The organism is Kitasatospora sp. NPDC018619 (genome assembly GCF_044391605.1).
Lineage (GTDB): Bacteria > Actinomycetota > Actinomycetes > Streptomycetales > Streptomycetaceae > Kitasatospora.
The window spans coordinates 30,786-86,343 of record NZ_JBISAI010000017.1 but is presented as its reverse complement, the minus strand read 5'-3'; the positions used below and the strand labels follow the sequence as shown (position 1 = coordinate 86,343).

General features: G+C 75.5%; 53 protein-coding genes (1 of these 53 running past the window's edge). 27 read left to right on the top strand and 26 right to left on the bottom strand.

Features of this window, described 5'->3' with window-relative positions; genetic code table 11:
- Both ACH5AR_RS25640 and ACH5AR_RS25635 read right to left on the bottom strand, forming a co-directional pair.
- Positions 1–2,051 carry the 5' portion of an ATP-dependent helicase gene (locus tag ACH5AR_RS25640; RefSeq protein ID WP_396303846.1) on the bottom strand. The gene continues 1,270 nt to the left of window position 1, outside the view, so only the first 2,051 of its 3,321 coding nucleotides appear in the window; its start codon is at positions 2,049–2,051; its stop codon lies off the left edge, out of view.
- Positions 2,052–2,117: 66 nt separating this feature from the next.
- Positions 2,118–2,525: an MGMT family protein gene (locus ACH5AR_RS25635; RefSeq protein ID WP_396303845.1), complete on the bottom strand. Its 408-nt coding sequence runs from the start codon at positions 2,523–2,525 to the stop codon at positions 2,118–2,120.
- A gap of 135 nt (positions 2,526–2,660) precedes the next feature.
- Here ACH5AR_RS25635 and ACH5AR_RS25630 point away from each other — a divergent pair, with 135 nt between their 5' ends.
- Positions 2,661–5,417 carry a flippase-like domain-containing protein gene (locus ACH5AR_RS25630; RefSeq protein WP_396303844.1) on the top strand — a complete coding sequence of 919 codons (2,757 nt, stop codon included), beginning with the start codon at positions 2,661–2,663 and terminating at the stop codon, positions 5,415–5,417.
- A 64-nt stretch (positions 5,418–5,481) separates the two neighbouring features.
- On the opposite strand, the gene moeZ is transcribed toward ACH5AR_RS25630, so the two are convergent.
- The 5 genes from moeZ to ACH5AR_RS25605 form a co-directional block, all read right to left on the bottom strand.
- Complete coding sequence (gene moeZ, locus ACH5AR_RS25625; protein WP_396303843.1) at positions 5,482–6,660, bottom strand: adenylyltransferase/sulfurtransferase MoeZ; 1,179 nt, start codon at positions 6,658–6,660, stop codon at positions 5,482–5,484.
- A gap of 230 nt (positions 6,661–6,890) precedes the next feature.
- Positions 6,891–7,889, bottom strand: coding sequence for an NAD-dependent epimerase/dehydratase family protein (locus ACH5AR_RS25620; protein ID WP_396303842.1), 999 nt, complete (start codon positions 7,887–7,889; stop codon positions 6,891–6,893).
- Positions 7,890–8,029: 140 nt separating this feature from the next.
- On the bottom strand, positions 8,030–9,124 hold the full coding sequence (locus ACH5AR_RS25615; protein WP_396303841.1) for a hypothetical protein: 1,095 nt from the start codon (positions 9,122–9,124) through the stop codon (positions 8,030–8,032).
- Positions 9,124–10,779: a DUF3492 domain-containing protein gene (locus ACH5AR_RS25610; protein WP_396303840.1), complete on the bottom strand. Its 1,656-nt coding sequence runs from the start codon at positions 10,777–10,779 to the stop codon at positions 9,124–9,126. The genes ACH5AR_RS25615 and ACH5AR_RS25610 overlap by 1 nt, the downstream gene beginning before the upstream one ends.
- A gap of 470 nt (positions 10,780–11,249) precedes the next feature.
- The gene (locus ACH5AR_RS25605) at positions 11,250–12,152 is read right to left on the bottom strand and encodes an alpha/beta fold hydrolase (protein WP_396303839.1); all 903 of its coding nucleotides are present in this window, start codon (positions 12,150–12,152) and stop codon (positions 11,250–11,252) included.
- Between the two features lie 220 nt (positions 12,153–12,372).
- Here ACH5AR_RS25605 and ACH5AR_RS25600 point away from each other — a divergent pair, with 220 nt between their 5' ends.
- The 3 genes from ACH5AR_RS25600 (at position 12,373) to ACH5AR_RS25590 (ending at position 13,858) form a co-directional block, all read left to right on the top strand.
- Positions 12,373–13,035 carry a TetR/AcrR family transcriptional regulator gene (locus tag ACH5AR_RS25600; protein ID WP_396303838.1) on the top strand — a complete coding sequence of 221 codons (663 nt, stop codon included), beginning with the start codon at positions 12,373–12,375 and terminating at the stop codon, positions 13,033–13,035.
- A gap of 131 nt (positions 13,036–13,166) precedes the next feature.
- Positions 13,167–13,394 (top strand): DUF3107 domain-containing protein, encoded by a 228-nt coding sequence (locus ACH5AR_RS25595; protein ID WP_396303837.1) that lies wholly within the window; start codon positions 13,167–13,169, stop codon positions 13,392–13,394.
- 137 nt (positions 13,395–13,531) lie between these two features.
- A complete protein-coding gene (locus ACH5AR_RS25590) occupies positions 13,532–13,858 on the top strand; it encodes a hypothetical protein (RefSeq protein WP_396303836.1) in 327 nt (108 codons plus the stop codon).
- Positions 13,859–13,864: 6 nt separating this feature from the next.
- Here the strand turns inward: ACH5AR_RS25590 and ACH5AR_RS25585 are convergent, their stop codons facing one another.
- Positions 13,865–14,593 (bottom strand): ferritin-like fold-containing protein, encoded by a 729-nt coding sequence (locus ACH5AR_RS25585; RefSeq protein WP_396303835.1) that lies wholly within the window; start codon positions 14,591–14,593, stop codon positions 13,865–13,867.
- A gap of 700 nt (positions 14,594–15,293) precedes the next feature.
- On the opposite strand from ACH5AR_RS25585, the gene ACH5AR_RS25580 reads away from it, so the two are divergent.
- From ACH5AR_RS25580 to ACH5AR_RS25560, 5 genes are all read left to right on the top strand, one after another.
- Positions 15,294–17,366 carry a DEAD/DEAH box helicase gene (locus ACH5AR_RS25580; protein WP_396303834.1) on the top strand — a complete coding sequence of 691 codons (2,073 nt, stop codon included), beginning with the start codon at positions 15,294–15,296 and terminating at the stop codon, positions 17,364–17,366.
- A gap of 165 nt (positions 17,367–17,531) precedes the next feature.
- Positions 17,532–18,407 carry an alpha/beta fold hydrolase gene (locus tag ACH5AR_RS25575; protein WP_396303833.1) on the top strand — a complete coding sequence of 292 codons (876 nt, stop codon included), beginning with the start codon at positions 17,532–17,534 and terminating at the stop codon, positions 18,405–18,407.
- Positions 18,408–18,815: 408 nt separating this feature from the next.
- Positions 18,816–18,974, top strand: coding sequence for a hypothetical protein (locus tag ACH5AR_RS25570; RefSeq protein ID WP_396303922.1), 159 nt, complete (start codon positions 18,816–18,818; stop codon positions 18,972–18,974).
- Between the two features lie 308 nt (positions 18,975–19,282).
- The gene (locus ACH5AR_RS25565) at positions 19,283–19,921 is read left to right on the top strand and encodes a DUF6758 family protein (protein ID WP_396303832.1); all 639 of its coding nucleotides are present in this window, start codon (positions 19,283–19,285) and stop codon (positions 19,919–19,921) included.
- Positions 19,922–19,997: 76 nt separating this feature from the next.
- On the top strand, positions 19,998–20,858 hold the full coding sequence (locus tag ACH5AR_RS25560; RefSeq protein WP_396303831.1) for a PHP domain-containing protein: 861 nt from the start codon (positions 19,998–20,000) through the stop codon (positions 20,856–20,858).
- Positions 20,859–20,913: 55 nt separating this feature from the next.
- On the opposite strand, the gene ACH5AR_RS25555 is transcribed toward ACH5AR_RS25560, so the two are convergent.
- Entirely contained in the window at positions 20,914–21,555 is a 642-nt protein-coding gene (locus ACH5AR_RS25555; RefSeq protein WP_396303830.1) for a suppressor of fused domain protein, read from the bottom strand.
- A gap of 444 nt (positions 21,556–21,999) precedes the next feature.
- Here ACH5AR_RS25555 and corA point away from each other — a divergent pair, with 444 nt between their 5' ends.
- Positions 22,000–23,121 carry a magnesium/cobalt transporter CorA gene (gene corA, locus ACH5AR_RS25550; protein ID WP_396303829.1) on the top strand — a complete coding sequence of 374 codons (1,122 nt, stop codon included), beginning with the start codon at positions 22,000–22,002 and terminating at the stop codon, positions 23,119–23,121.
- Between the two features lie 3 nt (positions 23,122–23,124).
- Here the strand turns inward: corA and ACH5AR_RS25545 are convergent, their stop codons facing one another.
- Positions 23,125–24,057 (bottom strand): DMT family transporter, encoded by a 933-nt coding sequence (locus ACH5AR_RS25545; protein ID WP_396303828.1) that lies wholly within the window; start codon positions 24,055–24,057, stop codon positions 23,125–23,127.
- A 145-nt stretch (positions 24,058–24,202) separates the two neighbouring features.
- Here ACH5AR_RS25545 and ACH5AR_RS25540 point away from each other — a divergent pair, with 145 nt between their 5' ends.
- The 4 genes from ACH5AR_RS25540 (at position 24,203) to ACH5AR_RS25525 (ending at position 28,008) form a co-directional block, all read left to right on the top strand.
- Entirely contained in the window at positions 24,203–24,742 is a 540-nt protein-coding gene (locus tag ACH5AR_RS25540; RefSeq protein ID WP_396303827.1) for a hypothetical protein, read from the top strand.
- Positions 24,743–24,867: 125 nt separating this feature from the next.
- Positions 24,868–26,166 (top strand): magnesium transporter MgtE N-terminal domain-containing protein, encoded by a 1,299-nt coding sequence (locus ACH5AR_RS25535; protein WP_396303826.1) that lies wholly within the window; start codon positions 24,868–24,870, stop codon positions 26,164–26,166.
- Positions 26,156–26,791 (top strand): DUF1003 domain-containing protein, encoded by a 636-nt coding sequence (locus ACH5AR_RS25530; RefSeq protein ID WP_396303825.1) that lies wholly within the window; start codon positions 26,156–26,158, stop codon positions 26,789–26,791. The genes ACH5AR_RS25535 and ACH5AR_RS25530 overlap by 11 nt, the downstream gene beginning before the upstream one ends.
- Positions 26,792–26,847: 56 nt before the next feature.
- A complete protein-coding gene (locus ACH5AR_RS25525) occupies positions 26,848–28,008 on the top strand; it encodes an Mrp/NBP35 family ATP-binding protein (protein WP_396303824.1) in 1,161 nt (386 codons plus the stop codon).
- 83 nt (positions 28,009–28,091) lie between these two features.
- Here the strand turns inward: ACH5AR_RS25525 and ACH5AR_RS25520 are convergent, their stop codons facing one another.
- The 4 genes from ACH5AR_RS25520 to sigE form a co-directional block, all read right to left on the bottom strand.
- Entirely contained in the window at positions 28,092–28,760 is a 669-nt protein-coding gene (locus ACH5AR_RS25520; RefSeq protein WP_396303823.1) for a hypothetical protein, read from the bottom strand.
- Between the two features lie 222 nt (positions 28,761–28,982).
- Positions 28,983–29,411, bottom strand: coding sequence for a sec-independent translocase (locus ACH5AR_RS25515; protein ID WP_396303822.1), 429 nt, complete (start codon positions 29,409–29,411; stop codon positions 28,983–28,985).
- A 160-nt stretch (positions 29,412–29,571) separates the two neighbouring features.
- The gene (locus tag ACH5AR_RS25510; RefSeq protein WP_396303821.1) at positions 29,572–30,420 is read right to left on the bottom strand and encodes a zf-HC2 domain-containing protein; all 849 of its coding nucleotides are present in this window, start codon (positions 30,418–30,420) and stop codon (positions 29,572–29,574) included.
- Positions 30,421–30,533: 113 nt separating this feature from the next.
- Positions 30,534–31,265 carry an RNA polymerase sigma factor SigE gene (gene sigE / locus ACH5AR_RS25505; protein WP_396303915.1) on the bottom strand — a complete coding sequence of 244 codons (732 nt, stop codon included), beginning with the start codon at positions 31,263–31,265 and terminating at the stop codon, positions 30,534–30,536.
- Between the two features lie 288 nt (positions 31,266–31,553).
- Here sigE and ACH5AR_RS25500 point away from each other — a divergent pair, with 288 nt between their 5' ends.
- Positions 31,554–32,186, top strand: coding sequence for an O-methyltransferase (locus ACH5AR_RS25500; RefSeq protein WP_396303914.1), 633 nt, complete (start codon positions 31,554–31,556; stop codon positions 32,184–32,186).
- Between the two features lie 114 nt (positions 32,187–32,300).
- Here the strand turns inward: ACH5AR_RS25500 and ACH5AR_RS25495 are convergent, their stop codons facing one another.
- A complete protein-coding gene (locus tag ACH5AR_RS25495; protein ID WP_380552276.1) occupies positions 32,301–32,468 on the bottom strand; it encodes a DUF3117 domain-containing protein in 168 nt (55 codons plus the stop codon).
- A gap of 297 nt (positions 32,469–32,765) precedes the next feature.
- Between ACH5AR_RS25495 and ACH5AR_RS25490 the strand changes: the two genes are divergently transcribed.
- The gene (locus tag ACH5AR_RS25490) at positions 32,766–33,566 is read left to right on the top strand and encodes an enoyl-CoA hydratase-related protein (RefSeq protein WP_396303820.1); all 801 of its coding nucleotides are present in this window, start codon (positions 32,766–32,768) and stop codon (positions 33,564–33,566) included.
- A gap of 8 nt (positions 33,567–33,574) precedes the next feature.
- Here the strand turns inward: ACH5AR_RS25490 and ACH5AR_RS25485 are convergent, their stop codons facing one another.
- A complete protein-coding gene (locus ACH5AR_RS25485; protein ID WP_396303819.1) occupies positions 33,575–34,168 on the bottom strand; it encodes a DNA-3-methyladenine glycosylase I in 594 nt (197 codons plus the stop codon).
- Positions 34,165–34,605 carry a DivIVA domain-containing protein gene (locus tag ACH5AR_RS25480; protein ID WP_396303818.1) on the bottom strand — a complete coding sequence of 147 codons (441 nt, stop codon included), beginning with the start codon at positions 34,603–34,605 and terminating at the stop codon, positions 34,165–34,167. The genes ACH5AR_RS25485 and ACH5AR_RS25480 overlap by 4 nt, the downstream gene beginning before the upstream one ends.
- A 181-nt stretch (positions 34,606–34,786) precedes the next feature.
- Here ACH5AR_RS25480 and folP point away from each other — a divergent pair, with 181 nt between their 5' ends.
- On the top strand, positions 34,787–35,599 hold the full coding sequence (folP, locus tag ACH5AR_RS25475) for a dihydropteroate synthase (RefSeq protein WP_396303913.1): 813 nt from the start codon (positions 34,787–34,789) through the stop codon (positions 35,597–35,599).
- A gap of 12 nt (positions 35,600–35,611) precedes the next feature.
- Here folP and ACH5AR_RS25470 read toward each other — a convergent pair whose 3' ends face one another.
- Entirely contained in the window at positions 35,612–36,421 is an 810-nt protein-coding gene (locus tag ACH5AR_RS25470) for a TIGR00730 family Rossman fold protein (protein WP_396303817.1), read from the bottom strand.
- 99 nt (positions 36,422–36,520) lie between these two features.
- Positions 36,521–37,597, bottom strand: a complete 1,077-nt coding sequence (dapE, locus tag ACH5AR_RS25465) for a succinyl-diaminopimelate desuccinylase (RefSeq protein ID WP_396303816.1) — start codon at positions 37,595–37,597, stop codon at positions 36,521–36,523.
- 161 nt (positions 37,598–37,758) lie between these two features.
- On the opposite strand from dapE, the gene ACH5AR_RS25460 reads away from it, so the two are divergent.
- Together ACH5AR_RS25460 and ACH5AR_RS25455 are read left to right on the top strand one after the other, a co-directional pair.
- Positions 37,759–38,829 carry a hypothetical protein gene (locus tag ACH5AR_RS25460; RefSeq protein WP_396303815.1) on the top strand — a complete coding sequence of 357 codons (1,071 nt, stop codon included), beginning with the start codon at positions 37,759–37,761 and terminating at the stop codon, positions 38,827–38,829.
- A 304-nt stretch (positions 38,830–39,133) separates the two neighbouring features.
- On the top strand, positions 39,134–39,982 hold the full coding sequence (locus ACH5AR_RS25455) for a hypothetical protein (RefSeq protein WP_396303814.1): 849 nt from the start codon (positions 39,134–39,136) through the stop codon (positions 39,980–39,982).
- 86 nt (positions 39,983–40,068) lie between these two features.
- Here ACH5AR_RS25455 and dapC read toward each other — a convergent pair whose 3' ends face one another.
- Together dapC and fdxA are read right to left on the bottom strand one after the other, a co-directional pair.
- A complete protein-coding gene (gene dapC / locus ACH5AR_RS25450) occupies positions 40,069–41,217 on the bottom strand; it encodes a succinyldiaminopimelate transaminase (RefSeq protein ID WP_396303813.1) in 1,149 nt (382 codons plus the stop codon).
- Between the two features lie 20 nt (positions 41,218–41,237).
- Complete coding sequence (fdxA, locus tag ACH5AR_RS25445) at positions 41,238–41,564, bottom strand: ferredoxin (protein WP_030061559.1); 327 nt, start codon at positions 41,562–41,564, stop codon at positions 41,238–41,240.
- 199 nt (positions 41,565–41,763) lie between these two features.
- On the opposite strand from fdxA, the gene ACH5AR_RS25440 reads away from it, so the two are divergent.
- A complete protein-coding gene (locus ACH5AR_RS25440; RefSeq protein ID WP_396303812.1) occupies positions 41,764–42,708 on the top strand; it encodes a GNAT family N-acetyltransferase in 945 nt (314 codons plus the stop codon).
- 87 nt (positions 42,709–42,795) lie between these two features.
- Positions 42,796–43,668, top strand: coding sequence for a transglutaminase family protein (locus ACH5AR_RS25435; RefSeq protein WP_396303811.1), 873 nt, complete (start codon positions 42,796–42,798; stop codon positions 43,666–43,668).
- 6 nt (positions 43,669–43,674) lie between these two features.
- Here the strand turns inward: ACH5AR_RS25435 and ACH5AR_RS25430 are convergent, their stop codons facing one another.
- Positions 43,675–44,304: a response regulator gene (locus tag ACH5AR_RS25430; RefSeq protein WP_396303810.1), complete on the bottom strand. Its 630-nt coding sequence runs from the start codon at positions 44,302–44,304 to the stop codon at positions 43,675–43,677.
- A 280-nt stretch (positions 44,305–44,584) separates the two neighbouring features.
- Between ACH5AR_RS25430 and ACH5AR_RS25425 the strand changes: the two genes are divergently transcribed.
- A complete protein-coding gene (locus ACH5AR_RS25425) occupies positions 44,585–45,076 on the top strand; it encodes a GNAT family N-acetyltransferase (RefSeq protein WP_396303809.1) in 492 nt (163 codons plus the stop codon).
- Between the two features lie 166 nt (positions 45,077–45,242).
- Entirely contained in the window at positions 45,243–45,530 is a 288-nt protein-coding gene (locus ACH5AR_RS25420) for a hypothetical protein (RefSeq protein ID WP_396303808.1), read from the top strand.
- Positions 45,531–45,570: 40 nt separating this feature from the next.
- Here the strand turns inward: ACH5AR_RS25420 and ACH5AR_RS25415 are convergent, their stop codons facing one another.
- From ACH5AR_RS25415 to ACH5AR_RS25400, 4 genes are all read right to left on the bottom strand, one after another.
- Positions 45,571–46,833 (bottom strand): sensor histidine kinase, encoded by a 1,263-nt coding sequence (locus ACH5AR_RS25415; RefSeq protein WP_396303807.1) that lies wholly within the window; start codon positions 46,831–46,833, stop codon positions 45,571–45,573.
- Between the two features lie 8 nt (positions 46,834–46,841).
- Complete coding sequence (locus tag ACH5AR_RS25410) at positions 46,842–47,564, bottom strand: ABC transporter permease (protein WP_396303806.1); 723 nt, start codon at positions 47,562–47,564, stop codon at positions 46,842–46,844.
- The gene (locus ACH5AR_RS25405) at positions 47,561–48,529 is read right to left on the bottom strand and encodes an ABC transporter ATP-binding protein (protein WP_396303805.1); all 969 of its coding nucleotides are present in this window, start codon (positions 48,527–48,529) and stop codon (positions 47,561–47,563) included. Before ACH5AR_RS25405 ends, ACH5AR_RS25410 begins: the two co-directional genes overlap by 4 nt.
- A 177-nt stretch (positions 48,530–48,706) precedes the next feature.
- Entirely contained in the window at positions 48,707–50,860 is a 2,154-nt protein-coding gene (locus tag ACH5AR_RS25400; RefSeq protein WP_396303804.1) for an alpha/beta fold hydrolase, read from the bottom strand.
- 313 nt (positions 50,861–51,173) lie between these two features.
- On the opposite strand from ACH5AR_RS25400, the gene ACH5AR_RS25395 reads away from it, so the two are divergent.
- From ACH5AR_RS25395 to ACH5AR_RS25380, 4 genes are all read left to right on the top strand, one after another.
- A complete protein-coding gene (locus ACH5AR_RS25395) occupies positions 51,174–51,368 on the top strand; it encodes a DUF2304 family protein (RefSeq protein ID WP_049658010.1) in 195 nt (64 codons plus the stop codon).
- A gap of 63 nt (positions 51,369–51,431) precedes the next feature.
- Positions 51,432–52,340 (top strand): N-acetyl-1-D-myo-inositol-2-amino-2-deoxy-alpha-D-glucopyranoside deacetylase, encoded by a 909-nt coding sequence (mshB, locus tag ACH5AR_RS25390; RefSeq protein ID WP_396303803.1) that lies wholly within the window; start codon positions 51,432–51,434, stop codon positions 52,338–52,340.
- Positions 52,337–52,795, top strand: a complete 459-nt coding sequence (locus tag ACH5AR_RS25385) for a DUF6113 family protein (RefSeq protein ID WP_396303802.1) — start codon at positions 52,337–52,339, stop codon at positions 52,793–52,795. Before mshB ends, ACH5AR_RS25385 begins: the two co-directional genes overlap by 4 nt.
- 244 nt (positions 52,796–53,039) lie before the next feature.
- Positions 53,040–55,433, top strand: coding sequence for a hypothetical protein (locus ACH5AR_RS25380; RefSeq protein ID WP_396303801.1), 2,394 nt, complete (start codon positions 53,040–53,042; stop codon positions 55,431–55,433).
- Positions 55,434–55,558: the final 125 nt, after the last annotated feature.

The following is a 55,558-nucleotide window of genomic DNA, read 5'->3' as shown; positions in this document are numbered from 1 at the left end:
CGGCCGATCCGGTCGGCCTCCAGCAGGGAGCCGCGGCGGCGCAGGTCGGGCCAGAGGCCGTCCTGGACGCCGGCCACGACGACCAGGCGCCACTCCAGGCCCTTGGAGCGGTGGGCGGTCATCAGCCGCACCGCCTCGGGGCGCACCGCGCGGACGGTGAGGGTGTCGGCGGCGATGTCCTGGGCTTCGAGCTCGGCGAGCAGGTCGAGGGCGCTGCGGTGGCCGGTGACCTGCTCCTCGGCCCGGGCGGCGGTCTCGAACAGGGCGCACAGCGCGTCCAGGTCGCGGTCGGCGTTGCGGCCGGCCGCGCCGCCGCGCAGGGCGGCGCGTTCCAGGCGTTCGCGCCAGCGGCGACTGCCGTCCCACAGCTCCCAGAGCGCCTCCTCGGCGGTGCAGCCCCCGGCCAGCAGCTCGCGGACCTTGCGCAGCAGGGTGCCGAGGTCGCGGGCGCGGCGGGCGTGCGCCGGGTCGAGGGCGACGAGGCGCTCGGGTTCGGCGAGGGCCTCGCGGATCAGCTCGCCGGCCGGGCGCGGGGCGGCGGCCGGGCGCCCTTCGGCCCGCAGCGCGGCGCGTTCCTCCTCGCGCAGGGCGCGGCCGAGGCGGCGCAGGTCGGAGCCGTCGAGGCCGCCGAGCGGACCGGTGAGCAGGGCGTGCGCCAGCTCGGTGGTCAGCGGGTCGGGGGCGTCCGGGTCGCCCTGCCGGTCGCGGGCGGCCTGCTCGGCGCAGACCCGCAGGGCGAGCAGCAGCTGGGCGACGGCGGGCTCCTCGCGCAGCGGCAGGTCGTCGCCGTCGATCTCCAGCGGGACGCCGGCGGCGCCGAGCGCCCGCCGCACGCCGGGGATGGAGCGGGCGCCGGCCCGGACGAGCACGGCCATCTCGCCCCAGGGCACCCCGTCCTCCAGGTGGGCGCGGCGCAGCAGGTCGGCGATCGAGTCCAGCTCGGCCCCGGGCGTGGGGTAGGTGTAGACCTCGACCCGGCCGCCCTCGCGGGAGGGCAGCAGCGCCCGGTGCTGGGCGAGCTTGTCGGCGGGCAGCCGCCCCATCGGCATCCGGCGGGCGATCTCGCGGGAGGCGGCGAGCAGCACGGCGCCGGAGCGGCGGGAGACCCTCAGCACCTTGACCTCGGCGGGGCTGCCGTCGGCCTGCCGGAAGGTCTGCGGGAAGTCGAGGATGCCGTTGATGTCGGCGCCGCGGAAGGCGTAGATCGACTGGTCCGGGTCGCCGACCGCGACGAGGTCGCGCCCGCCGCCGGCGAGCTGGCGCAGCAGCCGGACCTGCGAGGGGTCGGTGTCCTGGTACTCGTCGACGAAGACGACCTCGTAGCGGCTCCGCAGCTGCTCGCCGACCTCGGGGCGTTCGGCGAGCAGCACGGCGCGGTGGACGAGCTCGGCGTAGTCGAGGACCCCCCGCAGGTCGAGGACGTCGAGGTAGTCGGCGAGGAAGTGCGCGGCGGCGGCCCAGTCGGGGCGCCGGACGCCCTGCGCGAAGCGCTCCAGTTCGGCCTCGCCGAGGCCGAGCTCACGGCTGCGGGCGAGGACGGCGCGGACCTCGTCGGCGAAGCCGCGGGTGGTCAGGCAGGCCCGCAGGTCCAGCGGCCAGGCGATGCGGCCCCGGCCGTGCTTGGCGTCCTCGGCGCCGCCGGCCAGCAGTTCGCGGACCATCACGTCCTGCTCGGGGCCGGAGAGCAGCCGCAGCGGCTCGGCGTAGTCCTCCGGGTCCTGGTGGGCGCGCAGCAGGGCGTAGCAGAACGAGTGGAAGGTGGTGGCCTGCGGGGCGGCGGCCGAGCCGCCGAGCCGGCCGGACATCCGGTCGCGCAGCTCCGTCGCGGCCTTGCGGCTGAAGGTGAGGACCAGGATCCGCTCGGGGTCGGTGCCGTCCTCGATCCGCCGGGCGACGGCCTCGACGAGGGTGGTGGTCTTGCCCGTGCCCGGCCCGGCGAGCACCAGCAGCGGCCCGCCGGCGTGCTCGACGACGGCGCGCTGGTAGGCGTCCAGCACGGGCCGGTCGGGCTGGACGAGCGGGCTGCGCACGAGCCGGTAGGGGGAGGTCACGAACGGTCCTGGGGTCGAACGGGGGCGTGGCGGGGCGGGCCCGCGTGGGGCCCGCCCGCATCGAGCCTACGATCCTGCCCCGTCATTCCCGTCCGCGCGGCGGGTTTCGGCGAACCGGTCCCAGGGAACGGGCTCACCGTCCCAGCGGGCCCGTCGGAGGTCGACCCGGGGCGGGTCGGCGAGTTCGCGCAGCGGGGTGCCCTCCTCCCCGTAGTGGCCGAGGGCCCGCTGCTCGTGCCCGGGCAGCAGGCGGCCGTCCGCGCGGACCACCCGCCACCAGGGCACCGAGCCGCCGTACAGGGCCATCACCCGGCCGACCTGCCGGGGGCCGCCCTGGCCGAGGTACTCGGCGACGTCGCCGTAGGTCATCACCCGGCCGGGTGGAATCCGCTCGGTCAGGTCGAGCACCAGTTCGGCGAACGGCGGCAGGGCGTCCGGAGGGCCGTCGTGTGTTGCGTCCGTCACCTGCGGCATTCTTCCGTACGGGGGCGCACCCGCGGCCCCGTACGGAGGATCCGCCGCGCCCGATCCGCCCCCTGTCCCGCACGGGAGCCCGGGGCATGCCACCATCTTCCGGGGCGGTGAGTGGTGATACGAGGACAAGACCAGATGACCGGGACGGCTGACGTGGGCGTGGACAAGGACTCCGACGAGTCCGCTGCCGCCGTGCCGCCGGCGCCCGGGAGCGGGGACGAGGGCCGGCCCGGAACGGGGCCGACGCCGGAAGTCTCCCTGATCAAGGACCGGACGATCAAGACCCCTGCCCCCGCGAAGGCCCCCGGACAGCCCGGCCCGCCCCCGGCCGGGACCGCCGGCGCCCCGCAGCCCGCCCCCGCCGCGCCGCCCCCCGACGCACCGCCCCCCGCCGTCGACCACGACCCGACGGACGAGGCCCCGCACCTGGACGTCGACGAGCCGCTGCTCGCCGCCCGCGCGCACCGCCCGTCCGACCTGATCCGCTTCCTGGCCGGCGTCCTCGGCATCGTCGCCGTCTTCGTGCTGGCCGGCATCGCCACCTCGACCACCACCGGCATCGAGCAGGACATCGCCTCCAACGCGCCGCACTTCTCCGCGGTGTTCTCCACCATCACCGGCCTGATGTCCAGCGTCGCGGTGCTCGCCGTACCGCTGGCCTTCGCCGTCGAGCGGCTGATCAAACGCGACGGCCTGAGGGTCGCCGACGGCGTGCTCGCCTCGGTGCTGGCGTACGGCGTCTCGCTCGGCATCGACTGGTGGGTGGCCGAGGGCGCCTCCGAGCACATCCGGGACGCGCTGACCAGGCTGCCGATGGACAGCAACGGCACCCTCACCGACCCGGTGCACGGCTACCTCGCCCCGGTGATCGCCTACATGACCGCCGTCGGCATGTCGAGCAGACCGCGCTGGCGGGTCGCCCTGTGGGTGGTGGTGGTCTTCAGCGGGGGCACCGAGCTGCTCGGCGGCTACACCACCCCGCTGTCGCTGATGCTCACCGTGCTGATCGGCTGGTCCGTCGCCTACGGCACGCTGTACGCGATCGGCTCCCCCAACATCCGGCCCACCGGCCAGCACCTGATGATCGGCCTGCGCAAGGTCGGCTTCACCCCGGCCGGAGCCGTGCGCGCCCCCGACGCCCCCGGCGGCACCCGCCGCTACCACGTCACCCAGCAGGGCGGCCCCCCGCTGGACGTGCACATCATCGACCGCGAACAGCAGGCCTCCGGCTTCTTCTACCGGGCCTGGCGGCGGCTGCGGCTGCGCTCGGTCGCGGTGCGCCGCAGCCCCCAGTCGCTGCGCCAGGCACTGGAGCAGGAGGCCCTGATCGCGTACGCGGCGGCCGCCTCGGGCGCCCGCGCGCCGCAGCTGGTCGCCACCTCCGAGCTCGGCCCGGACGCCGCGATCCTGGTGTACGAGAACGTCGAGGGCCGCACCCTGGACGAGCTGGCCGACGAGGAGGTCACCGACCAGGTGATGGCCTCGGTCTGGCAGTCGGTGGCCGCCCTGCACGAGCGCCGGATCGCCCACCGCCGGCTCACCGGCGAGTCCCTGCTGGTGGTGGACGAGCGGACGGGCTGCCTGGTCAACCTCTCCGGCGGCGACATCGCCGCCACCGACCTGACCCTGCGGATCGACGTCGCCCAGCTGCTCACCACCTTCGCGCTGCGGATCGGCCCGGAGCGCGCCGTCGCCACCGCCAACGCGGTGCTCGGCGCCGAGCGGGTGGCCCAGGCGCTGCCGCTGCTCCAGCCGGTCGGGATGAGCCGCTCCACCCGGGTCGACCTCGCCAAGCTCACCAAGGAGCGCAAGGCCGCCGCCCGGGCCCGGGCACTGGAGCAGGTCGCGGCCGGCGAGCGCACCCAGGAGCAGGCCGAGGAGGACATCGCGGCGGCGGGCGAGGACCTGCTGAGCCGCATCCGCGGCCAGATCCTCCAGATCGCCCCGGAGGCCCCGATGGCCCCGGCCAAGCTGGAACGGCTGAAGCCGAAGAGCCTGATCATGGTGATCGCGCTCACCTTCGCCGCCTACCTGGCGCTGACCACCATCAAGCCCGCCCAGCTGAAGCTCTCCCAGATGAACTGGGCCTGGGCCGCGGCCGCCCTGCTCGCCGCCGCCTTCAGCTACGTCGCCGCCTCGATGAGCCTGACCGGCTTCGTCCCCGAGCGGCTGCCGTTCCGGCGCACCGTCGCCGCCCAGCTGGCCGGCTCCTTCGTCAAGCTGGTCGCCCCCGCCGCGATCGGCGGCATCGCGCTCAACACCCGCTACCTGCAGAAGGCCGGGATCCGCTCCGGGCAGGCGGTGGCCTCGGTCGGCGCCTCCCAGCTGGCGGGCCTGGCCGGGCACCTGCTGCTGCTGTTCAGCTTCGGCCTGATCACCGGCAGCCAGACCAACGGGGACCTCTCCGCCTCCCGCGCGGTGATCATCGGCGTGCTGTCCGCGGCGGTGCTCGCCCTGGTGGTGGCCGCCGTCGCGCCGCTGCGCCGGTTCGTGCTGGGCCGGCTGCGCTCGCTGTTCTTCGGTGTGGTGCCGCGGATGCTCGACCTGATGCAGACGCCCAGCAAGCTGGTCACCGGCTTCGGCGGCATCCTGCTGCTGACCCTCTCCTTCACCGCCTGCCTGGACTTCTCGGTGCAGGCCTTCGGCGGCGACGTCAGCTTCTCGGCCGTCGCGGTGGTCTTCCTGACCGCCAACGCGGCCGGCTCCGCGATCCCCACCCCCGGCGGCATCGGCCCGGTCGAGGTGGCCCTGATCGGCGCCCTGACCGTCGCGGACGTCTCCCCGGCGGTCGCCACCCCGGCGGTCTTCCTCTACCGGGCGCTCACCTTCTGGCTGCCGGTGCTCCCCGGCTGGATCGCCTACAACGTGCTCCAGCGCAGGAACGCGCTCTAGGTCGCCCCGGACACACGGAGAAGGGCCCGCCCCACCCGGGACGGGCCCTTCTGCGGTGTCGCTCCTAGTAGACCGGCTTGTGCGGCTCGATCTGGTTCACCCAGCCCAGCACGCCGCCGCCCAGGTGCACGGCGTTGGCGAAGCCGGCGGCCTTCACCACGGCCAGCACCTCGGCCGAGCGCACCCCGGACTTGCAGTGCAGCACGATCTTCCGGTCCTGCGGCAGCTTCTCCAGCGCGTCGCCCATCAGGAACTCGTTCTTCGGGATCAGCACCGCACCGGGGATGTTGACGATCTCGTACTCGCCGGGCTCGCGGACGTCGATGAGGTAGATGTCCTCCTCGTCGTCCTGCCACTGCTTGAGCTGCTGCGAGGTGATGGTCGACCCGGCGGCGGCGGCCTGGGCCTCCTCCGACACGACGCCGCAGAAGGCCTCGTAGTCGATCAGCTCGGTGACCGTCGGGTTCTCGCCGCAGACGGCGCAGTTCGGGTCCTTGCGGACCTTCACCTGGCGGTAGTTCATCTCCAGGGCGTCGTAGATCATCAGTCGGCCGACCAGCGGGTCCCCGATGCCGGCCAGCAGCTTGATCGCCTCGTTGACCTGGATCGAGCCGATGGACGCGCACAGCACGCCCAGCACGCCGCCCTCGGCGCAGGAGGGGACCATGCCCGGCGGCGGGGCCTCCGGGTACAGGCAGCGGTAGCAGGGGCCGTGCTCGGCCCAGAACACGCTGGCCTGGCCGTCGAAGCGGTAGATCGAGCCCCACACGTACGGCTTGCCCAGCAGCACCGCGGCGTCGTTCACCAGGTAGCGGGTGGCGAAGTTGTCCGTGCCGTCCACGATCAGGTCGTAGCCGGAGAAGATCTCCATGACGTTGGAGTTGTCGAGGCGCTCCTCGTGCAGCACCACGTCGACGTACGGGTTGATCTCCTTGACCGAGTCCCGGGCCGACTCCGCCTTGGAACGGCCGACGTCCGACTGGCCGTGGATCACCTGGCGCTGCAGGTTCGACTCGTCGACCACGTCGAACTCGACGATGCCCAGGGTGCCGACACCGGCGGCGGCCAGGTAGAGCAGGGCCGGCGAGCCGAGGCCGCCGGCGCCGACGCACAGCACCTTGGCGTTCTTCAGCCGCTTCTGCCCCGCCATGCCCACGTCCGGGATGATCAGGTGGCGGGAGTACCGGCGGACCTCGTCAACGGTGAGCTCGTCGGCCGGCTCGACCAGGGGTGGCAACGACACGGGGACTCCGATGGGTCTTGTTCGGATGGCCAGGGCCAACCTCGGCGCGGGGTTGTTGCTCCGCCACTCGGGTGGCTGTCTAGGCCAACAGTGTCACGCCCCCGCGGTATTCCGAGACAGCGCGTCCGATGGGCGAGACGGGCGGCACCGGATCGTGGAACCCTCGGCGGACCCCCGGAAGGCGCCCCGGGCCCGTGGTTGACGGGCGCGGGGCGGCCGCGCGCCGGCGCTCACACCCGGCAGGCGGTCTCCAGCCAGACGTCGCCCAGCGACTCCTCCAGCGGCACCTGCGTCCGCCATCCGAGACGGTCCCGGGCGGTGCGCACGTCCGCCTGCCGCCACGGCACCGGCTCCCCCGGCGCCGGCCGCCCCTCCGGCCGGTGCCCCTCCGGCCGGTGCCCGGGCAGGTGGTGGCCCGGCAGGTGGCCGGGCAGGTGGTCGCCCGCCCCGGCGGCCTGCGCGGGCAGCAGCACCGGCCGGTTCTCCTCGACGATCTGCCCCTCGAAGCCCGAGGCCCGCACCAGCAGCTGGGCCGCGTCCCGGGCCCGGACGGCGTGCCCGCTGCCGATGTTGACCACCCCGGTGGCGGCCGAGACGGCGGCCGCCTGGATCGCCCGCGCGACGTCGCGCACGTCCACGAAGTCCCGGTACCCGGAGAGGTCCGGCATCCGCACCTGGTGCTCGTCCCGCTCCAGGGCCCGCCGCAGCCCCTCGGCCAGCCGCCCGAACAGCGAGGCGGTCGGCGCCCCCGGGCCCACCACGTCGAACACCCGCAGCACCGCCGCGTCCAGCCCGGAGGCCAGCACCAGCTCGGTCCCGGCCAGCTTGGAGACCCCGTACGGTCCGACCGGACGCGGCTCGGCCTGCTCGGACACCGGCACCCCGCCGGGCACCGGCCCGTACTCGGCGGCCGAGCCGACGTGCACCAGCCGGGCCGGCTCCCGGCTGCGCCGGATCGCCTCGCAGACGGTCGCGACGGCCAGCGTGTTCGACCGGATCAGGGTGCGCGAGCTGCCGTAGGTGGCACCCGCGCAGTTGATCACCACCTGCGGCGCGACCGCGTCCAGGAAGCGGGCCAGCGCGCCCGGGCTCCCGGTGGTCAGGTCGAAGCGGATGTCGGCCGAGTCGCGCCGGCCGAGCACCGTCACCTGCAACTCCTGGTCCATCAGCAGACGGTCGGTGACCCGGCGGCCGATGAAGCCGTCGGCGCCCAGCAGCAGCACCCTCATCGGGGGCGTCCTTCCACGAAGCCAGCTCGGGACGACCTGGCGGAACGGATTCAACGAAGTCCAACGAACGGGACGGGGGCGGGGACCGTGAACCGGGCCCCGTCAGAGGTCGAACGGGAGGTGTCGGCGGCGGACGGCGCTCAGCGGTGCGAGCCCGCCCGGCCGAGCACCGCCGCGGCGTACACCAACAGCACCGCCGCGACGCCGCCGCCGAACAGCCAGGCCTCCGGGGCGGAGCGCCCCAGGGCCAGCGGGCCCACCACCGCGGCGGCCCCGGCCGAGGCCCCCGCCGCGGCGGCCGCCGCCCGGCCGCACCGCGCCAGCAGCACCGGCAGCACCAGCAGCAGGCCCAGCACGGCCTGCGCCGCCCAGGCCGCGGGGCCGGCCCGCTCGGCCGCCAGGTGCAGCAGCCCGCCGCCGTGGCCGGGCCCGGGGCGCGGCCCGACGACGGCCAGCACCGCCAGCGCGGCGAAGCTCAGCACCCCGAGCACCACCAGGTACAGCGCCAGCGCGACCGGCAGCACCGGCCGCATCCGGGCCCGGAACTCGGCCAGGGTGGCCGCCGCGCCCAGGTGGCCCCGGCCGACCTGGCGGTACCAGCGGGCCGTCCGCTCCGCCGCCCCGACGGACACCGCCGCCGCCAGTACCAGCGCGACGGCCGTCGGCCGGGCCGCGCCCGACACGGCGGGCGGGAGCAGCAGCAGCGCGGCCAGGCCCAGCCCGTGGCCCAGCGCCGCCGGGCGCAGCCGCGAGCCGCGGTACGGCCGGGGCGCCGGCCACGGCCCCAGCGCCGCGGGCGGGCGGAGCGGCCCGGGGCAGGGCGGGCCGGGCTCGGCCGGGGCCGGGGCGGTCAGCGCGGGCAGCAGCACCAGCGGGGCGGCGGCGGTCAGCAGCACCGGCCAGCGCTGGCCGAGGGCGGCCGCGCCGGCGCAGGGCAGCGCGGCCAGCGCGGCGGCGGTCAGCGCGGCCCGGGCCCCGGCGCCGTCCGGCCGCGGGCGCTGCGGCTGCGGCGCGGGCGGCGCCGGGCGGCGCGGCACCCGGGCGTACAGCTCCTCGGCCAGCGCGAACAGGTCGGCGTGCCGGCAGCGGGCGGCGGCGTCCGGGCCCAGCCCGGCCTCCTCCAGCCCGGCGGCGATCTCCAGCGGGTGGACGGCGCGCTCGCACAGCTCCCGGTGCTCCGCCATCAGCTCGCGCACCGGGTCCGCGCTGCCGCCGGGCAGGGGGCCGCGCGGCATCAGCGGGCCTCCGCGAGCTCGGCCGGGCGCCGCCCGGCCCGCTCCCGCGCGCCGTCCCGGCCGGTACCGCCGTCCTGCGGGGCGCCGGTGTCCTGCGGGGTGTCCTTGTCCTGCGGGGTGTCCCTGTCCGGTGGGGCGCCGCCGCCCCGCCCGTCGGCCAGCCAGTACTCCGCGGGGCGCGCGAAGGGCCGCGGCGCGGGCACGGCCTCGCCGCCGCCGGGGAAGGCCGGGTACTGCGACACCAGCTCCAGGTAGATCTCCCGGAAGGCGCCGATCACCGGTTCCACGGCGAAGCGTTCCTGCGCCCGCAGCCGCCCCGCCAGTCCGAGCCGCCCCCGCCGCTCCTCGTCGCGCAGCAGCGCCAGGCAGGCGCCGGCCAGGGCGCGCGGGTCGCGGGCGGGCACCAGCAGCCCGGTCGGCCCGACCACCTCGCGGGCCACCCCGACATCGGTGGAGACCACCGCCCGGCCGCTCAGCAGCGCGTCCGCGAGCAGCCGGGGGCTGCGCTGGGACAGCCCCGAGAACACCGCCACGGTGCCCGACTCCCAGGCCCCGGCGAGCGAGCCGGGCCGCCCCGCGAAGTCCACCGCCGGGGCCGCGCCGAGCCGTTCGGCCACCGCCGCGCAGTGCGCCCGGTAGCCGGGCACCGCCTCCTCCCCGTACACCACCAGCCGGGCGCCCGGCAGCTCGGCGCGGACCAGCGCGAAGGCGTGCAGCGCGAGCTCCGGGTCCCGGCCCGGCTCCAGGGCGCCCGCCCACACCAGGGTCGGCACCGCGGGCTCCGGCCCTGCGGCCGGCCGGTCCACCGCCGGCGTGCCCTCGTACACCACCCGGGTACGGGCCGGGTCGGCGCCGCAGCGGCGCTGCCACTGCTGGTCGTGGGCACTGCCGGGGGTGAGTATCGCGGCCTGCCGGTACGTCTCCTCGGTGAGCGCCCGGAAGAAGGACAGCAGCAGCGCACGGACCGGCCGGCGGTACGGCGCCCCGCGGTGGCCGAGGTACTGCTCGCGCAGGTGCAGGCCGTGCTCGGTGACCACGAACGGCACCCCGTGCAGCTGCCGGGCCAGCAGGGCGGGCAGCGCGGCCGGGCCGCCGCCGACCACGTGGCACAGGTCGGCCGCGCCCAGGCCGCCGGGGCCGGTGCCGTACCAGGGCGCGGACAGCGGGCGCAGGCACTGCTCCAGCAGGTCCGCCGCGACCAGCACGTCGCACACCAGCGGCTGCCCGGCCGGGGTGTCGGCGCCGGGCAGCCGCCAGGTCCGCTCCAGCAGCCGGCGGGCGGGCGCGGAGGCCAGGAAGGCGGGCAGCGTGCCGTCCCGGCGGGCGAGCGCCGCCAGCCGGTACAGGCCGGGCCCGAAGCCCGCCCGCTCGCCGGGCAGCACCAGCGCCCGCACCAGGTGCTCGTACGCCTCGGCGTACCGGCGTCTGGACCGCGCCCCCGGGCAGCGCCCGCCCGGCGGGCGGCCCCCCAGCACCAGCGCGTGGGCGCCGCGCCAGGCGGGCGGGAGCCGCTCGGCCGCCCCCGGCTCACGCCCGGTGAGCAGGTACCGCTCGAATCCGTGCTCCGGCAGGCCCTCGACCAGCCGGTCGCACCAGCCTCCGGTACCACGCTGGGGATGCGGACGGGCACCCTCGGTGAGCAGGGCAACGCGCACGGGAGACCTCCGGGGCAGAGTGGATTCACTGGGCGGGATCGCGGACGGATCGACGGGTTTCCGGGGGCCCGGGCGGCCCCCGGGGCGCGGCGGGGACGGTCCGGGCGGGGGAGCCGGGCCGGGCCGGCGCCCGCGGTGCCCGGTGCGGCGGGCCGGAGGGGCCCGGCCGCGGACGTGCCGCGTGCCGTTCCCCCCGGGTCTGTGCCCGCTCCGGCGGCCGGGCCCGACCCGCCGGGACTCTCGACCGTGGCCGCCCACCGGTTCCTCCGGCGGCCGCGACTCCCCCACACCTGTTCGGTCCGACAGCAGAAAGGTAGGACCGGCCCGGGCCGTTCCATCGGTCACATGCCTGCCTGCCACCTGAACGAGTGAACCGACGTGACCTCGGCCCGAACCGGGCCGTTACCGGACGGTATGGGCGGCCGCCCGCGCGCCCCCGCCCGCGCGCGCGGCCGGGCCGCCGTGGGCGCTCAGGCGGCGCGGTCCCCGATCAGCTCCCGCACGGCGCGGGCCACCGCGTCGGGGTGCTCCATCATCGCGACGTGCCCGGACTCCGGCAGCACCAGCAGCCGGGCGTCCGGGAAGGCCGCGCAGGCGCGGCGGGCCGAGCGGTAGGAGACCAGCTTGTCGCGCAGCCCGTACACCAGCAGCACCGGCGCCCGGACCTGCTCGGCCTGCCGCCACAGCGCCTGGTCGCCGCGCTCGGTGTACGCCGAGACGATGCCGCGGGCCGAGCCGACGAGCGCCTGCATCGCGTGCGGCACCTCCAGCCGGCGCCGGTACTCGGCCACCGCCTGCGCCCGGGTCTCCGGGCTCAGCGCCTCCGGGTCGCCGTACACCAGCCGCAGCAGGTCCGCGGTGGCCGCCTCGACGTCGCGCCCGCCCGCGGACAGCCGACGCATCAGCGCGGGCACCCCGGGCACCGCGAGCAGGCCGGTGGACCAGGCGGAGCGCTGCGGGGGCAGCTCGGGCAGCGCCGGGGAGACGAGGGTCAGGCTGCGCACCAGGTCCGGGCGCAGGGCCGCCAGCCGGACGGAGACGGCGCCGCCGAGCGAGTTGCCGAACAGGTGGACGGGGCCGCGGCCGGAGGCCTCCAGGTAGCCGATCACCGCGCGGACGTGGCCGGAGACGCCGAGGTTGCCGTCGGCGGGCGGCTGGGAGCGGCCGAAGCCGGGCAGGTCCACGGCCTCGCCGTCGATCCGGCCGGAGAGCCGCCCCATCAGGACCTCCCAGTTGGCGGCCGAGCCGCCGAGGCCGTGCACGAAGAGCCCGGGCTCGCGCCCGTCGGCGGCGCCGCCGGTGGCGGGGCGGTGCACCGCGAGCACCGCGCCGGGGACCTCGACCGTACGTACCTGCTGCTCAGCGCTGCTCATGGTGGACGATGGTAGTGAGCCGGAGCCGGGACCCCGGGGGCGGTCCGGCCGTCGACGGCCTGCGTCCCACCACTGCCGAGGCCGAGGTCAGCGCCGTATTGTGGGCTCCTGACAACCGGCCGACCGTCTTTTCTCGCCTTCGCCGAACGCGGGCGCGGTTACCGAAAAGTAGAATCGGCCGTCCCGCCAGCCGCGAACAGACCTTGAAGTGAGGAGCGCCGTGACGGCCATCCAGGAGGCGCAGGAGCGCCCGCGCGGTGCCCGCCTGCCGCGAAGCGCCCGCCGTGAACAACTGCTCGGTGCCGCCCAGGAGGTGTTCGTCGCGCAGGGCTACCACGCGGCCGCCATGGACGACATCGCCGACCGCGCCGGGGTCAGCAAGCCCGTGCTCTACCAGCACTTCCCCGGGAAGCTGGAGCTCTACCTGGCGCTGCTGGACAAGCACTGCGACGCCCTGGTCGAGTCGACCCGCGAGGCGCTGTCGGCGACGACCGACAACAAGCAGCGGGTGGCGAACACCATGGAGGCGTACTTCAACTACGTCTCCAGCGAGTCGGGTGCCTTCCGGCTGGTCTTCGAGTCGGACCTGACCAACGAGCCGGCCGTGCGCGAGCGGGTCGAGCGGGCCTCCGAGGCGAGCGCGACGCTCGTCAGCAAGGTGATCCAGGAGGACACCGACCTGCCCGAGGCGGAGTCCAAGCTGCTCGCCGCCGGCGTCTGCGGCCTGGCCCAGATCACCGCCCGCTACTGGCTCTCCCAGGGCCTGGCGATCCCGCGCGACGAGGCCGTCCGGCTGGTCGCCAGCCTGTCCTGGCGCGGTCTCAAGGGCTTCCCGATGCACCCGGGCGAGCAGTCCGGCGAGGGCTCCGCCCACCAGGGCTGATCCGCCGACCTTCGCCGGGCCGGGGATCCCGTGCTCTATGGTGAAGCCGTACGGCGCGGTCGCCGCGAACGCTTGTCCCAGGCGGTCCGGTGCCCGTGCGTGGAGGCTGCAACCCCGGAGGGACGGAAGCCGTGGAGGTCAAGATCGGCGTGCAGAACGCGCCGCGCGAGATCGTGATCGAGAGCTCGCAGACTGCCGATGAGGTCCAGAGCGCGGTCGCGAAGGCCCTGGAGGGCTCGGAGAAGATCTTCGCGCTCGCCGACGAGCACGGCCGTCGCATCATCGTCCCGGCCGAGCGCCTGGCGTACGTGGAGATCGGCGAACAGACCGTCCGCAAGGTCGGCTTCGGCACCCTCTGAGGCGCCGCCGCTCGGCATCGTCCGGTGCCCCGTTCCCGCGAGGGAGCGGGGCACCGGCGTGTGTACGACCGGACGGGGCGGGGTACGGCGGAGGGTGCGGCGACGGTGCCGCACGCCCGTTCCCCCGGGAGGCAGCCTTGCTGGTCGAGTCGATCGCCTTCGCCCTCGTCGGCCTGGTCACGGGCGGCGCCGCCCTGCTGGGCCTGCCCGCGTACTTCCGGGCCTCCCGGGCCATGACCATGGGCACCGCACTGGCGGCGGCGCTGGTCGGCGGGGTGGTCGCGCACTTCGGCGTGGACGGGCGGCAGCCGGCGGTCTCCGTCGCGGCCGCGGCGGTGGCCTCGGGCGTGCTCACCTCGCTGCTGGCCCGGCCCGACCTCGCCGCCGGGCGCGCCCCGGCGCACCGGCACCACCCGCACCGGCCCGGCGCCCACCGCGCGGCGCGGCGGCACCGGGCGGCCTGAGGCCTCTTAGGAGGCCAGGCCCAGGGCGGCCATCCGCTTGGTGTGGGCCTCGGTGATCCGGTTGAACATCTTGCCGACCTCGACGAGGTCGAAGCCCTGCACCCGGACGCCGCCGACCAGCAGGTTGGACAGCGCGTCGCGCTCGGCGACCACCCGCTGGGCCTGGCTGAGCGCCTCGCCCATCAGCCGCCGGCCCCACAATGCGAGGCGGCCCCCGGCCCGCGGGTCGGCCTCGATCGCCTGGCGGACCTTGTCGACGGCGAACTGGGCGTGGCCGGTGTCCGACATGACGCCCAGCACCAGGTCGCGGGTGTCGTCGTCCAGCCGGACGGCCACCTCGCGGTAGAAGTCGGTCGCGATGGCGTCGCCGACGTAGGCCTTGACCAGGCCCTCCAGCCAGTCCGAGGGCGCCGTCATCCGGTGGAACAGCTCCAGCGGCTCGACGAACGGCCGCATCGCCTCCTGCGGGTCGGCGCCGACCTCGGCGAGCCGGTCGTGCAGCCGCTGGTAGTGCTGGAACTCGGCGGAGGCCATCCGGGCCAGCGCCGCCTTGTCGGCGAGGTCGGGCGCCAGCTTGGCGTCCTCGGCGAGCCGTTCGAAGGCGCTCAGCTCGCCGTACGCGAGCGCGCCGAGCAGGTCCAGCACCGCCGCCCGGTAGCCGGGATCGGCCGAGCACGCGGCCCAGTCGCCGATCGAGCCGCCCGTCGCGTCCTGCGTCCCACCATGGTTCTCCATGACCCGCAACCTTAGTCCCGCCACGCCCCCGGCACCCCGCTGACCGGCGCCGGGCGCCCCCGGGTGACCGGCCGGACCGGACGTCCCGGCGGCAGTTGCCGGGGGCAATGTCGGACGCGTCACGTGTTCGACTCGTCGCCTGACTGTATGGTGGTACGGAGCCCGTCGTGTTCGCATGGAGTCACCGCCGTCTCGGTACCCCGCGCGAGCCCTCCGTAGCGGCACCGTCCAACCGGACGTGTCCGCACCGGAGGCACGGGTACTCACGTACGCGGATGCCCGGTCGGAGAGCCGATCGGCTCCGACCATGGCTTGGACTTCAAGCCTTGGCACCGCATCAGTGGCCGAGCGAGGGCCGCCGAGACCACGCCCCGAGGCGGAGGTCCCGCGCAGGTCCCTCACGGGAATCCTCCCCGACGCCGCCGGCGACGCGCCCCGCACCGGGCAGCGCGCACCGGCCGGCCGCAGGGACCGGCGCGGTTGTGCGTCCGCGCAGCTGTACCAGGGCCGCCCAGGCCCCCAGGCAGCCGCGCGGCTGCCCGCCCGCCGCTCGCTCTCGGCCCCTCCACACGGAAGAGGCAGCACCCTGTCCACCACCGCTGAACCCACCAAGACGACGTTCCGGGAACTGGGGATCCTCCCGGAGACCGCCGAGGCGCTCGAGGCCGTCGGCATCGTCCACCCCTTCCCCATCCAGGAGATGACCCTGCCGGTCGCGCTGACCGGCCACGACGTCATCGGCCAGGCCAAGACCGGCACCGGCAAGACCCTCGGCTTCGGCCTCCCGCTGATCGAGCGCGCCATCGTGCGCGCCGACGTGGACGCCGGCCGGGCCACCGCCGACCAGCTCTCCGACTTCCCCCAGGCGCTGATCGTCGTCCCGACCCGCGAGCTGTGCACCCAGGTCACCAACGACCTCCAGACCGCCGGCAAGGTGCGCGACGTGCGCGTCCTCGCCGTCTACGGCGGCCGGGCGTACGAGCCGCAGGTGGAGGCGCTCACCAAGGGCGTCGACATCGTGGTCGGCACCCCGGGCCGGCTGCTGGACCTGGCCGGGCAGAAGAAGCTGAACCTGTCGAAGGTCCGCGCGCTGGTCCTGGACGAGGCCGACGAGATGCTCGACCTCGGCTTCCTGCCGGACGTCGAGAAGATCATCACCATGCTGCCGGCCAAGCGGCAGACCCTGCTGTTCTCGGCCACCATGCCGGGCCAGGTGATCAACCTCGCCCGCCGGTACATGAGCCAGCCCACCCACATCCGGGCCGCCGCCCCGGACGACACCGGCGCGACCGTCGCCAACATCGAGCAGCACATCTTCCGCGCGCACTCGCTGGACAAGGTCGAGATGGTCTCGCGCATCCTCCAGGCCGAGGGCCGCGGGCTGGCGATGATCTTCTGCCGCACCAAGCGCACCGCCGCCGACGTCTCCGATCAGCTGACCCAGCGCGGCTTCGCGGCCGGCGCCGTCCACGGCGACCTCGGCCAGGGCGCCCGCGAGCAGGCCCTGCGGGCCTTCCGCAACGGCAAGGTCGACGTCCTGGTCTGCACCGACGTGGCGGCCCGCGGCATCGACGTCGAGGGCGTCACCCACGTCGTCAACTACCAGTGCCCCGAGGACGAGAAGACCTACCTCCACCGGATCGGCCGCACCGGCCGGGCCGGCGCCTCCGGCACCGCCGTCACCCTGGTCGACTGGGACGACATCCCGCGCTGGCAGCTGATCAACAAGGCGCTGGACCTGCCGTTCAACGACCCGGAGGAGACCTACTCCACCTCGGCGCACCTGTTCGAGCTGCTGAAGATCGCGCCGGGCACCAAGGGTGTCCTGCCGCGCTCGGAGCGCACCCGCGCCGGGCTGGGCGCGGAGGAGGTCGAGGACCTCGGCGAGACCGGTGGACGCGGCGCCCGCACGGGCCGCGGCGGCCGCGGCGGCCGCCCCGGGCAGGGCGGCCAGGGCGGCTCCGGCCGTCCGGACACCGGTGCCGGTGCGGCCGAGGCGGAGGAGCAGAAGCCTCGCCGCAACCGTGAGCGCCGCCGTACCCGCCGGGGCGCGGTGGTCGGCGCCGAGGGCGAGGCCGCTGGCGCCGTGACCGAGGCCGCCGCGGCGGCCCCGGCCGTCGAGGGCACCGAGGGCGAGGCCGCGCCGCGCCGCCGCCGCCGTCGCTCGCGCGGCGGTGCCGCCGCGGGCGAGGCCGCCGCGGCGGTCGAGGCGACGCCGGTCGCCGAGGCCGCTGTGGCCGAGGCCGCCGCGGTCGTGGAGGCCGCCGTCGAGGCGGTCGCTGCCCCGCTCGCCGAGGCCCCGGCCCCGGCGAAGAAGGCCACCCGCACCCGGACCCGCAAGCCGAAGGCGGAGGCCGCCGAGGCCGCCGCCCCGGTCGCCGAGGCCGCCGCCGTGGAGACGGTCGCCGAGGCCCCGGCCCCGGCGAAGAAGGCGACCCGGGCCCGCAAGCCGAAGGCGGAGGCCGTCGAGGCCGCTGCCGAGGCCACGGCCGAGACCGTCGAGGCCCCGGCCCCCGCCAAGAAGGCCACCCGCACCCGCAAGCCGAAGGCGGAGGCCGTCGAGGCCGCTGCCGAGGCCACGGCCGAGACCGTCGAGGCCCCGGCCCCCGCCAAGAAGGCCACCCGCGCCCGCAAGCCGAAGGCCGTCGCCGAGACCGCCCCGCAGGCCCCGGCCGCCGAGGCCGCCGAGCCCGCCGCCGAGGTCCCGGCCCCGCGCAAGCGCACCCGCACCCGCAAGGCGGCCGCGCCCGTGGAGACCACCCCGGAGAGCTGACGGCTCCCCGCCGCCCCGAGGGGGCGGGCCAGGCCACCCGGCCCGGCCCGCCCCCTCGGGCGTGCCGGGGTGCACCCGCAACGCCCCGCATGCCCGACCTGCCCGGCACGCCCTAGCTAGCTAGGCTCGGGGAGCCGCCGCACAGCACAGCAGGGAGAACAGCCCATGAGCACGCCGCCGTTCCTCACCCTGCCCCGGTGCGCGCGGGCCGAGCGGGTGGCGACCGGGCGCGGGGAGTTCGCGGCGCTGCGGGCGGAGCCGGCCGGGCCGGTGCGCGGCGCGGCGCTGCTGGTGCCGGGCTTCACCGGCAGCAAGGAGGACTTCATCGGGCTGCTGGAGCCGCTGGCGGCCGCCGGCTACCGGGTGACGGCCGTGGACCAGCGCGGGCAGTACCAGACCGGCGGCCCGGACGACCCGGCGGCGTACGGCGTCGGGGCGCTCGGCGCGGACGTCCGGGCGCTCACCGCCGCACTGGCGGCCGAGGGCGCCCCCCTGCACCTGGTGGGGCACTCCTTCGGCGGCCAGGTGGTGCGCGAGGCGGTGCTCGCCGCGGCCTCCGAGGGCCCGCTGCCCTGGCGTTCGCTGACCCTGGTGTCCACCGGCCCGGGCGCGATCGACCCGGCCGAGGCGGCCCGTACCGAACTGCTGCTGGACGCCCTGCGGGAGCTGGACCTGGAGCGGATCTGGCAGCTCATGCGGCAGCTGGAGGCCCGCGGCGGGCAGCCGCGGCCGCCCCTGGAGCCGGCCGTCGAGCGGTTCCTGCACCGCCGCTGGCTGGCCAACGTGCCGCGGGCGCTGTCCGTCACCGGCCGCCACCTGGTGACCGCACCGGACCGGGTGGCGGAGCTGGCCGCCGCCACCGCCGGGCTGCCGCTGCTGGTGCTGTCCGGGGTGCGGGACCACGCCTGGCCGGTCCCGGAGCAGACCGCGATGGCCGAGCGCCTGGGTGCCCGCCGGGTGGTGGTCCCCGACGCCGGCCACTCCCCCAACGCCGAGCAGCCGGCCGCCACGGCCGGGGCGCTGGCCGCGTTCTGGGCCTGAGGCGGCCCCGCACGGACGCGGGCCGGCCCCGCACGGTTCCCCGAATCCACCCAAAGTGGTCTGTACCACTTCTGGAACTTCGACCGCCTTCAACACAGGACAAAATTCGTTAGTTACGGTAATCTTTGATTCTGTCCGGGAATCTTCGCCGGCCTCCACTCCGGCACCGATCACCGGAAACCCGGACGTCACGGACGGGCAACGCCCCGGTAGCACCGTCACGGCACCGTGGTTCACGAGGCACTGGACGCACCAGGCAAGCAGGGGGAGCCCTTGCCGCAGCAGACCGCCGAACGCGCGACGACCCGCCCGGTCCGGCCCCAGCGCCGGATCCGCAGGACCCCGAAAGGGCTGATACCGACTCAGCCGCGACCGCCCCGCCCCGCGGGGCCAGGAAAGGAGACGCCCATGACGAAGACCATGCGCTTCGAGATCGTCCGGCTCGACGATGCCAACGGCTCCGCCGCCGACCGTCTGATCGCCGACGCCGCCACCGTGCGCGAGGTCGTCGAGGCCGCCGCCCGCACCGGCGAGCGCCTGCTCATCCGCCCGTGCCCGACCGTCTGACCCTGCGCGGCCCCTCCGACCGGGAGGCCCCACCCGCCGCCGACGAGCCGGGAGCGTCCGATCCGGACGTTCCGATACCCGACTGACGCCCCGTCACCGCATTCGCCGATGACGGGGCGTCAGTGCGTCCGGGACCGGCGCCCGGGACGTTTGCCACCGCCCGGGACGGGACATCCCCCAACGGGAACCGCCCGCGCCGCGCCCACCCAGCGCCGGTTCGGGCGTCCGCCACCGACAGGTTCCGCCGAGCCCTCCGTACGGGTGATCGTCCTTGACGCGGCGGTCCGGAGGGAGGAGCGTTGACGGCTATGAGGGGCGAGCCAAGCTGCCCGAGGTGCGCCGGTCGGGTCCGCGCCCCCGGTCTGTTCTCAGACACCTGGCAGTGCGACCGGCACGGAGCCGTGCACCCGACACAGCCGGTGCTGCCGCCGAGCGTGGAGGCCCTCGGCGTCGCCGTCGCCCGCTCCCAGGTCCCGGTCTGGCTGCCCTGGCCGCTGCCGGTCGGCTGGCTCTACACCGGCATCGCCCACGTCGGCGACGACGTCTCGGGCGCCCGGGCCACCGCCGTCGCCTGCTCCGGGCCCGCCCCGCTCGGCGGCTTCGGCGAGCTGGTGCTGGTCGCCGAGGAGCTGGGGGTCGGACTCGGCGCCCGCTACGCGGGACTGCCCGGCCCCGACCCGGGCGACTCCGTCGGCCTCTACAAGCCGGCCGACACCAAGCTGATGGCCGCCGGGCGCCCCACTCCGATGTTCCACGTCCCCGACGCCCCGGCCGACCGCGCGGTGTTCGTCGGCGAGGCCCGCGGGCTCTGGCTCTGGGCCGTCGCCTGGCCCGAGCAGTCCGCGCTGGTGACGTACGACGAGCTGGTGCTCACCGACCTGCGCGACGCCGGCGCCGAGCTGGAGCTGCTGCCCTGCGGGGCGCTCTCCCCCCGGCTGCTCGGCTGAGGGGCCGACGGCCCTCCACGGCCGCCGACCGCTGTCCTATCCTGGGCCGCACCCACGAGCCCCAGGAGCCCGACCCGTGCGCATCGACCTGCACGCCCACAGCAACGCCTCCGACGGCACCGACAGCCCGGCCGAGCTGGTCGCGGCGGCCGTCGCCGCGGGCCTCGACGTCGTCGCGCTGACCGACCACGACACCGTGGCCGGCCACGCCGAGGCCGCCGAGGCGGTGCGCGCGCTGCCGGAGGGCTCCCGGCTGGCCGTCGTCCCGGGCGCCGAGCTGTCCTGCGCCGTGGACGGCATCAGCCTGCACCTGCTGGCGTACCTGTTCGACCCCGCGGAGCCGGAGTTCGCGCGCGAGCGGGACCTGGTGCGCACCGACCGGTTCCGGCGCGGGCGGGCGATCGTGGAGCGCTGCCGGGAGCTCGGCGCGGAGATCAGCTGGGAGCAGGTGCAGCGGATCGCCGGGGCCGGCTCGGTCGGCCGGCCGCACATCGCCAGCGCGCTGGTCGAGGCGGGCGTGGTGGCCACCGTCTCGGACGCCTTCACCGCCGACTGGCTGGCCAACGGCGGGCGGGCGGACGTCCGCAAGCACGAGACCGATCCGGTCACCGCGGTCCGGCTGGTCCGGGCGGCCGGCGGGGTGCCGGTGTTCGCCCACCCGGGCGCGGTCAAGCGCGGCCGGACGGTCTCCGACCAGGTGATCGCCGACCTCGCGGCGGCGGGCCTCGCCGGGCTGGAGGTCGACCACACCGACCACGACGAGGAGACCAGGGCGCGGCTGCGCGGACTCGCCGACGAGCTCGGCCTGCTGGTCACCGGCTCCAGCGACTACCACGGCACCCGCAAGACCGTACGGCTCGGCGAGCACACCACCGACCCCGAGGTGTACGGGGCGCTGCTGGCGCAGGCCACCGGCGCGCGGCCGGTCGAGCGCTGAACGCGCCCGGGCCGGACGGCACTTCGACAACGCCCCCGGCCCGAGCGGGCGCCCCTCAGTCCAGCCGGACGCCGCGCCGCTCCGGGTCGCGCAGGTCGGTGCCCTGGTCGAGCCAGCGCTCCCGGAGCGCGGCCGCACCGTGCACCCGCTTCCAGCCCGCCTCGTTGGGCGTCATCGGCAGCAGCGGCAGGAAGCGGACCGGCTCGGCCGGCTCGGCCAGCTCCAAGTCCTCGACCAGGCCGCCCGGTTCGGCCGCGAGCACCGAGGTGAAGGGCGCGCCGTCCCAGAGCGGGGCGCCGAGGTCCAGCGAGCCGCCGGGGGCCACCACCAGGCCCTCGACCTGCGGGGTGGCGGCGAAGGTGGCCAGGGTGCGCAGCACGCTGTCGCGCCCGCCCCGGACGGTCAGCACCAGCTCGACGCGCGGGCCGCGCAGCTGGTCGGCGACCGGTGAGGCCGGGTCGGCCATCGGCGCGGCGGACATGCCGAGCGTCGCGTAGCGCACCAGGCCCTCGGCGTCCGGGCCGAAGCGCAGCACCTCGATCCGGTCGGCACCGAGGAAGGTGACCGCGGCGCGCCCGCCCGGCTCGCCGAAGGTGGAGACCAGCCGGGCCTCGACGGCGGCCAGCACCGCCTCCCGGGAGAGCTCAGGGGAGCTGCCGCCGTGGGGGTCGCCGAAGAGCGGGAAGTCGTGCGCCATGCCGGTGAGCGTAACCCCCCGGGGGTGCCCGGGCCGCGTGCGGGCAGGCTGCGGGCGCCTGCGGGCACCAGGATCCCGTAAAGCCTTCGGAAACCTCCGGGTCCCGGTCGGCCTCGACGCCCGGTCGGATGTTAGGGTGAGCGACTGGCCACCGGGACCGTTCGTCCCGGGGCGGCGGCGCGAAGGAGGTGGTTGCGGTGGATACCGGCCGACCATGCAGTACCGGCAGCTCTGCCCGGCCCCGACTTCCCCGTACCCCGCGCCCCGCCGGCCCGATCGGCTGATCCAGCCGCGGTAGCCCCGAGCGCAGGCCTCACGGCGGACGGACCGGCCGGGAGAGCACTCTCATCCCCCGTTCCACCGGTGTTCTCCGCCGTCGTACCGCGGCCGAACGTTCTTCCTGACGCGCCGCCGCGCGACGGCTCCTGCCTCTGGGAGCCTGCCATGTCGATGATCAACAGCCTGCGCGCCGCCGTCCGCACCAACCGCCGCCGCGGCGCGGCCGGCGTCTACGACGCCCTGCCCGAGGACGCCGGTTCGGCGGTGGTGGACTGCGCGGTCTACCAGCACGGCAGGCGCAGGGGCGAGACGTGCAGCCCGCGCGAGGCCGCCCGCCGGGTCAAGGCGGCCCACCAACTCCCGGAGGGCGAGGGCTCGTTCAGCTGGATCGGGCTGCACGAGCCGACCGAGGCCGAGTTCGAGGGGATCGCCCAGCGCTTCGGCCTGCACCCGCTCGCGGTCGAGGACGCGGTGCACGCCCACCAGCGGCCGAAGGTCGAGCGCTACGACGACGTGCTGTTCGCCGTCTTCAAGACCATCCGCTACGTCGAGCACGACCAGCTCACGCCCACCAGCGAGGTGGTGGAGACCGGCGAGCTGATGGTCTTCGCCGGCCGGGACTTCGTGATCACCGTCCGGCACGGCGGCCACGGCTCGCTGCAGGAGCTGCGCCACCGGCTGGAGGCCGACGCGGACGAGGCCGGGCTGCTCGCCAAGGGCCCGGCAGCGGTGCTGCACGCGATCGCCGACCACGTCGTGGACAACTACCTGCTGGTCGCCGAGCGGCTCCAGAACGACGTGGACGAGATCGAGTACGGCGTCTTCTCGGCCAAGGGCGGGCGCAGCGCCGACGTCGGCCGGGTCTACCAGCTCAAGCGCGAGGTGCTGGAGTTCAAGCGCGCCGTGGTGCCGCTGCTGCGCCCGATGCAGCAGCTGTCCGAGCCGCTCCAGCGGCTGGTCGACCCGGACATCCAGAAGTACTTCCGGGACGTCGCCGACCACCTGGCCCGGGTCGCCGAGCAGGTGCACGGCTTCGACGAGCTGCTGAACTCGCTGCTCCAGGCCAACCTGGCGCAGGTCTCGGTGGCGCAGAACGAGGACATGCGCAAGATCACCGCCTGGGCGGCGATCTTCGCGGTTCCCACCATGATCACCGGTGTCTACGGCATGAACTTCGAGCACATGCCCGAGCTGCACCACAAGTACGGCTACCCCACGGTGCTCGGCGCGATCGTGCTGATCTGCTTCGGGATGTACCGGGGCTTCCGCCGCAACGGCTGGCTCTGACGGCTACCCGCGCCCGCCGCGGGCGACCAGCACCAGGCCCAGCAGGATCAGCACCACCGCCGGGTAGGCGGCCGCCGGGGGCCACTGCCCCAGCCAGAGGGCGGCGATCAGCGCCGCGCCCGGGGTCTCCAGCAGGATCGCGGTGGAGGTGACGGACGGCCCGAGGCTGCGCACCACCCGGTTGCTCAGCGAGTGGCCGAGCAGCTGGGCGGCGACCATCAGCAGCACGATCTGCCACCACACCCCGGCCGTCCACCCGGCCAGCGGCGTCCCGGCGGCCAGGCAGGCCCCCAGCAGCACCACCGACGTGGTGGTGTAGCAGACCAGCGTGTACGCGGTGGTGCTGACGGTCCGGCGGACCTCGGCGCCCAGCAGCACGTACCCGGCCGAGGCCAGGCCCGCGGCGAGCGCGAGCGCGTCGCCGAGCAGCGCGCGCGGCGAGAGCGAGAGGTCCACGCCGGTCAGCACCAGCACGCCGGCGAAGGCGACGACGGTGCCGGCCCAGACCGCCCGCGGCGCCCGGACGCCCATCAGCCGCATCAGCAGGATGGTCCACAGCGGGGTGGTGGTGACCAGCGCGGTGGCCGAGGCCACCGAGGTCATCCGCAGGCTCGGCATCCAGAGCGCGAAGTGCACGGCGAGCAGCACCCCGGCGGCCACCGCGAGCAGCAGCGCCCGGCGGCCGATGCCGCGCAGCTCGGCGCGGTGGCGCAGCAGCGCGTACGGGCCGAGGACGCCGACCGACATGACGTTGCGCCAGAAGGCGATCGCCAGCGCGGGCGCGGCGGTGGCGCTGATCAGCGGGCCGGACAGCGAGATGCCGCCGATCGAGACGGCGAGCAGCAGCAGGTCGAGGGTGGGGAGCGGGTGCGCCGGCCCCGGTTCGGCGGTCACGGGGGCGGCGGAGGGGGCGGTCGCGGACCGGGCGGCGGGCACGGCGCTCCTTGCTGGTCGCGGGGTCGGGGCCGGTCATACCGTAAGGCCCGTGGCGGCGCGAAGGAACTGTCGCCCGGGGGCTGAGACGCCCGGGCCCGCCCACCGCCCCTCCGGGCGGGCCCCCGGTGGCCGTACGCTGTCCGCCATGGACCGTACGCCCGCCGCCGCGACCGCCGACGACTTCCTCGACCAGGCCCTGCTGGAGGAGGCCGCGAAGAAGTCCGGCCTGCTCTGGGTGCGCGCGGACGGGCAGGAGCACGCCCGGCCGCTGTGGCACGCCTGGCACGACGGTGCGGTCGTGGTGGTCGGCGGGGGCGGCGAGCAGCCGCTGCACGGCCTGGAGCCCGGCGCGGGGGCCGTGGTGACCGTCCGCAGCAAGGACAAGGGCGGCCGGCTCACCGGCTGGAACGCCCGGGTCGTCGAGCCGGCCCCGGACAGCGAGGCCTGGCGGGGCGCCGTCGAGGAGCTCAAGGGAAAGCGGCTGAACGCGCCCGACACCGACGCCATCACCGCCCGCTGGGCCCGCGAGTGCCGGGTGCTGCGGCTGGAGCCGGTCGGGCCGCTGACCGAGCGCCCGGGGGCGATGCCGGACGGCCCGCACGCCGCCCGGCCGCTGCCCACCCCGGCCACCACCCGCCGCCCCGTCCCGGCCGGACTGCCCAAACTGCTGTTCAAGCGCCGTTAAAGGTTCACGCCCGGGACTCCTGCGACGGCTACCGTGCCTCCCTGCCGGGCCGCGGACACGCGGGTAGCCTGAGGCTGGTGCGCCGCGGCGCATCCGGTACGGCGTCGAGCGAGTCGAGGGAGTCCATGGCAGGACCAGGAACCCGGGTCTTCATCTCCCACCTGTCGGCGATCGCGGTCTTCGACCCGAACGGCGACCAGGTCGGTCGGGTCCGGGACGTGGTCGTGTCGCTGCGGCTCGGCGGCCGCCCGCCGCGCGTGCTCGGCCTGGTCGTCGAGGTGGTCGGCCGGCGCCGGATCTTCCTGCCGATGACCCGGGTGACCAGCCTGGAGTCCGGCCAGGTGCTCACCACCGGCGTGATCAACCTGCGCCGCTTCGAGCAGCGCCCCTCCGAGACCCTGGTGCTCGCCGAACTGCTGGACCGCACCGTCACCTGGTCCAAGACCGGTGAGGAGGTCACCGTGCTGGACGTCGGCATGGTGCAGACCCGGCTGCGCGAGTGGGAGGTCAGCAAGGTCTTCGTCCAGGTCGGCCGGGCCGGCCGGCTGCGCAAGGGCAAGGGCGAGCGGCTCACCCTGGACTGGCAGGACGTCACCGGCTTCTCGCTGCCCGAGCAGGACCAGGGTGCCGCGAACCTGCTCGCCACCTTCGAGCAGCTGCGCCCCGCCGACCTCGCCAGCGTGCTGCACCACCTGTCCGCCAAGCGCCGGGCCGAGGTGGCCGCCGCCCTCGACGACGAGCGGCTGGCCGACGTCCTGGAGGAGCTGCCCGAGGACGACCAGGTCGAGATCATCGGCAAGCTCCAGGAGGAGCGCGCCGCCGACGTCCTGGAGGCGATGGACCCGGACGACGCCGCCGACCTGCTCTCCGAGCTGCCCGGCGAGGAGGCCGAGCGGCTGCTCCAGCTGATGGAGCCGGACGAGGCCGCGCCGGTGCGCCGCCTGCTGACGTACGAGGAGGACACCGCCGGCGGCCTGATGACCACCGAGCCGATCGTGCTGGAGCCGGACGCGACGGTCGCCGAGGCGCTGGCCAGGGTCCGGGTCAGCGACCACAAGCCCGCGCTGGCCGCGCAGGTCTTCGTCTGCCGCCCGCCCAACGAGACCCCGACCGGGCGCTACCTGGGCACCGTGCACTTCCAGCGGCTGCTGCGCGAGCCCCCGTACGTCCTGGTCGGCTCGCTGGTGGACGACGACCTGGACCCGCTGCCGCCGGACACCCCGCTGTCGCTGATCACCAGCTACCTGGCCACGTACAACCTGGTCGCCGCGCCGGTCGTGGACGAGGCGGACCACCTGCTCGGCGCGGTGACCGTCGACGACGTGCTCGACCACCTGCTGCCGGACGACTGGCGCGACGCCGCCCTGCACGCCCACGACGAGGACCGCGACGACGAGAGGGAAGGAGCGACCGATGGACGGTGACCGCAGCGGACGGCCGGACGACTCCGCGCGCCGGCGCCTCCAGGGCGAGCTGCGCCAGCTGCGTCAGCTGCGCGAGCTGCGCGCCCGCGAGGGCGCCCGGGACCGGCGCGCCGAGACGGCGCCGATCACCGGCACCGGCCGCACCCGGCTCGACCAGCCCCGCACCGCGCGGCCCGGCCTGCTCTCGCTCCCCTCCTACGACCCGGAGGCCTTCGGCGTCCTGTCCGAGCGGATCGCCCGCTTCCTCGGCACCGGGCGGTTCATCGTCTGGATGACGGTCGTGGTCGTCGTCTGGATAGCCTGGAACACCCTGCTGCCGGCGAGCGTGCGCTTCGACGAGTACCCCTTCATCTTCCTGACCCTGGCACTGTCCCTCCAGGCCTCGTACGCGGCCCCGCTGATCCTGCTGGCGCAGAACCGCCAGGACAACCGGGACCGGGTCAACATGGAGCAGGACCGGGCCCGCAGCGACCGCAACATCGCCGACACCGAGTACCTGACCCGCGAGGTCGCGGCCCTGCGGCACGGGCTCGGCGAGGTCGCCACGCGCGACTTCATCCGCTCCGAACTCCAGGCCCTGCTCAAGGAGATCGACGAGCGCCGGGAGGCCCCCGAACCGCTGTGACCCGCGGCATACCACCGACCGGTCAAGGGCCCCGCCGGGCGCCGTACCATCAAGGCATGGCCAACGAGACAGAGGTCGCGGCCGGCGTCACGGAGGAGTCCGTACGCCAGGCGCTGGCGACCGTCAACGACCCGGAGATCAACCGCCCGATCACCGAGATCGGCATGGTGAAATCGGTCGGGATCGCCGAGGGCGGCGCGGTGCACGTCGCGGTCTATCTGACGGTCTCCGGCTGCCCGATGCGCGACACCATCGTCACCCGGGTGCGCGAGGCGGTCGGGAAGGTCCCCGGCGTGACCGCCGTCGAGGTCGAGCTCGACGTGATGAGCGACGAGCAGCGCAAGGAGCTCTCCCAGCTGCTGCGCGGCGGCGCCCCCGAGCGGGAGATCCCGTTCGCCAAGCCGGGCACCCTCACCCGGGTCTACGCCGTGGCCTCCGGCAAGGGCGGCGTCGGCAAGTCCTCGGTGACCGTCAACCTGGCCGCCGCGATGGCCGCCGACGGGCTGAAGGTCGCCGTGGTCGACGCCGACATCTACGGCCACAGCGTGCCGCGCATGCTGGGCGTCGAGGGCCGGCCGACCCAGGTCCAGGACATGATCATGCCGCCGCAGGCGAACGGCGTGAAGGTCATCTCGATCGGCATGTTCACCCCGGGCAACGCCCCGGTGGTCTGGCGCGGCCCGATGCTGCACCGCGCCCTCCAGCAGTTCCTCGCCGACGTCTACTGGGGCGACCTGGACGTGCTGCTGCTGGACCTGCCGCCGGGCACCGGCGACATCGCGATCTCGGTGGCCCAGCTCGTCCCCAACGCGGAGATCCTGATCGTCACCACCCCGCAGATGGCCGCCGCCGAGGTGGCCGAGCGGGCCGGCACCATCGCGGTGCAGACCCACCAGAAGATCGTCGGCGTGATCGAGAACATGTCCGGCATGCCGTGCCCGCACTGCGACGAGATGATCGACGTCTTCGGCACCGGCGGCGGCCGGACCGTCGCGGAGGCGCTCACCCGCACCGTCGGCGCCACAGTCCCGGTGCTCGGCTCGATCCCGATCGACGTGCGGCTGCGCGAGGGCGGCGACGACGGCCGCCCGGTCGTGCTCGCCGCGCCCGACTCCCCGGCCGGCGCCGCCCTGCGCGCGGTGGCCGGCAAGCTCGGCGGCCGCCAGCGCGGGCTGTCCGGGATGTCGCTGGGGCTGACGCCCAGGAACAAGTTCTGACGCCGGGACGCGCGGTCCCGGGCGGTTCCTGACGGAGGGCCGGGTGGCCGGGCCACCCGGCCCTCCGCCGTACCGCCGGGGGCCTAGGGCCGGGTGTAGGCGGCCAGGTCCGGGACGGTGGAGAAGCCGATGCCGTACGCGCTGACGCCCCGCCCGTAGGCGCCGAGCAGGACGCCGGGGGCCTCGCCGGCCAGCACCCAGCCGTACTCGGACTCGCGGTAGCGGAAGGGCTGCGGCAGGCCGTTGACCGGCAGGCTGAGGGTGGACCAGCCGGGCCCGGCCAGGTCGTCGGCGAGGTCCCAGGCGAGGCTGCTCTGCTGGTCCAGCCAGTCCTGGCGCAGCGCCCGGTCCAGCTGGCCGGGCCAGGTCGCGGCGAGCAGGCCGGAGCCGGCCAGCCAGGCCGCGGAGGAGGCGGAGGTCGCCTCCAGGGTGCCGGTGTTGTCGGCGCTGCGCCGGCTGTCCCGGCGGGCCACGGTGACCACGACGGCGAACTTCCGCACGTCGCGCGGCTCGTACCGCTGGGCCGGCTCCTCGCCGTGGCCGAGCGAGCCGTAGTCGACGCTGCCCGCGGTGCGCGGGCCGGCGCCGGCCTGCACCAGGAAGCGGCGGCCGGTCCAGCCCTCGTCCAGCCCGTACCAGGGGAAGTCGGCGGACAGGTAGGGCACCAGCGGGTCCGCCGGGCCGGCCTGTCCGCCGACCACCGGGGCGCCGGCCGTGGCCGTCGCCCCTCCCGCCTGACTCGTCGCGTCCATCCCCGGGCCTCCTCAAACACACGTTTGCCTGCCGTGGCGCGCTCCCATGGTGGCGTACCGCGGCGCTCCCGGGGGCCGTTCCTGGTCCGCGACGGGGCGCGGTGTGACGGACGGCTCAGCGGGAACAATCAGCACAATAGCGGCGCACACGCCACCGCCCCGCTCAGCCGGGTGGCCGGGCGGGGCGGTGGCGCGGCGCCGGAGCGCCGGACGCGGTGCGGATCAGGTGGCGTCGGGGTCGAACGGGGGCCGCTCGCCGGGCGCCAGCGGGGGGCCGGCCGGGGCGGGCGCCGCCTTCTCGAAGCTGACGCTGCCGCTGCGGCCGTTCACCGGCGCGGCGGGCTTGTCGTCCAGGACGGAGCGGATGTCCAGCGAGTCCTTCATCTCCTTGAGGCCCAGCGGGTCCTCCTCGCCGCCCATGAGCTGCTTGCGGACGAAGGTCTTGGGGTTCAGGTCCTCGAACTCGAAGTCCTGGAAGTCCGGGCCCAGCTCGCTGCGGATGTCCTCCTTCGCGGTGTCGGCGAAGGAGCGGAGCTTGCGGATGAAGCCCATGGTGTCCTGGATCAGCTTCGGCAGCTTGTCCGGGCCGAAGATGATGATCGCCATCACCACGAGGGTCAGGAGCTCCAGCCCACCTACGTCGCTGAACACCTTTGCTCCCTAGCTCGTCGGACGACGGTTCCTATCAGGGTAATGGCCACCGGCGAGTCCCTGGTCCACGCTGGGATGAAGCCGTGGTAAAGACCTACCGGTGGCCGAGGCCGTCCGGACGGGGGATCGAGCGCGCTCCCCGGGTCCGTCGAGAGCCGCTCTAGCGGATCTGCTGGCGCAGGGCGGCGAAGCCCCCCGGGTAGCCCGGCGGGGTCGCGTCGCGGGTCGCCGCGACCGGGCGGCCGGCGAAGTCCACCGGGAGCGGGGCCGTCGACGGGACGAGGGCGCCGCGCCCGCCGCCGGGCGGGCTGACGGTGGTGCCGTGGCGCTCCTCGCCCTGGGTGCTGAGCCCGCCGACGCCGCCGAGCGTCACCGCGGCGACGGAGAAGGCGCCCGCGGCGGCGAACACCAGCCGGCGGCCGCGGGCGGCCGGGCGCAGCGCGGCGGCCTGCGGACCGGCGGCAGCGGCCTCGGGGCGGGCCGTGCGGCGGCCCATCAGCGGGCGCAGCACCGCGCCGCGCCCGAAGGCACGCGGGTCGACCCCGGGCAGCGGGGTGTCGGCGCCGAGCGCGCCGGCGCCGAAGGAGGCCCCGGCGCCGCGGCCGAAGGAGCCGCCGTCGAGCCGGCTGCCGCCGAGCGTGCCGGTGGCGGCGACCCCGCCGCCGGGCAGGTCGTCATCGTCGTCGCGGCGGCCGCGCGCGGCCGCCCGGCCGGCGTCCGCCGGGGCGTCCTCGGGGAGGGCGCCGACGGCCATCAGGCGGGCCATCAGCGCGGAGGAGGGGCCGGGGGTGCCGGTGCGGGTCAGCATGTGCTTGACGGCGCGGCCCTCGTCGGCCTCGGCGAGGCACTGCGGGCAGGTCGCCAGGTGGGCCTGGACGCGGTCGCGCGAGTCGTGGCCGAGTTCGCCGTCCAGGAAGGCGGAGAGGCGCTCGCCGAGGTGGTGGTCGTCGGCGGGGGCGGCGGGGCGGACGGGCAGCGCGTGCAGCGCCGTGTCCGCGGGCAGCGCCACGGGGGGCTCACCGGCCTCGTCGCCGCCGCGACGGCCGGGCCGCGCCCAGCCCCGTCGGTTCGGGGACCGGTCGGAGGCGTCCGACCGGCCCGAACCGGACCGGCTGGTTCCGCTCACGACCGCCTCCGTCCGCGCCCACCGGGCGCGACCGCCGCCTCGACCGCGCCGACGCCGACCGGCACCGGCTCCTCCGAGCCGCCGCGGCGCTCACGGCCGGGGGCCGAGCCGGGGGCGCGGTGCTTGAGCGCGGCGCGCAGGTGCGAGCGGCCGCGGTGGATGCGGCTGCGGACGGTGCCGAGCTTGACGCCCAGCGTCGCGGCGATCTCCTCGTAGGACAGGCCCTCGATGTCGCAGAGCACCACGGCGGCGCGGAACTCCGGCGCGAGGGTGTCCAGGGCGTGCTGCACGTCGGCGTCGAAGTGGGTGTCGCTGAAGTGCTGGGCCGGGCTGGGCTCGCGGGAGGCCAGCCGCTCGGCCGCGTCCTCGCCGAGCGCGTCGAAGCGGATGCGCTGGCGGCGGCGGACCATGTCCAGGAAGAGGTTGGTGGTGATCCGGTGCAGCCAGCCCTCGAACGTGCCGGGGGTGTAGGTGGACAGCGAACGGAACACCCGGACGAAGACCTCCTGGGTGAGGTCCTCGGCGTCGTGCTGGTTGCCCGTCAGGCGGTAGGCGAGCCGGTAGACGCGGGCGCTGTGCGCCTCGACGATCTCCTCCCAGGTGGGCGGAGTCCAGGTCTGCGCGTCGGGACCCTCGGTGAAGGTCGCGAGGGCGGGGGCCTCGGTGGCGCCGCCGGCCGGCGTCGCGGCCACGGGCTGGTCCAGGTCGGAGTGCGCAGGCTGGTTCATCACGGGCTTCGGCGTACGGGCCGACGCGGTGCCGCGGAAGTGCCGCCGCACAGGGACGTCGCCCTCGGCCACACCTCCTCGGTCGGCTCTTCTGCCCAGCAGGGCCACCACCATATCCACCTCACCCGTCAAGCCCGGATAAAAGTGCCCGGGAGGTCCTGCGCACCCGGTCCGACCTGACAACGGCCCGCCGCCGTACGCGGTTCCCGGTCGGCCAGTAATCTGTGCCAGGAAATATCGACATCCTTCGGCACCGGGCCGCCACCCGGGGCTCCGGAAGAGGCAGCCATCAGCGAGTTCGGGCCCGCGCGCGCGGCCCTCGCCGACACCTACGTGGGCGAGGACGCGGTGCTCACCTACGCCCGGGCGCAGTCCGCGCGGACCGGGATACGGGCCATCGGTCCGAGCGGCGGGGCCTGCCTGCGGCTGCTGGCCGCCGCACTGGACGCCAAGGCGGTGGCCGAGATCGGCACCGGTACCGGGGTCTCCGGGGTCTACCTGCTGCGCGGGATGCGGCCGGACGGCGTGCTCACCACGGTGGACTCGGAGCCGGTGCGCCAGCAGCTGGCCCGCGAGGCGTACCAGGCGGCCGGGTTCGCGGCCAACCGCTCCCGGTTCATACCGGGCCGGGCACTGGAGGTGCTGCCGCGGCTCGCCGACGGCCAGTACGACCTGGTGTTCTGCGACGGCGATCCGGCCGAGTCCTGCGAGTACCTGAGCGAGGCCCTGCGGCTGCTGCGCCCGGGCGGGATGGTCTGCTTCGAGGGCGTCTTCCAGGAGGGGCGGCTGGCCGAGCCGGAGCTCCAGGACCCGCAGACCGGCGCGGTCCGGGACCTGGTGCGGGACGTACGGGAGAGCGAGGCCCTGCTGCCGGCGCTGCTGCCGGTGTCGGACGGGCTGCTCTGCGCGGTCAAGCGCTGACCCCGGCCGCACCCCGGGGCGTCAGGGGCGGGAAAACGCGCGGACCCGGGCCGACATGACGTCGTACCCGGGCCCGACAGCACATCTCCAGGAGATGGCGGGCACCTGCTGCGGTCAGCCGCAGGCCTTCTTCAGGGCCTCGCCGAGGGCCTCGGCCTCGTCAGGCGTGAGCTCCACCACAAGGCGTCCGCCGCCTTCGAGCGGAACGCGCATGATGATGCCCCGCCCCTCTTTGGTGACTTCGAGCGGGCCGTCACCCGTCCGCGGCTTCATGGCCGCCATGCTCGTTCCCCTTCCTGCAACCGCTCAGCTACGCACCGGCAGTCCGTCCACCGCCGGTATCGAACGCATTGATCGGAAGCCATTATCCCGCATGCCACGGGCTGATGACCAACATCACTCTCGGTGCAACCACGGCCGGACCACCCCCAACCGCCGCAAACCGCTTCACAAGCCCCGGCGTGGCGGTGGTACGGACACGGCGGGAAGGTGCGATACCTCACACTCCCCAGGCCCCCGCGTGCTCCGGCATCCTGACACACACGACCGACACCGCCTCGACCCCGGGAGCCCTCACCCATGTCCGATTCCGTGCTGTACGAGCTGGACGGCGGCCTGGCCGTCATCACCATCAACCGCCCGGAGGCGATGAACGCGCTCGACGTCGCCACCAAGATCGCCCTGCGTGACGCCGTGGCCGCCGCGGCCGCGGACCCGGCGGTGCGGGCCGTGCTGCTGACCGGGGCGGGCGAGCGGGCGTTCTGCGTCGGGCAGGACCTCAACGAGCACCTGGCCGTGCTGAAGCGCGCCGAGGAGACCGGCGAGGGCGCCCTGCGGACCGTCGCCGAGCACTACAACCCGCTGGTGCGGGCGCTGGCCGGGATGCGCAAGCCGACCGTCGCCGCGGTCGGCGGGGTGGCGGCCGGCGCCGGCGCCTCGCTCGCCTTCGCCTGCGACTTCCGGGTGCTGTCCGACCGGGCCGGCTTCAACACCGCCTTCGCCGGGATCGCGTTGACGGCCGACTCGGGCGCCTCCTGGACGCTGCCCCGGCTGGTCGGCCACGCCAGGGCCACCGAGCTGCTGATGCTGCCCCGGACGGTCAAGGCCGCCGAGGCGGCGGAGCTGGGCCTGGCCACCCGGGTGGTGCCGGCCGGGGAGCTCGCCGCCGCCGCCCGGGCCTTCGCCCGGGAGCTGGCCGAGGGCCCGACCGTCGCCTACGGCGCCATCAAGGAGTCGCTGGCCTACGGCGCCTCCCACTCGCTGGACGAACTCCTCGACAAGGAGGACGAGTTGCAGACGCTGGCGGGCGAGAGCGAGGACCACCGGATCGCGGTGCGCGCCTTCGTCGCCAAGGAGAAGCCGACGTACCTGGGGCGCTGAAGCCGCCCTCAGCCCCCGGCGCGGGTGCGGACGTGGCAGTCCGCCAGGTGGTCGTCGACCAGCCCGCAGGCCTGCATCAGGGCGTAGGCGGTGGTCGGGCCGACGAAGCGGAAGCCCGCCTTCTTCAGTGCCTTCGCCAGCGCCGTCGACTCCGGCGTGACGGCCGGCACCTCGCCCAGCGTGCGGGGGGCCGGCCGGCCGGGTTCGGGGGCGAACCGCCAGACCAGCGCGTCCAGGCCGCCCTCCAGGTCGCGGGCGACCCGCGCGTTGGCGATGGCCGCCGCGATCTTGGCCCGGTTGCGGATGATGCCGGCGTCGGCGAGCAGCCGCTCCTCGTCGGCCTCGTCGAACGCGGCGACCTTCGCGATCTCGAAGCCCGCGAAGGCGGCCCGGAAGCCCTCCCGGCGGCGCAGGATGGTCAGCCAGGACAGCCCGGACTGGAACGCCTCCAGGCAGACCCGCTCGAACAGGGCGTCGTCGCCGTGCACCGGCCGGCCCCACTCGGTGTCGTGGTAGACCCGGTAGTCGTCGGTGGAGTCGCCCCAGCCGCAGCGCAGCAGGCCGTCGGCCCCGAGCACCGCGCCCCCGGCCGCGTCCGTCACGCCTCCGGCCCCGGCTTGGCGTCCTGCGGGGCCTGCCCGCCGGCCGGCTGCTCGACGAGCGCCGCGGCGGGCTCGACCACCCGGGCGAACTGCTCCAGGCCGGGCAGCGGTTCGGCCCCCGGGTCGGGGGCCGCGGTCGCCTCGACGGCGCCGCGCAGGTGGGCCGCGGCCTCCAGCTCGGCGATCCGCGCGTCGCGGTAGGCGAGTTCGGCGCCGAGGCGGTCCAGGACGTCGTCCACCTCGTCCATCCGGTAGCCGCGCAGCGCCATCGGCAGGCGCAGCTCGTCCACGTCCGCCTTGCCGAGCGGGCGGTCCTGCGGCAGCCGCGCGGAGAGCCGGTCCGGTGCCGCTTCCGGCATCGAGCCGCCCCCGCCGAGCGCCACCAGGGCGGCACCGCCGACCACCACGGCCATGGCGACCACGATCACCCAGAACACGAGCTGTCCTCCCGAACTCCCGGCCGGTCCGCTATGTGGTGGCAGGCAACCACACTGATCATGACAGCATGGTCCCCTAGTGAGGCCGGGGGCCATCATCGCACCCGCAGGAGCTCTGGAGGAGACATCGGTGGCACTGCGCCTGGGACCGCGGGAATTCGGTGACGACGACCTGGTGATCATGGCGATCGTCAACCGGACGCCGGACTCGTTCTTCGACCGGGGCGCGACCTTCGCCGACGAGGCCGCCTTCGCCGCCGCGGACCGGGCGGTCGCCGAGGGCGCGGCCATCCTGGACATCGGCGGGGTGAAGGCCGGGCCGGGCGACGAGGTGACGGTCGAGGAGGAGCTGCGGCGCACCGTGCCCTTCGTGGCCGAGCTGCGCAAGCGCCACCCCGGGGCGGTGATCAGCGTGGACACCTGGCGGCACGAGGTCGGCGAGGCGGTCTGCGAGGTGGGCGCCGACCTGCTGAACGACGCCTGGGGCGGGGTGGACCCGAAGCTCGCCGAGGTGGCCGCCCGGTACGGCGCCGGGCTGGTCTGCACCCACGCGGGCGGCGCCGAGCCCCGCACCCGGCCGCACCGGGTGGGCTACGAGGACGTGATGGCGGACATCCTGCGGGTGACCGTCGGGTTGGCCGAGCGCGCGGTCGAGCTGGGCGTGCGGCGGGACGCGGTGGTCATCGACCCGGGGCACGACTTCGGCAAGAACACCCGGCACTCGCTGGAGGCCACCCGGCGGCTGCCGGAGATGACCGCGACCGGCTTCCCGGTGCTGGTCTCGCTCTCCAACAAGGACTTCGTCGGCGAGACCCTGGACCGGCCGGTGAACGAGCGGCTGCTCGGCACCCTGGCCACCACCGCGGTCTCGGCCTGGCTCGGCGCGCGGATCTACCGGGTGCACCAGGTCGCGCAGACCCGCCAGGTGCTGGACATGGTCGCCTCGATCCGGGGCACCCGCCCCCCGGCGGTCGCCCGCCGGGGGCTGGCGTAGGGGCCGGGGCCGTCAGATCCGGTCGGCGGGCCGGCGGGCGTCGGCGAGGATCTTCAGCACCTCGTCGACCTCGTCGGTGATGTGGAACAGCTCCAGGTCGTGCGGGGCCGCCTTGCCCTGCGCGACCAGGGTGTTCTTCAGCCACTCGTAGAGGCCGCCCCAGTAGGCGCTGCCGTAGAGGATCACCGGGAAGCGGGTGACCTTCTTCGTCTGCACCAGGGTGAGCGCCTCGAACAGCTCGTCCAGCGTGCCGAGGCCGCCGGGCAGCACCACGAAGCCCTGGGCGTACTTCACGAACATCGTCTTGCGGACGAAGAAGTAGCGGAAGTTCAGCCCGAGGTCGACGAACTCGTTGAGGCCCTGCTCGAAGGGCAGCTCGATGCCGAGCCCGACGCTGAGGCCGCCCGCCTCGGAGGCGCCGCGGTTGGCGGCCTCCATCGCGCCCGGGCCGCCGCCGGTGATCACCGCGTAGCCGGCCTCGGCGAGGGCCCGGCCGATGGCCACCCCCGCCTGGTACTCGGGCGAGTCGGCCGGGGTCCGGGCGGAGCCGAAGACGCTGATCGCGGGCGGGAGTTCGGCGAGGGCCCCGAAGCCCTCGACGAACTCCGAGGTGATCCGCAGGACCCGCCACGGGTCGGTGTGCAGCCAGTCGGTGGGGCCGGTGGTGTCCAGCAGGCGCTGGTCCGTGGTGCTGGTGCCGACCTGGTCCCGGCGGACCAGCACCGGGCCCTTCTGCTTCTCGGGCCAGGCCTTCCGCTTGCGCGGCGCGCCGACCTGCTCGGGGCCGTGACCGTAGTGCTTCTCGTCTCCTGTGCCTGTCATGACGGAACCCTACGCCCGACCTCCCCCGTTTTCAGGCAACGGGGGAAGGTCGGTTGGGCATCCGGAAGGTGGCGTTCGACCCCCGGGCGCGGGCCCGGCTCAGCTGGTCAGCCAGGCGCGCAGCCGCTCCTCGACCTCGGCGATGGCGCTCAGCGAGCAGTGCTCCTCGCGCTTGTGCGCCAGGTTCGGGTCCCCGGGGCCGTAGTTGACCGCCGGGACGCCGAGCGCGCTGAACCGGGCGACGTCGGTCCAGCCGAACTTGGCCCGGGCCTGGCCGCCGGTGGCCTCCAGGAAGGCCCGGGCGGCCGGCTGGGAGAGGCCGGGCAGGGCGCCCGGGGCGAAGTCGGTGACGGTCACCTCGAAGCCCTCGAAGACCTCGCGCACGTGCTTCTCCGCGTCCGCCTCGCTGCGGTCCGGGGCGTAGCGGAAGTTGACCGTGACGACGCACTCGTCGGGGATCACGTTGCCGGCCACGCCGCCGTCGATCCGGACCGCGTTCAGGCCCTCGCGGTACTCCAGGCCGTCGATCTCCACCCGGCGCGGCTGGTACCGCGCCAGCCGGGAGAGCACCTCGGCGGCGTGGTGGATGGCGTTGTCGCCGAGCCAGCTGCGGGCCGCGTGGGCGCGCACGCCGGTGAGCCGCACCTGCACCCGCAGGGTGCCCTGGCAGCCGCCCTCGACCATGGCGCCGCTGGGCTCCATCAGCACCGCGAAGTCGCCGGCCAGCCACTGCGGGTGGTCCTTGGCGAGGTGGCCCAGGCCGTTGCGGTGGGCCTCCACCTCCTCGCAGTCGTAGAAGACGAAGGTGAGGTCGCGGTTGGGCTCGGGCAGCGTGGCGGCCAGGCGCAGCTGGACGGCCACGCCGGACTTCATGTCCGAGGTGCCGCAGCCGTAGAGCAGGTCGCCCTCGACGTGGGAGGGGACGTTGTCGGCGATCGGCACGGTGTCCAGGTGGCCGGCCAGGACGACGCGCTCGGCCCGGCCCAGGTTCGTCCGGGCCACCACGTTGTTGCCGTGGCGGTCCACGGTGAGGTGCGGGTAGCCGCGCAGCGCGGCCTCGACAGCGTCGGCGAGCGCCTGCTCGTCACCGCTCACCGAGGGGAAGTCGACGAGCCGGGCGGTCAGCGTCCCGCCGTCGAGAGTGAGGTCCAGGGGCGTCGGATTCGGGCTGCTCATGGCGCCAGCCTAGTCCGGGGCCCGCCCGGTGCGGCCCGATCCGGCCGGTTGCCGCCGGGCGGACCGGGGGCGCGCGGACGGGCGGCGGCAACCGGGGGCGCCGCACACCCGTCCGAGTGGGTACGGTGTCGGATCAAGGAGCAGGCGCGAGAGGGGCGACGGTGGCCAGGAGAAGGAGCAGCGAGGAGCTGGGCGACGAAGAGGAGCCCACTCGCCGCCGCGGGCCGCTGCGCGCCCTGCTGATGGTGATCGTCGGGCTGCTCGGCCTGGCCCTGGTCGCCGGCCTGGCCGTGGTCGGGATCTGGTGGTTCGGCTTCAAGCCGGGCGTGTCCGAGGAGTGCTCGGTGAAGACGGCGGCCGGCAGCGGCACGCTGGAGCTGCCGCAGGCCGCCAACGCCGCGACGATCGCCGCGGTGGCGCGCTCGCGCGGGCTGCCGGACCGGGCCACCACGATCTCGCTGGCGACCGCCATGCAGGAGTCCAAGCTGCGCAACCTCGCGGGCGGCGACCGGGACTCGATCGGCCTGTTCCAGCAGCGGCCGTCGCAGGGCTGGGGCACCCCGGCGCAGATCGCGGACCCGGTGTACGCGACCAACAAGTTCCTGGACGGCCTGGTCAAGGTGCCCGGCTACACCCGGATGCCGCTGACCGACGCCGCGCAGACGGTGCAGAAGAGCGGCTACCCGCAGGCGTACGCCAAGCACGAGACCAAGGCGACGCTGCTCACCTCGGCGCTGGCCGGCCGGGAGCCCGCCTCGTTCTCCTGCGTGGTGCACGACTACGCCAAGCCGGACCCTGCGGACTCCGCCTCCGCCTCGGCGCCCGCCACCCCGGGGGCCACCGCCGCCCCGGCCGCGGCGCCGGACCGGGCCCAGGTGCTGTCCGACCGGGTGCGCCGGGAGTTCGGCCGCACGGTGACCCCGGCGACCGGCTACACCTCGACCATCAAGGGCGCCGAGAACGCCGTCTCGCTGACCCCCGACCCGGCGGCCGCCGCCCTGACCTCCTCCTCGGACACCGGGGCGGACGGCGGGGTGGGCGCCGAGCGGGCGAGCGGCTGGGAGGTCGCCCACTGGGCGGTCGCCCAGGCCCAGCAGCTGGGCATCGCGACGGTGGCCTACGACGGGAGGATCTGGCGCAAGTCGAAGTCCGAGGACGGCTGGCAGACCCAGACCTCGGGCACCTCGACCAAGCTCGTCCAGGTCACCCTGGCCCCGGCCGACAAGGGCTGACGCACTCCTGTTCGGGTTGCCGCCGATCGGGTGATTCCGGTCAACCCCGGTGGACCGGCCGCCCGTTCCGGCGACCCCGCCTGGAGAACCGTCACTCCCCTTGCCCGGGGCCGGTTCGACGGCGTCCGACCGGCCCGCCGGGCGGTCCTGCCGTGGTCATACGATCCGATGGTCGGTCAGGAAGTTTCCTTGCATCGGCCGAAACCTTCTGGCTTCTCAAGCGGTAACAACGTCGTCCGCCCGGTCGTCCACGCCCGGTCCCCTGGGCGGACGGGACGGACCCAGAACCCCTTCGAGGAGCCCCATGTCTCACCCCCTCACGCGCCGGATCGCCCAGGCCGCGCTCGTCGTGGCCGCCGCCGGAGCGGTCCCGCTGGCCGCGGCCGGCTCCGCGTCCGCCCTGGGCGGGGACGCCCTGCTGCCCAAGAGCGACCTCGCGGCACCGCTGGGCCAGCTGGCCAACACCGACACCGGTTCCACCCTCCAGCACACCACCCACCAGCTCGGCCAGGCCGCCGGCACCACCGGTGCGGCCACCGTCGCCGCCGGCGTACCGGCCTCCGCCGACGCCGCCGGGAACATCGTCGCCCAGCAGCTGCCCGAGGCCAACGAGAAGGCCGGCTCGCTGACCGCCCCGGTCGACGAGACCGCGGCCACTGCCGGCCAGCTCTCCTCCGTCACCCCGAAGGTCGCCTCGGCCCTGGCCGGCAAGCTCGGCGAGGCCGTCACCGGCAAGAGCGCGGAGAACCGCAGCGCCACCGCCGGTACCGGCCCGCTCGGCGGGCTCACCCAGGCCGGCTCGGTCACCCAGGCCGTGCCGGGCGCCGAGACGCTCACCGGCGCCGTCCCCGGCGGCACCGCCGTCGCCGACGCCCTGCCGGTCGGCGCGGTGCAGCGCGCCCTGCCGGTCGGCGCCGTCCAGCGCGCGCTGCCGCTCGGCTCGGTCGAGCAGGCCCTGCCGGCCGAGCTGCCCGCGACCGACGTGCTCGGCCTGGCCGAGCACGGGTCGGCCAACCGCCTCGGCGGTGCCGACCTCGGCCCGAACAGCCCGCTGTCCGGCCTCACCGGCGCGCTCGGCCCGCTCGGCGGCCTGCTGGGCAGCCTCAACGGCGGCAACCTCAGCGGCGGGAGCCTCAGCGGCCTGCCGCTGTAACCACCCTGCCGCCGCGCGGAACCCCGGAGGGGGCCGGTGTCCCGGACACCGGCCCCCTCCGTCGTGCGCACCGCCCGGCGGGCGGCTCAGCGCGCCGCGCCGAGCCGCTCCACGGCCGCCGCGACCCGCTCGTCGGTCGCGGTGAACGCGACCCGCACGAAGCGCTCGCCGGCCGGCCCGTAGAAGTCACCGGGGGCCACCAGGATGCCCAGCCCGGCCAGTTCGGCCACGGTCTCCCAGCACGGGCGGTCCTGGGTCGCCCACAGGTAGAGGCTCGCCTCGGAGTGCTCGATCCGGAAGCCGTACGCCTCCAGCGCCGCCCGCAGCGCCGAGCGCCGGGCCGCGTACCGCTCGCGCTGCTCGGCCACGTGTGCGTCGTCGGCGAGCGCGGCCACCGTCGCCGCCTGGACCGGCGCCGGCACGATCATGCCGCCGTGCTTGCGCACCTCCAGCAGCTCCCGGACCACCACCGGGTCGCCCGCCACGAAGGAGGCGCGGTAGCCGGCCAGGTTGGAGCGCTTGGAGAGCGAGTGGACGGCCAGCAGGCCCTCGTGGCCGCCGCCGCAGACGTCCGGGTGCAGGACCGACACCGGGTCGGCCTCCCAGCCCAGCTCCAGGTAGCACTCGTCGCTGACCAGCAGCGCCCCGTGCTCCCGGGCCCACGCGACGGCCCGGCGCAGCTCGTCCGCGCCCAGCACCCGGCCGGTCGGGTTGGACGGCGAGTTCACCCAGAGCAGGCGCACCCGGGAGCCGTCCAGCTCGTCCACCGAGTCGTACTCGACCGGCTCGGCGCCGCACAGCCGCGCCCCCACCTCGTAGGTCGGGTAGGCCAGCCGCGGGTAGGCGACCTGGTCGCCGGGGCCGAGGCCGAGCTGGGTCGGCAGCCAGGCCACCAGCTCCTTGGAGCCGACGGTCGGGAGCACGGCCTGCGGGCCGATCCCGGCGCCGAGCCGGCGGTGCAGCCAGCCGGCGATCGCCTCGCGCAGCTCCGCCGGGCCCCAGACGGTCGGGTAGCCGGGGGTGTCGGTGTGGGCGGCCAGCGCCTTCTGGACCACCTCGGGGACCGGGTCCACCGGGGTGCCGACGGAGAAGTCGCAGAGCCCGCCCGGGTGGGCCAGGGCGGTCGCCTTGTACGGCTCCAGCTTGTCCCAGGGGAAGACCGGGAGCCTGTCCGAAACGCGGCGCGCCGCCCCCGGGTGGCCCGGGAACGGCGCGCGCGTGCTGTTGGTGCTCACAGCTGTCGTGCCACCGATCGTCAGTGGTCGGCGTTCTGCGGCGGCAGAGCGGCGATGAACGGGTGGTCACGCTCGATCAGGCCGAGCTTCGAGGCGCCGCCGGGCGAGCCCAGGTCGTCGAAGAACTCGACGTTCGCCTTGTAGTAGTCCTTCCACTCCTCCGGAGTGTCGTCCTCGTAGAAGATCGCCTCGACCGGGCAGACCGGCTCGCACGCGCCACAGTCGACACACTCATCCGGGTGGATGTAGAGCGATCGCTCGCCCTCGTAGATGCAGTCAACCGGGCACTCTTCGATGCACGCCTTGTCCTTCACGTCGACACAAGGCTGCGCGATGACGTAGGTCACGCTGTCGTTCCTCCTCGGAAGGGCCTGGCGGCCCGTTCTGTTCTGCTGCCGTGCGCGGTGAGCGCGGCGTCGTCGATGCCCGCCCCTAGTATCGCGGGTCGGAGACCGCAAATGCACAGGAGGTGGCCAAGTGGCGACGCCCGACCCGGCCGGTGACCGTCCGGAGGTCCGGATAGACCGCTCTGACGTGGGACGACGCGTGTCCGTCCGGCGCCTCTCGGAGTTCGTGGACGACCGTCCGGTGTTCCGGGATTCGATCGGCGTGCTCACATCATGGGACGATCATGGGCTGACGGTCGTCCCGCGCACCGGCGATCCGGTGTTCCTGCCGGAGAAGCTGCTGGTCGCGGGCAAGGTCGTGCCGCCGTTCCCGGTCCGGCGCGCCCCGCTGCCACCCGCCTCGCCGGTCGAGCTGCAGCGGATCGCGGGGCGCGGCTGGCCCGCCGTCGAGCAGGAGCCGCTCGGCGAGTGGACGCTGCGCGCCGCGGCCGGGTTCACCCGCCGCGCCAACTCCGTCCAGGCCCTCGGGGACCCGGGGCTGCCGCTGCCTCAGGCGCTGGAGGCGGTCCGCCGCTGGTACGCGGCGCGGGGGCTGCCCGCCTACGTCGAGGTGCTCTCCCCCGGCTCGCCGGAGCCGCTGGCCGCCGAGCTCGACCGGCTCGGGGCCGGGTACGCGCCCACCCTCGTCCGCACCGCCCCGCTGGCCGGGCTCGCCCGGGCCGGCACCGCGCACGGGCGGGTACGGCTGGCGCGCACCGCGGACGACGCGTGGCTGTCCGTGTACCGGCGGGTGGGCGACGACCCGGCGGTCGAGGAGGCGGCCCGGCGGGTGCTGCACGGCGGGCCCTCGGTCTGGTTCGCCACCGTGCCGGGCGCCCCCGGGCAGCCGCCGCTCGCGATCGGGCGCTGCGTCGTCGAGGGGGACTGGGCCTGCTTCGGCGCGATCGAGGTCCAGCCGTACGCCCGGCGGGCCGGGCTGGCGACGGCGGTCATGGCGGTGCTCGCCTCGCGCGCGGCCGAGGAGGGGGCGACCGGCGGGTACCTCCAGGTCGAGGCGGAGAACGCGGGGGCGGTCGCGCTCTATGACGGACTCGGCTTCACGACCAGTCACACTTACCACTACGCGCTCCTCCCCCAGGGGTAGCGCCAGGCCGTACCGTTCCTCCGACCGCCCGCCCGCACCCCGCCCGCCGCCTTGTCCGTCCGCCGTACGAAAGCCGTCGCCGTCACCGTGACCGAGCAGAGCAGAGACCGCTTCCGGACCGCCGCCCGCGCCGAGCAGCCCGACCCGGTGCTGCTGTGCCTGCTCGCCGCCGCCGAGCACGGCATGCTGCCCGGCCCGGGCGACCCCGGCGAACCGCCGGGCGTGGACGCGCTGCTCGCCGCCTGCGAGGCCGCGTTGGAGCGGCACGCGGCGGCCGTCCGGCTGGCCGTCGCCGAACGGGCGCCCACCGGGCCGGAGGAGACCGCCGCCCTGCTGGCCGCGGTGCTCGGCGGGCGGGAGCGCTTCCACGGGCGGCAGTCGGACTACCGGCGCCTGGAGTCCTCGCTGCTGCCCGAGGTGCTGCGGCGCCGGCGCGGGCTGCCGATCACCCTCTCCCTGGTGTGGATGGCGGTCGGCCGGCGGGCCGGGCTGACCGTCCACGGCGTCGCCCTGCCGGGCCACTTCATCGTCGCGGTGGGCGGCCCGGCGGGCGGCGAGGAGTACGTCCTGGCCGACCCGTTCCACGGCGGGCGGCTGCTCGATCCGGAGGACGTCCGGCAGCTGGTGGCCGCCGCCGGGGCGGAGTTCGACCCGGCCCTGCTCACCCCGGCCCAGCCGCTGGACATCGTGCTGCGGGTGCTCGGCAACATCCGGGTCTGGGCCGCCGACCGCCCCGAGCACGCGCGCACCCAGCTCTGGGCCACCGAACTCGCCCTGCTGCTGCCCCGGCACCCGGCCCAGCTGCGCCTGGAACGGGCCGAACTCCTCGTCCGCATGGGCGACTTCCTCGGCGGCTCGGCCGAGATGGACGCCTACGCGCAGATCCTGGACGCCTTCGACCCGGACACCGCCGCCAAGGTCCGGCAGGAGGCCCGGGCGGCCCGGCACCGGCTCAACTGACCCCGGTCAGAGCCAGCCCTTCTCCCGGGCGATCCGCACCGCCTCGGTGCGGTTGCGGGCCTCGGTCTTCTGGATCGCCATCGACAGGTAGTTGCGCACCGTCCCCTCGGACAGGTGCAGCCGCCGGGCGATGTCCGCGTTCACCGCGCCGTCGGCCGCCGCGCCCAGCACGTCCCGCTCGCGCGCGGTCAGCGGGTTGGCGCCCTCCGCCAGCGCCGCGGCGGCCAGCGCCGGGTCGATCACCCGCTCGCCGCGCAGCACCCGGCGGATCGCCTCCGCCAGCTCGGCGGCCGGCGCGTCCTTCACCAGGAAGGCGTCCGCCCCCGACTCCATCGCCCGGCGCAGGTAGCCGGGCCGCCCGAAGGTCGTCGCGATGACCACCCTGGTGCCCGGCGCCCGGCCGCGCAGCTCGGCGGCCGCCTCGATGCCGGTCATCCCCGGCATCTCGATGTCCAGCACGGCGACCTGCACGTCGTTCGCGAGCACCGCCGCCACCACCTCGTCCCCGCGGCCGACCTGCGCGACGACGTCGATGTCCCCCTCCAGCCCGAGCAGCGCGGCCAGCGCCTCCCGGACCATCCCCTGGTCCTCGGCGAGCAGCACGCGGATCGGGGCCCCGTTGTCAGTGTCGTTCATGGCCACGACCCTAGGGCGTGTCTGACAATTGGCGTCGGACCAGGGCGCGGCGTCGGGGTGCGTGCATCGCAAGGCGGAGGAGGGAGCCACTGCGGAGCATTGGCGACCGACGACAACGCGGCGAGGTGCGTGCCCCGACGCCGCGCACCCGGCGAGAATTGTCAGACACGCCCTAGCTAGGGCGTGTCCGGTCCCCCGCGGGGCCGACGCCGCTGCTCCGGCGGCCGCACCGCCGCCGAATCCCGTGGCCCGCCGGGCCCCTGCGGGCCAGACTGGCCCGGTGCTGACCCTGGAACTCCTGCGCCCCGACCACGCCGACGCCCTGCTGGCCTTCGAACGCGCCAACCGCGCGTATTTCGCCCGCAGCATCCCGGACCGCGGCGACGCCTACTTCGCCGCCTTCGCGGACCGCCACGCCGCCCTCCTCGCCGAACAGGCCGAGGGCACTTGCCGGTTCCACGTCGTCCGCGACGCGGCCGGCGAGCTGGTCGGCCGCGTCAACCTGGTCGACCTCGCCGACGGCGGAGCCGAACTCGGCTACCGCGTCGCCGAGTCGGCCGCCGGCCGCGGCGTCGCCACCGCCGCCGTCGCCGAGGTCTGCCGGCTCGCCGCCACCGGCTACGGCCTGAGCTTCCTCACCGCCGTCACCACCGCCGACAACTCCGCCTCACAGGCCGTCCTGGCCCGCAGCGGCTTCGGGTTCCGCTACGGGTTCCTCCTCGATGGCCGCCCCGCCCTCGCCTACCGCCGCGAGCTGGCCGGCCTCGGCTGAACCGCCCGCCCCGACGGCTGCCCCGGCGGCCCGGCGGGGTGCGGTGGGCGCCGGCCGGCCCGGCTCCCGCTTCCGCTCCGGCTACGCCGGGAGCCGGCGGCGGGCGGCGGGCGGCTTCCAGGCTGTCGGCGACGCCGGTGTCGAAGGCGAGGGAGGCCCCGGGAGCGTGGCACCGCACCAGGTTGACGACGAGTTCGAAGAGGAGCAGCGCGGCCTCGGGCTTGCGGATGCCGCCGCCGATGACGACGACGTCCCACGCCCGCTCGGCCAGAGCCGCCACGACGGCCTGCTCGGCGGTGCCGTCGGGGGCGACCAGCGCCGTCGAGGCCTCGATGCCGTGCTCGGCGAAGCGGACGAGTTCGACGTCCAGGACGGCCCGGACGGCATCCCCGCCCATCCCGGGGACGGCGTACGGATCGAAGCCGATGACGAGAACGGTAGGCACGCCCGGTAGGACGTCGGGGCCGCGTGTCCGGATTCCCCGCGGCGGCCCGTCAGTGCGGCTTCGTCACGGGCGCGGACGCGGCCGCGGACGCCGCCCGCAGCGGCACCGAGGCCCGCAGCCGGAAGCCCTTCCCGCGCTCCCCCGGCCCGGTCTCCAGCCGTCCGCCGACCAGCGCCAACCGCTCCTCCAGCCCGGACAGGCCGTTGCCCGGCTGGGACTTGCCCGGCCCGCGCCCGTCGTCGGTCACCTCCAGGACGGCGTAGCGCTCGCCGCTCGCCTCCCAGCTCTCGTCCGCCGTGACCGTGCAGACGGTGGCGCCCTCGCCGTGCCGGACGACGTTGGTCACGGCCTCGCGCAGCGCCCAGGCCAGCGCGCCCGTCTCCTCGACGGCCAGCGACGGCCAGGCGTCCGCCAGGTCGGGCGCGGCCTCCAGCCGGACCTGTGCGGTGGCCAGCGCGGTACGGGCGGCGGCGAGTTCGACCGGCAGGGTCGGCCGCCGGAAGCCCGTCACCGCCTCCCGGACGTCGATCAGCGACTGCCGGGCGACCTGCTCGATGTCGGCGACCTGCGCCCGCGCCGCCTCGTCCTTGCCGGCGTCCATGAACCGCCCGGCCAGCTCGCTCTTCAGGGTGATCAGCGACAGCGAGTGCCCGAGCAGGTCGTGCAGGTCCCGGGCCAGCCGCAGCCGCTCCTCGGAGGCGGCCAGGTGGGCGACCGCGGCCCTGGCCTCGCGCAGTTCCTTCATGGTGGCGACCAGCCGTTGCAGACCGGTCATGGCGGCGCCGGAGAGGAAGGCGCTGAGCGCGAAGGTGGAGACGTTGTCGCTGCCGGCGCCGATGCCCACCCCGACCGCGGCGGTGAGCACCGCCATGGCGACCAGCGCGCGCAGCGCGTACCGGGCCGGCGTGATGATCGCGAGGCACACCGAGGCGTAGATGAACAGCGTCAGGAAGGCGGGGCCGAGGACGACGGCGGCGGCGACGGCCAGCACGACCATCGTCGCGACGATCGCCACGCAGGCCCGCGGCCGCATCCCGGCCTGCGAGCGGAAGACCACCAGCAGCACGTAGGCGACCACGAACCCGGCCAGGCAGCACCAGCCGAGCACCGTCCCGGCCGTGTCGTGGCCGCCGCGCAGCAGGTCGCCCGCCGGGTAGGCCAGGTACAGCATCCACAGCAGCATCCAGGCGACCTTGACCAGCAGTTGCCGCCTGCTCTCCACCGGCGAGCCGGGCACGTTCATGAAGGACGCGCGCGCCACGCCCACCTCCGGCGGTTCGTCGGGGCGGTGGGCCTGGCGCGCGTCGTTCATGCCGGTCATCATGCCTGGCGGGTGTCGCGGCGGTACAGCGCCGCCGCGGCGGCGGCGAACACCACCAGGAAGCCGGCCAGCCCGGCGACCGCGACGGTGTCCAGGGAGTGCCCGGGCTGGGTGAAGGTGGCGAGCTTGTTGTACAGGTACACCGGGTTGAACCGGGCGAACTTCTCCAGCGAGCCGCTCACCGGGAACCAGGTGCCGCCGAGCAGCGCCATCGCCATGTAGGTGATCATCACGATCGGCTGCACCGCGTCCGGCTGCGCCGCGTACCCGAGCGCCACCCCGAGCGCGGCGAAGACGAAGCTGCCCAGCCAGAGCGCGGCCGCCAGCCCGATCCACTGCGCCGCGCCCAGCGAGACGCCCTGGCTCGCGCCGACCGCGAAGACCACCAGGATCGCCGGCAGCGTGGTGACGGCGGTCGCCGCGATCTTGCCGACGGTGTACGCCCGGCCGGGCAGCGCGGTCAGCCGCAGCTGGCGCACCCAGCCGCTCTTGCGCTCCAGCGAGATCCGCTGCGCGCTGCCGGTCAGCACCGCGCCGACGGCGCCGAAGGTGGCCATCGAGACCATGAAGTAGGTCTTCACCGGCAGGCCGCCGGCCAGCTGGGTGGAGCCGTAGGCGTTGATGAAGAAGAAGTACATCAGCGCCGGGTAGGCGATGGTGAAGAGCAGGTAGCGCCGGTTGCGCAGGGTCCGCAGGACCTCCAGCCTGATCAGGGTTGTCATCGCATGCTCTCCTTCTCGGCCTTCTCGGTGTCCTCGGTGTCGTCCGCGCGGTCCAGCTCGCCGGTGATGGTCAGGAAGGCCTGCTCCAGGCCCACGCCGGCCACCTCCAGCCCCCGCGGGTAGAGCCCGGCCCGGTAGATCCCGGCCGTGGTGGCGTCGGCGTCCGCGGTGCGGATCCGTACCGTCCGCACCCCCGGGACCCTCGCCGTGACGTCCAGCGACTGCACGCCGGGCAGGGCCCGCAGCACGGACTCCTCCGTCCGGCCGTCCGCCTCGTGCAGCTCGAAGGCGATCCGGCGGGCGCCGGCCCGGGCCTTGATCTCCGCCGAGCTGCCGTCGGCGATCAGCCGGCCGCGGTGCAGCACCAGGACGCGGTCGGCGATCGAGTCCGCCTCCTCCAGGTAGTGGGTGGCGAACAGCACCGTGCGCCCGGCATCGGCCTGGGCCCGCATGCTCGCCCAGAACGACTGCCGCACGCTGACGTCCATGCCGGTGGTGGGCTCGTCCAGCACGATCAGGTCGTTGTCGCCGGCGACGGCCAGGGCGAAGCGGACCCGCTGCTCCTGGCCGCCGGACAGCTTGTCGACCCGCCGCTCCGCCAGCTCGGTGATCCCGGCGTCGGTCAGCACCCCCGTGACCGACCGGCCGCGCGGGTGCACGTCGCAGGCGAGCCGCACCAGCTCGCGCACCTTGACGTCGCTCATCAGCCCGCCGCTCTGCAGCATCGCGCCGACCCGGCCGGCCGCGATGGCCGCCCGAGGGGTGCCGCCGAACAGCGTCACGCTGCCCTGGTCGGGCTCGCGCAGGCCGAGCAGCAGGTCCAGACTGGTGGACTTCCCGGCGCCGTTCGGCCCGAGCAGGGCGACGGTCTCGCCCGGCCTGAGCACCAGGTCCAGTCCGTCCACGGCACGCACCCGCCCGTAGCTCTTGCCCACGCCGCGGAAGGCGGCCACCTCGGTCCCCATCGCCCCGCTCCTCTCCCCTGCCGGTTTCGCGTGCTGTCCGCACCACCTCAGAGTCCCGCGCGGGCGGGTGGCGGCGGCAGTGTCCGCCGTCGTGCCTTCGGCATGACGGATGTCATGACGGCGGCCGGTACCCCCGTCACGGGGGCACCGGCCGCGAAACCGCCGGTCGGCGGGGTGTCAGAGGCCCAGCGAGCGCTTCACGAAGTCGACCTGGAGCAGCAGCAGGTTCTCCGCGACCTCCTCCTGCGGGGTCATGTGGGTGACGCCGGACAGCGGCAGCACGGTGTGCGGGCGCCCGGCGGCGAGCAGCGCCGAGGACAGCCGCAGGGAGTGCGCGGCCACCACGTTGTCGTCCGCCAGCCCGTGGATGACCATCAGCGGGCGCTCCAGCCCGGCCGCGTACCCGCCCAGCGAGTTGGCGGCGTACACCTCGGGCCGCTCGGCCGGGTCGCCCAGGTAGCGCTCGGTGTAGTGGGTGTCGTACAGCTCCCAGTCGGTCACCGGTGCCCCGGCCACCGCCGCGTGGAAGACGTCCGGACGGCGCAGCACCGCGAGCGCGGAGAGGTAGCCGCCGTACGACCAGCCGCGGACGGCGACCCGGTCGAGGTCCAGCGGGAACTCCCCGGCCAGCGCCCGCAGCGCCTCCACCTGGTCGTCCAGGGTGGCCCCGGCGAAGTCGAAGGCGATGGCCTTCTCCCAGGCCGGCCCGCGCCCGGGGGTGCCGCGCCCGTCGGCGACGATCACGGCGAAGCCCTGGTCGGCGAACCACTGCGACTGGAGGTGCGGGTTGTGCGCCTGGTAGACGCGCTGGCCGCCGGGGCCGCCGTACGGGTCCATCAGGACGGGCAGCAGGCCGTCCCGCTCGCGGTCGTAGCCGGTGGGCAGGAGGACGGCGGTCGGGATGCGGCGCTCGCCGGCGAAGCGGAAGACCGGGCGGGCGGTGATCACCGGGGTCTCGGCGTACGAGGCGATGGTGGCGACCTCGTCGACGGCCAGGCCCTCGGGCAGGTCGCGGGCGACGTCGACCAGGGTGCCGGGCAGGTCGGGCTCGGCGGTGGCCCGGACGGTGATCCCGCCGCCGTGCACCGCGCTGGTGACGGAGGTGAACGGGCGTCCGTTGGCGGACTCCCAGGCCAGCCGGGTGCCGTCGTGGCTGATCCGGCCGACGCCGATCCAGCCGGGCTCGGGGTCGGCCTCCGCGGCGCCGCCGGCCGCGCTGAAGAAGACCTCCCGCTCGGTGACCGCGACGACCGAGCGGACGTGCAGGTCGGCCCCGGTCACGGTGCGCTCGCCGATCACCAGCGCCCGCACGCCGCCCTCGTCCGAGATCCGGACCAGCTTGCCGTCCGGGGTCCAGGCCGGCGCTCCCGCGAACAGCTCCAGCCAGGCGCCGTCCTCCTCCTCGTGCAGCACCTCGGTGGCGCCGGTGGCCGGGTCCAGGCCGAGGATCCGCTGGCGGCGCTGGTCGCGGCTCTGGACCTGGAGCAGCGGGACGCCGCCCTTGGACCAGTGCACCCGGCCCAGGTACGGGTAGGCCTCGCGGTCCCAGACCACCTCGGTGCGCCCGCCGTGCAGGTCGAGCAGCCAGAGCCCGACCTCGGCGTTGGCGGTGCCGGCCGCCGGGTAGGCGATCTCGGCGGGCTCGCGGTCCGGGTTCGCCGGGTCGGCGATCCACCAGCGGCGCACCGGGCTGTCGTCGGCGCGCTCGACCAGCAGCCGGTCGCCCTCGGGGGACCACCAGAAGCCGCGGTCGCGGTCCATCTCCTCCTGCGCGATGAACTCGGCCTGGCCCCAGGTGACGTTCGGGCCGTCCGGCTCGGCGAGGACGCGGTCGCCGCTGCCGTCGGTGCGGGTCAGCCGCAGTTCGCCGGCGGTGTTGGCGTACGCGACGTGGCTGCCGTCCGGGGACGGCCGGGGGTCCAGCAGCGGCCCCTCGGCGGGGAGTTCGGCGGTGGCACCGGTGGCCAGGTCGGCGGTGAACAGACGGCCGGAGAGGGCGAAGGCGGCCAGCTTCCCGGCCGCGTCCAGGGCGTAGCCGACGATGCCGGCCGAGCCCTCGCGGCTGCGCTCGCGGCGGGCCTTCTCGGCCGGCGACAGGTCCTCCTCGCCGCCGCCGAGCAGGGCGGCCGGGTCGGCGGCGACCCGCTCCTCGCCGGTCGCGGTGTCGAGGGTCCAGAGCAGGTTGGCCCGGTCGCGGCCCGAGCGGGAGCGGAGGAAGACGACCCGCGAGCCGTCGGGTGCGACGGAGAAGGAGCGGGGGGCGCCGACGGTGTAGCGCAGGGTCCGCGCGTACTGCCGGGGGAAGGTTTCGGCAGAGGTGTGGGAGCTCATGGCACCAGACCCTACGACGCCGGACCACCACCCCCTGGCGCACGCTGATCACTCGTTCGGAGCATCGTCGCCAAGTACGCCCCAAAGAGGCCCAAACCGCCTCCGACCGGCCCATGCGCCCCTCGGATGCCGCGGTACCCCGGCGCACGTGGACTCACCGTGGGTAATGACACCCTTACCCATCGGGTATGACTGGACGCGCGGGCGACCGTCCGGCCCCGTCCCGGACCGCGGCCGTCCGCAGCCCCCAGTCCCGACCGTCCCCCGCCGCCCTCCCCGGAGGCGGCGTGCCCGAGAAGGGGTGTGAGCCGACATGGCCATGAACATCTCCGCCGCCGTGCTGATGCTGGTCATCGTGGTGATCCTGATCCGCCGGTCCGGCCTGAAGCTGGCGCACGCGATCGTCTGCGCGCTGCTCGGTTTCTACCTGGCCTCCAGCTCGATCGCCCCGTCGATCAGCCAGGTCACCAGCAACCTCGCCGGCATGATCAACGGCCTGCGGCTCTGACCCCGTCGCAGCGGCGAGAGGGCCTACGGGGCGCGTCCGAGGACAGGGCCTAGGCTTCCTCCCATGACCGCGACTACCGGCCGCCGCCTCCTCCTGGTGCACGCCCACCCCGACGACGAATCGATCGGCAACGGCGCCACCATGGCCCGGTACGCCGCCGAGGGCGCCCGGGTCACGCTGGTGACCTGCACCCTCGGCGAGGGCGGCGAGGTGATCCCCCCCGAGCTGGCCCACCTGACGGCCGACCGGGACGACACCCTCGGCGCGCACCGGATCGGCGAGCTGACGGAGGCGATGCGCGCCCTCGGCGTGAGCGACTTCCGCTTCCTCGGCGGCCCGGGGCGCTACCGCGACTCCGGGATGATGGGCGTCGCCGAGAACGACGCGCCCGGCTGCTTCTGGCGGGCGGACGTGGACGAGGCGGCCGACCACCTGGTCGCGGTGGTCCGCGAGGTGCGCCCGCAGGTGCTGGTCACGTACGACCCGGACGGCGGCTACGGGCACCCGGACCACATCCAGGCGCACCGGGTCGCGATGCGCGCGTACGAGCTGGCGGCCGACCCGGCGCACCGGCCGGAGCTGGGCCCGGCCTGGCGGGTCGCCAAGGTGTACTGGAACCGGATGCCCCGCTCGGTGATCGAGGCCGGGCTCGCCGAGGCCGCCGCCGAGGCGTCCTTCCCGGGCGTCGCGAAGCCCGCCGACATCCCCGGCGTGGTCGACGACGAGGTGGTCACCACCGTGCTGGACGGGGCCGCGTACGCGGCGCGCAAGGCCGCCGCGATGAGCGCCCACGCCACCCAGATCACCGTGGACGGCGCCTTCTTCGCGCTGTCCAACGACCTCGCCCAGCCGCTGTTCGCCACCGAGTACTACCAGTTGGTGCGCGGCCAGGCCGGGCCGGTCGCACCGGAGGACGACCTGTTCGCCGGCCTGCCGTCCGACGCCGCGCACGCCGAGGAGGGCGTCCGATGAGCAAGCCCGCCGCCCGGCCGCCGCGCCGCCCGCTCGCCGCCGCCGTCCTCGGCACCCGCGAGGAGCGGCTGGCCGAGCCCCAGCCACCGCGCGCCGCCCGGATCGTCGCCTACGTCCTGCTCTTCGTGCTGGGCGTCGCGGTGTCGGTCTGCGGATCCTTTGTGCAGGCCCTGTGGCCGCCGGTGGGGGTCCTGTTGGCGCTCGCCGCGACGGCCGGCACCTTCTACGGCGGCCTGCGGGTCACCGGCACCCGGCTCGGCGCGGGCGTGCCCGCGGCCGGCTGGTTCCTGGCGATGCTGCTGCTGATCGTGCCCCGGCCCGAGGGCGACAACGTGCTGTGGTCCAACGCCACCTCGCTGGCCTGGCTGTTCGCCGGCTCGGTGCTGGGCGTGATCTGTGCCACCCTGCCCACCCGGGCCGGCTGGTTCCCCGGGGTGCCCGGCCCCCCGCGCTGACCCCGGTCGTGCACGGCGTACCGTACCGCGTACGACGCGCAGTCAGGAGCGTACGGCCTTACTCTCATACCGGAGGAACCGGACGTATCAGGATTAGTCCGAAGCCGTTCGCCGCTCAGTTCTTCCCAGTATGGTGGTCCCGCAGAACGCCGTACCCGACCGCCGCCCGCCCCAGTCAAGGCCCGGCGACCACGAACCGCGGTCGCGCCGCACGGCCCGCCCGCGAACCCGGAGCAGAGCAGCATTGAGCAGCCGCGAATCTGACAACGCCCACCCGACGCCCCGGCGCACGGGTCCGGACGCCTACCCGTCGGGCACTCCGCCCTACGGCACACCGGCCGGGCTCCCCGGCGGCGACCGGGCCGACGCGGGACCGGGCGCCGCGTCGGGCGGCGAGGACGACGGTCCGAAGACCGAGACCACCCTGACCACCCGGGTCCGGATCAACATCCCCGGCTCGCGCCCGATCCCGCCGGTCGTCGTCCGCAGCACCGTCAAGAACGAGGACGGCCCGGGCGATGACGCCCCGGCCGCCGCCGACCCGGGTGCCCCGCGGCACCGCTCCGCACCGGCCTCGCCCGTGCTCGGGGTGATGGAGGACGGCGGCCGCCAGGCCTCCCCCCCGAAGCTGCCGCCGGAGTGGCAGATCCCGCCGATCCCGCCGGCCACCTCCGAGTCGGAGTCCACCGGCGCCTGGTTCCGGCCGCGCCAGAAGAAGGCCCCGGTCGCCGAGCCCGCCCCGGCCGCCGTGCCCGCCGGTGCCGTCGGCGCGCCGCAGGCCCAGGCCGCGCCGGGCACCGCCGCCGAGCCGCGCCCGCAGGCCGCCCGCCCGGCCCAGGACCGGGCCCCCCGCGCCGCCGGTGCCCCGAACGGCCGTCCGGTGCCCGCACAGGGCGAGCGCCCGGCCGCGCCCGCCGAGCCGTTCCACGCCGAGGCCCCGGCGGAGGAGCCCGGCGTGTACGAGGCCGCCGCCCCCTTCGCACCGGCCGCCGACCCGTTCGCGCCGGTCACCGACCCGTTCGGCACCTCCGTCCCCGACACCGGCGCGCCCGGCGCCCGGGGCGGCCTGCCCCGGCGCGGCGGCGGGCAGCAGAACGGCCCTCGGCGCGATGACCTGACGGACGGCGGGCAGCGGCCCGGCCCGCAGAACGGCTTCCAGCCGAACGGCCACCCGGTGCCCGGACCGCAGCCGGCCGCCGGGGCGAACCCGGAGGACACCTCGGTCGACGGCTTCGCGCCGATCCGGGACACCACCCCGCCGCCCGCCGCGATACCCGGCCTGCCGGTGAACGGCGCGCCGCACGCCGCCGACGGCCGCCCGCAGCCGGGCCTGTTCGCCTCGGCCCCGACCGGCAACGACCCGTTCGCCGCCCAGCGCCCGGGCGCCCCCGGCCAGGACGTCCCGGCGGGCCCCGCCGCCCTCTTCCCCGGGGCGCCCGGCACGGCCCCGCAGCCGGGCGACCCGGAGGCCACCGCGCTCACCCCGCTGCCGGCCCCGGCCCCCGGCCCGGGGCCCGAGGCCGGCCCGGACCCCCAGGGCGGCAAGGCCGGCAAGGGGGGCAAGGGCGGCGGCAAGGGCCCCCGGAACGCCAAGGGCGACAAGGCCGCCCCGGCCCCCGCGGCCCCCCCGGCCCCCGCCCCGGCGAAGGCCGAGCCCGCCGCCCCCGCCAAGGCCAAGCGCGGCGGCGCCGGCAAGAAGCTGGTCAAGCTGGGCGTCTACGGCGTCGCCGCGGTGCTGTTCCTCGGCGCCGCCGCCTACGGCACCGGGCTGATGCTCAACCAGTCCGACGTCCCCAAGGGCACCGTGGTGCTCGGCGCCGAGATCGGCGGCAGCAGCCGCGACCAGGCGATCCACCAGCTGGACGAGTCGGTCGGCAAGGTCGGCCAGCAGCCGCTCAAGCTGAAGATCGGCGACCAGACCGTGGACCTCGACCCGACGGTCGCCGGGCTGAGCTTCGACACCACCGCCACCGTGGACGGCCTGGCCCAGCACAGCTACAACCCGGTCGACGTCATCAAGTCGCTCAAGGGCGGCACCAAGGCCGTCGCCCCCGAGGTGCGGATCGACAAGGCCAAGCTCCGCGCCGCCCTGGACGGCCTCGCGGCCGGCTCCGGCCAGGGCCTCCAGGAGGGCTACGTCAAGTTCGGCGACGTCAACGGCGAGCCGATCGTCGTGCCCGGCCGGGCCGGCCAGGCGGTGGAGTCGGCGAGCGCCATGGAGGCGATCGCACAGGCCTACCGCGACCGCGCCGACGGCAAGCCCGACCAGCCGATCGCCCTGTCCGTCACGGCCGCCCAGCCGAAGGTCTCCACCCAGGCCCTCCAGGCCGCCGCCGACAGTCTCGGCAAGCAGGTGGCCTCCGGCAAGGTGCACGTCGTGGCCGGCGCCAAGACCTGGGACTTCGGCCCGAAGACCGCCGCCAAGGCGCTCACCCTCGCCCCGGACGCCTCCGGCAAGATCGTGCCCAAGTGGGACATCGACGCGCTCACCGCCCAGCTGGGCACCGCGTTCGACAAGGTGAAGGTCAAGAAGAACGGCCAGGTCGCCACGGTCACCCCGCAGGACGTCGCGGACGGCGTCACCTCGGTGTTCGACAAGACCGGCGACAAGGAACGTACCTTCAAGTTCACGGTCTGACCGGGCGGTCGGCCCCGGGGGGGGGGGGGGGGCCGCCCGGCCGCCCCCCCCCCCCCCCCCCCGGGGGGGGGCGCCCCCCCCCCCCCCCCCCCCCCCCCCCCCCCCCCCCCCCCCCCCCCCCCCCG

What these genes read in the sequence shown, in the direction of transcription:
- ACH5AR_RS25635 (WP_396303845.1), bottom strand. Translation starts at nt 2,525, where the DNA reads ATGCCGCAGGTGACGGACGCAACACACGACGGCCCTCCGGACGCCCTG.
- ACH5AR_RS25630 (WP_396303844.1), top strand. Translation starts at nt 2,661, where the DNA reads ATGACCGGGACGGCTGACGTGGGCGTGGACAAGGACTCCGACGAGTCC.
- ACH5AR_RS25620 (WP_396303842.1), bottom strand. Translation starts at nt 7,889, where the DNA reads ATGAGGGTGCTGCTGCTGGGCGCCGACGGCTTCATCGGCCGCCGGGTC.
- ACH5AR_RS25615 (WP_396303841.1), bottom strand. Translation starts at nt 9,124, where the DNA reads ATGCCGCGCGGCCCCCTGCCCGGCGGCAGCGCGGACCCGGTGCGCGAG.
- ACH5AR_RS25605 (WP_396303839.1), bottom strand. Translation starts at nt 12,152, where the DNA reads ATGAGCAGCGCTGAGCAGCAGGTACGTACGGTCGAGGTCCCCGGCGCG.
- ACH5AR_RS25585 (WP_396303835.1), bottom strand. Translation starts at nt 14,593, where the DNA reads ATGGAGAACCATGGTGGGACGCAGGACGCGACGGGCGGCTCGATCGGC.
- ACH5AR_RS25580 (WP_396303834.1), top strand. Translation starts at nt 15,294, where the DNA reads ATGACCCTGCCGGTCGCGCTGACCGGCCACGACGTCATCGGCCAGGCC.
- ACH5AR_RS25575 (WP_396303833.1), top strand. Translation starts at nt 17,532, where the DNA reads ATGAGCACGCCGCCGTTCCTCACCCTGCCCCGGTGCGCGCGGGCCGAG.
- ACH5AR_RS25570 (WP_396303922.1), top strand. Translation starts at nt 18,816, where the DNA reads ATGACGAAGACCATGCGCTTCGAGATCGTCCGGCTCGACGATGCCAAC.
- ACH5AR_RS25565 (WP_396303832.1), top strand. Translation starts at nt 19,283, where the DNA reads ATGAGGGGCGAGCCAAGCTGCCCGAGGTGCGCCGGTCGGGTCCGCGCC.
- ACH5AR_RS25555 (WP_396303830.1), bottom strand. Translation starts at nt 21,555, where the DNA reads ATGGCGCACGACTTCCCGCTCTTCGGCGACCCCCACGGCGGCAGCTCC.
- corA (WP_396303829.1), top strand. Translation starts at nt 22,000, where the DNA reads ATGTCGATGATCAACAGCCTGCGCGCCGCCGTCCGCACCAACCGCCGC.
- ACH5AR_RS25540 (WP_396303827.1), top strand. Translation starts at nt 24,203, where the DNA reads ATGGACCGTACGCCCGCCGCCGCGACCGCCGACGACTTCCTCGACCAG.
- ACH5AR_RS25535 (WP_396303826.1), top strand. Translation starts at nt 24,868, where the DNA reads ATGGCAGGACCAGGAACCCGGGTCTTCATCTCCCACCTGTCGGCGATC.
- ACH5AR_RS25530 (WP_396303825.1), top strand. Translation starts at nt 26,156, where the DNA reads ATGGACGGTGACCGCAGCGGACGGCCGGACGACTCCGCGCGCCGGCGC.
- ACH5AR_RS25525 (WP_396303824.1), top strand. Translation starts at nt 26,848, where the DNA reads ATGGCCAACGAGACAGAGGTCGCGGCCGGCGTCACGGAGGAGTCCGTA.
- ACH5AR_RS25520 (WP_396303823.1), bottom strand. Translation starts at nt 28,760, where the DNA reads ATGGACGCGACGAGTCAGGCGGGAGGGGCGACGGCCACGGCCGGCGCC.
- sigE (WP_396303915.1), bottom strand. Translation starts at nt 31,265, where the DNA reads ATGAACCAGCCTGCGCACTCCGACCTGGACCAGCCCGTGGCCGCGACG.
- ACH5AR_RS25495 (WP_380552276.1), bottom strand. Translation starts at nt 32,468, where the DNA reads ATGGCGGCCATGAAGCCGCGGACGGGTGACGGCCCGCTCGAAGTCACC.
- ACH5AR_RS25490 (WP_396303820.1), top strand. Translation starts at nt 32,766, where the DNA reads ATGTCCGATTCCGTGCTGTACGAGCTGGACGGCGGCCTGGCCGTCATC.
- folP (WP_396303913.1), top strand. Translation starts at nt 34,787, where the DNA reads ATGGCGATCGTCAACCGGACGCCGGACTCGTTCTTCGACCGGGGCGCG.
- ACH5AR_RS25470 (WP_396303817.1), bottom strand. Translation starts at nt 36,421, where the DNA reads ATGACAGGCACAGGAGACGAGAAGCACTACGGTCACGGCCCCGAGCAG.
- dapE (WP_396303816.1), bottom strand. Translation starts at nt 37,597, where the DNA reads ATGAGCAGCCCGAATCCGACGCCCCTGGACCTCACTCTCGACGGCGGG.
- ACH5AR_RS25455 (WP_396303814.1), top strand. Translation starts at nt 39,134, where the DNA reads ATGTCTCACCCCCTCACGCGCCGGATCGCCCAGGCCGCGCTCGTCGTG.
- ACH5AR_RS25430 (WP_396303810.1), bottom strand. Translation starts at nt 44,304, where the DNA reads ATGAACGACACTGACAACGGGGCCCCGATCCGCGTGCTGCTCGCCGAG.
- ACH5AR_RS25415 (WP_396303807.1), bottom strand. Translation starts at nt 46,833, where the DNA reads ATGAACGACGCGCGCCAGGCCCACCGCCCCGACGAACCGCCGGAGGTG.
- ACH5AR_RS25410 (WP_396303806.1), bottom strand. Translation starts at nt 47,564, where the DNA reads ATGACAACCCTGATCAGGCTGGAGGTCCTGCGGACCCTGCGCAACCGG.
- ACH5AR_RS25405 (WP_396303805.1), bottom strand. Translation starts at nt 48,529, where the DNA reads ATGGGGACCGAGGTGGCCGCCTTCCGCGGCGTGGGCAAGAGCTACGGG.
- ACH5AR_RS25400 (WP_396303804.1), bottom strand. Translation starts at nt 50,860, where the DNA reads ATGAGCTCCCACACCTCTGCCGAAACCTTCCCCCGGCAGTACGCGCGG.
- ACH5AR_RS25395 (WP_049658010.1), top strand. Translation starts at nt 51,174, where the DNA reads ATGGCCATGAACATCTCCGCCGCCGTGCTGATGCTGGTCATCGTGGTG.
- mshB (WP_396303803.1), top strand. Translation starts at nt 51,432, where the DNA reads ATGACCGCGACTACCGGCCGCCGCCTCCTCCTGGTGCACGCCCACCCC.
- ACH5AR_RS25385 (WP_396303802.1), top strand. Translation starts at nt 52,337, where the DNA reads ATGAGCAAGCCCGCCGCCCGGCCGCCGCGCCGCCCGCTCGCCGCCGCC.